This is a genomic window from Kitasatospora sp. NPDC092286, from assembly GCF_044755565.1.
GTDB lineage: Bacteria > Actinomycetota > Actinomycetes > Streptomycetales > Streptomycetaceae > Kitasatospora.
In genome coordinates this window covers 1-57,671 of sequence record NZ_JBIVRD010000024.1, presented here as the reverse complement: position 1 = coordinate 57,671, position 57,671 = coordinate 1, and the positions used below count along the sequence as shown (strand labels likewise).

General features: G+C 66.1%; 48 protein-coding genes (1 of these 48 running past the window's edge). 21 read left to right on the top strand and 27 right to left on the bottom strand.

Annotated features, from left to right (window positions below; all coding sequences use genetic code 11):
- The 11 genes from ACIQIB_RS23800 to ACIQIB_RS23750 form a co-directional block, all read left to right on the top strand.
- Positions 1–1,093 carry the 3' portion of a hypothetical protein gene (locus tag ACIQIB_RS23800; protein ID WP_400760425.1) on the top strand. Its footprint begins 212 nt before the window's first position, so the window shows 1,093 of its 1,305 coding nt (coding positions 213–1,305); its start codon lies beyond the left edge, outside the window; its stop codon occupies positions 1,091–1,093.
- A 58-nt stretch (positions 1,094–1,151) separates the two neighbouring features.
- Positions 1,152–3,350 carry a phage tail tip lysozyme gene (locus ACIQIB_RS23795; RefSeq protein ID WP_400760424.1) on the top strand — a complete coding sequence of 733 codons (2,199 nt, stop codon included), beginning with the start codon at positions 1,152–1,154 and terminating at the stop codon, positions 3,348–3,350.
- A gap of 254 nt (positions 3,351–3,604) precedes the next feature.
- Complete coding sequence (locus ACIQIB_RS23790) at positions 3,605–4,531, top strand: hypothetical protein (protein WP_400760422.1); 927 nt, start codon at positions 3,605–3,607, stop codon at positions 4,529–4,531.
- Positions 4,528–5,229: a hypothetical protein gene (locus tag ACIQIB_RS23785; RefSeq protein WP_400760420.1), complete on the top strand. Its 702-nt coding sequence runs from the start codon at positions 4,528–4,530 to the stop codon at positions 5,227–5,229. Before ACIQIB_RS23790 ends, ACIQIB_RS23785 begins: the two co-directional genes overlap by 4 nt.
- A 74-nt stretch (positions 5,230–5,303) precedes the next feature.
- Positions 5,304–6,092, top strand: coding sequence for a hypothetical protein (locus ACIQIB_RS23780; RefSeq protein WP_400760418.1), 789 nt, complete (start codon positions 5,304–5,306; stop codon positions 6,090–6,092).
- Positions 6,089–6,307, top strand: a complete 219-nt coding sequence (locus ACIQIB_RS23775; protein WP_400760416.1) for a hypothetical protein — start codon at positions 6,089–6,091, stop codon at positions 6,305–6,307. The genes ACIQIB_RS23780 and ACIQIB_RS23775 overlap by 4 nt, the downstream gene beginning before the upstream one ends.
- Positions 6,308–6,370: 63 nt before the next feature.
- The gene (locus ACIQIB_RS23770) at positions 6,371–6,895 is read left to right on the top strand and encodes a hypothetical protein (RefSeq protein WP_400760413.1); all 525 of its coding nucleotides are present in this window, start codon (positions 6,371–6,373) and stop codon (positions 6,893–6,895) included.
- Positions 6,895–7,944 (top strand): hypothetical protein, encoded by a 1,050-nt coding sequence (locus ACIQIB_RS23765; protein ID WP_400760410.1) that lies wholly within the window; start codon positions 6,895–6,897, stop codon positions 7,942–7,944. Before ACIQIB_RS23770 ends, ACIQIB_RS23765 begins: the two co-directional genes overlap by 1 nt.
- A gap of 94 nt (positions 7,945–8,038) precedes the next feature.
- Positions 8,039–10,327, top strand: a complete 2,289-nt coding sequence (mobL, locus tag ACIQIB_RS23760; protein WP_400760408.1) for a relaxase MobL — start codon at positions 8,039–8,041, stop codon at positions 10,325–10,327.
- Between the two features lie 135 nt (positions 10,328–10,462).
- Positions 10,463–10,999, top strand: a complete 537-nt coding sequence (locus tag ACIQIB_RS23755) for a hypothetical protein (protein WP_400760405.1) — start codon at positions 10,463–10,465, stop codon at positions 10,997–10,999.
- A gap of 651 nt (positions 11,000–11,650) precedes the next feature.
- Entirely contained in the window at positions 11,651–13,417 is a 1,767-nt protein-coding gene (locus ACIQIB_RS23750) for an AAA family ATPase (RefSeq protein ID WP_400760403.1), read from the top strand.
- 99 nt (positions 13,418–13,516) lie between these two features.
- On the opposite strand, the gene ACIQIB_RS23745 is transcribed toward ACIQIB_RS23750, so the two are convergent.
- A complete protein-coding gene (locus tag ACIQIB_RS23745) occupies positions 13,517–13,684 on the bottom strand; it encodes a hypothetical protein (protein ID WP_400760401.1) in 168 nt (55 codons plus the stop codon).
- Positions 13,685–13,718: 34 nt separating this feature from the next.
- Between ACIQIB_RS23745 and ACIQIB_RS23740 the strand changes: the two genes are divergently transcribed.
- From ACIQIB_RS23740 to ACIQIB_RS23715, 6 genes are all read left to right on the top strand, one after another.
- Complete coding sequence (locus ACIQIB_RS23740; RefSeq protein WP_400760399.1) at positions 13,719–15,611, top strand: hypothetical protein; 1,893 nt, start codon at positions 13,719–13,721, stop codon at positions 15,609–15,611.
- A 135-nt stretch (positions 15,612–15,746) separates the two neighbouring features.
- A complete protein-coding gene (locus ACIQIB_RS23735; protein WP_400760397.1) occupies positions 15,747–19,793 on the top strand; it encodes a type IV secretory system conjugative DNA transfer family protein in 4,047 nt (1,348 codons plus the stop codon).
- Between the two features lie 177 nt (positions 19,794–19,970).
- Positions 19,971–25,517, top strand: a complete 5,547-nt coding sequence (locus tag ACIQIB_RS23730) for a hypothetical protein (protein ID WP_400760395.1) — start codon at positions 19,971–19,973, stop codon at positions 25,515–25,517.
- Positions 25,518–25,584: 67 nt separating this feature from the next.
- Positions 25,585–27,243 carry a hypothetical protein gene (locus ACIQIB_RS23725; protein ID WP_400760392.1) on the top strand — a complete coding sequence of 553 codons (1,659 nt, stop codon included), beginning with the start codon at positions 25,585–25,587 and terminating at the stop codon, positions 27,241–27,243.
- Between the two features lie 42 nt (positions 27,244–27,285).
- A complete protein-coding gene (locus ACIQIB_RS23720) occupies positions 27,286–27,651 on the top strand; it encodes a hypothetical protein (RefSeq protein WP_400760389.1) in 366 nt (121 codons plus the stop codon).
- Positions 27,652–27,783: 132 nt separating this feature from the next.
- A complete protein-coding gene (locus tag ACIQIB_RS23715) occupies positions 27,784–28,164 on the top strand; it encodes an HU family DNA-binding protein (RefSeq protein ID WP_400760387.1) in 381 nt (126 codons plus the stop codon).
- A 169-nt stretch (positions 28,165–28,333) separates the two neighbouring features.
- On the opposite strand, the gene ACIQIB_RS23710 is transcribed toward ACIQIB_RS23715, so the two are convergent.
- From ACIQIB_RS23710 to ACIQIB_RS23640, 15 genes are all read right to left on the bottom strand, one after another.
- Positions 28,334–28,846 carry a hypothetical protein gene (locus tag ACIQIB_RS23710; protein WP_400760385.1) on the bottom strand — a complete coding sequence of 171 codons (513 nt, stop codon included), beginning with the start codon at positions 28,844–28,846 and terminating at the stop codon, positions 28,334–28,336.
- Positions 28,839–29,246 (bottom strand): hypothetical protein, encoded by a 408-nt coding sequence (locus ACIQIB_RS23705; protein WP_400760383.1) that lies wholly within the window; start codon positions 29,244–29,246, stop codon positions 28,839–28,841. The genes ACIQIB_RS23710 and ACIQIB_RS23705 overlap by 8 nt, the downstream gene beginning before the upstream one ends.
- Positions 29,247–29,255: 9 nt before the next feature.
- Positions 29,256–30,125, bottom strand: coding sequence for a hypothetical protein (locus ACIQIB_RS23700; RefSeq protein ID WP_400760380.1), 870 nt, complete (start codon positions 30,123–30,125; stop codon positions 29,256–29,258).
- Positions 30,118–30,747 (bottom strand): hypothetical protein, encoded by a 630-nt coding sequence (locus ACIQIB_RS23695; RefSeq protein ID WP_400760378.1) that lies wholly within the window; start codon positions 30,745–30,747, stop codon positions 30,118–30,120. The genes ACIQIB_RS23700 and ACIQIB_RS23695 overlap by 8 nt, the downstream gene beginning before the upstream one ends.
- 77 nt (positions 30,748–30,824) lie before the next feature.
- Positions 30,825–31,010, bottom strand: a complete 186-nt coding sequence (locus tag ACIQIB_RS23690; RefSeq protein ID WP_400760375.1) for a hypothetical protein — start codon at positions 31,008–31,010, stop codon at positions 30,825–30,827.
- Between the two features lie 2 nt (positions 31,011–31,012).
- Positions 31,013–31,243 carry a hypothetical protein gene (locus ACIQIB_RS23685; protein WP_400760372.1) on the bottom strand — a complete coding sequence of 77 codons (231 nt, stop codon included), beginning with the start codon at positions 31,241–31,243 and terminating at the stop codon, positions 31,013–31,015.
- Positions 31,236–31,538, bottom strand: a complete 303-nt coding sequence (locus tag ACIQIB_RS23680) for a hypothetical protein (protein WP_400760370.1) — start codon at positions 31,536–31,538, stop codon at positions 31,236–31,238. The genes ACIQIB_RS23685 and ACIQIB_RS23680 overlap by 8 nt, the downstream gene beginning before the upstream one ends.
- Entirely contained in the window at positions 31,535–31,822 is a 288-nt protein-coding gene (locus ACIQIB_RS23675) for a hypothetical protein (protein ID WP_400760368.1), read from the bottom strand. Before ACIQIB_RS23675 ends, ACIQIB_RS23680 begins: the two co-directional genes overlap by 4 nt.
- Entirely contained in the window at positions 31,819–32,562 is a 744-nt protein-coding gene (locus tag ACIQIB_RS23670) for a hypothetical protein (protein WP_400760366.1), read from the bottom strand. The genes ACIQIB_RS23675 and ACIQIB_RS23670 overlap by 4 nt, the downstream gene beginning before the upstream one ends.
- 62 nt (positions 32,563–32,624) lie before the next feature.
- Positions 32,625–33,560, bottom strand: a complete 936-nt coding sequence (locus tag ACIQIB_RS23665) for a hypothetical protein (RefSeq protein ID WP_400760364.1) — start codon at positions 33,558–33,560, stop codon at positions 32,625–32,627.
- 327 nt (positions 33,561–33,887) lie between these two features.
- On the bottom strand, positions 33,888–34,535 hold the full coding sequence (locus ACIQIB_RS23660; protein ID WP_400760362.1) for a cell envelope biogenesis protein OmpA: 648 nt from the start codon (positions 34,533–34,535) through the stop codon (positions 33,888–33,890).
- Positions 34,536–34,709: 174 nt separating this feature from the next.
- Positions 34,710–35,072: an HNH endonuclease gene (locus ACIQIB_RS23655; RefSeq protein ID WP_400760517.1), complete on the bottom strand. Its 363-nt coding sequence runs from the start codon at positions 35,070–35,072 to the stop codon at positions 34,710–34,712.
- A 5-nt stretch (positions 35,073–35,077) separates the two neighbouring features.
- Positions 35,078–35,248 carry a hypothetical protein gene (locus ACIQIB_RS23650; protein WP_400760361.1) on the bottom strand — a complete coding sequence of 57 codons (171 nt, stop codon included), beginning with the start codon at positions 35,246–35,248 and terminating at the stop codon, positions 35,078–35,080.
- A gap of 97 nt (positions 35,249–35,345) precedes the next feature.
- Positions 35,346–36,428, bottom strand: coding sequence for an AAA family ATPase (locus tag ACIQIB_RS23645; RefSeq protein ID WP_400760359.1), 1,083 nt, complete (start codon positions 36,426–36,428; stop codon positions 35,346–35,348).
- A gap of 225 nt (positions 36,429–36,653) precedes the next feature.
- A complete protein-coding gene (locus ACIQIB_RS23640) occupies positions 36,654–37,025 on the bottom strand; it encodes a hypothetical protein (protein ID WP_400760356.1) in 372 nt (123 codons plus the stop codon).
- Between the two features lie 177 nt (positions 37,026–37,202).
- On the opposite strand from ACIQIB_RS23640, the gene ACIQIB_RS23635 reads away from it, so the two are divergent.
- Positions 37,203–38,011, top strand: a protein-coding gene (locus ACIQIB_RS23635; RefSeq protein WP_400760354.1) for an IS5 family transposase whose coding sequence is annotated in 2 segments (ribosomal slippage) — positions 37,203–37,542 and positions 37,542–38,011 — 810 coding nt in all. Because the reading frame shifts where the segments join, the coding sequence is not laid out codon by codon here.
- Between the two features lie 28 nt (positions 38,012–38,039).
- Here ACIQIB_RS23635 and ACIQIB_RS23630 read toward each other — a convergent pair.
- The 9 genes from ACIQIB_RS23630 to ACIQIB_RS23590 form a co-directional block, all read right to left on the bottom strand.
- Complete coding sequence (locus tag ACIQIB_RS23630; protein WP_400760351.1) at positions 38,040–38,399, bottom strand: hypothetical protein; 360 nt, start codon at positions 38,397–38,399, stop codon at positions 38,040–38,042.
- Between the two features lie 274 nt (positions 38,400–38,673).
- Positions 38,674–41,472, bottom strand: coding sequence for a UvrD-helicase domain-containing protein (locus ACIQIB_RS23625; protein WP_400760348.1), 2,799 nt, complete (start codon positions 41,470–41,472; stop codon positions 38,674–38,676).
- 419 nt (positions 41,473–41,891) lie between these two features.
- On the bottom strand, positions 41,892–42,077 hold the full coding sequence (locus tag ACIQIB_RS23620; protein ID WP_400760345.1) for a hypothetical protein: 186 nt from the start codon (positions 42,075–42,077) through the stop codon (positions 41,892–41,894).
- 372 nt (positions 42,078–42,449) lie between these two features.
- Complete coding sequence (locus ACIQIB_RS23615; protein ID WP_400760342.1) at positions 42,450–44,468, bottom strand: AAA family ATPase; 2,019 nt, start codon at positions 44,466–44,468, stop codon at positions 42,450–42,452.
- Positions 44,469–44,706: 238 nt separating this feature from the next.
- Positions 44,707–44,967 carry a hypothetical protein gene (locus tag ACIQIB_RS23610; RefSeq protein WP_400760340.1) on the bottom strand — a complete coding sequence of 87 codons (261 nt, stop codon included), beginning with the start codon at positions 44,965–44,967 and terminating at the stop codon, positions 44,707–44,709.
- Between the two features lie 416 nt (positions 44,968–45,383).
- Complete coding sequence (locus ACIQIB_RS23605) at positions 45,384–47,069, bottom strand: hypothetical protein (protein WP_400760337.1); 1,686 nt, start codon at positions 47,067–47,069, stop codon at positions 45,384–45,386.
- A gap of 110 nt (positions 47,070–47,179) precedes the next feature.
- Positions 47,180–48,421, bottom strand: a complete 1,242-nt coding sequence (locus ACIQIB_RS23600) for an AAA family ATPase (protein ID WP_400760334.1) — start codon at positions 48,419–48,421, stop codon at positions 47,180–47,182.
- A gap of 319 nt (positions 48,422–48,740) precedes the next feature.
- Positions 48,741–49,787: a hypothetical protein gene (locus tag ACIQIB_RS23595; protein WP_400760331.1), complete on the bottom strand. Its 1,047-nt coding sequence runs from the start codon at positions 49,785–49,787 to the stop codon at positions 48,741–48,743.
- Positions 49,788–49,894: 107 nt separating this feature from the next.
- Positions 49,895–50,794 (bottom strand): hypothetical protein, encoded by a 900-nt coding sequence (locus tag ACIQIB_RS23590; RefSeq protein ID WP_400760329.1) that lies wholly within the window; start codon positions 50,792–50,794, stop codon positions 49,895–49,897.
- Positions 50,795–51,081: 287 nt separating this feature from the next.
- On the opposite strand from ACIQIB_RS23590, the gene ACIQIB_RS23585 reads away from it, so the two are divergent.
- Positions 51,082–51,552 carry a LysM peptidoglycan-binding domain-containing protein gene (locus ACIQIB_RS23585; protein ID WP_400760326.1) on the top strand — a complete coding sequence of 157 codons (471 nt, stop codon included), beginning with the start codon at positions 51,082–51,084 and terminating at the stop codon, positions 51,550–51,552.
- 642 nt (positions 51,553–52,194) lie between these two features.
- On the opposite strand, the gene ACIQIB_RS23580 is transcribed toward ACIQIB_RS23585, so the two are convergent.
- Together ACIQIB_RS23580 and ACIQIB_RS23575 are read right to left on the bottom strand one after the other, a co-directional pair.
- Positions 52,195–52,713 (bottom strand): hypothetical protein, encoded by a 519-nt coding sequence (locus ACIQIB_RS23580; RefSeq protein ID WP_400760323.1) that lies wholly within the window; start codon positions 52,711–52,713, stop codon positions 52,195–52,197.
- Positions 52,714–53,475: 762 nt separating this feature from the next.
- Entirely contained in the window at positions 53,476–55,392 is a 1,917-nt protein-coding gene (locus ACIQIB_RS23575; protein ID WP_400760321.1) for a helix-turn-helix domain-containing protein, read from the bottom strand.
- Between the two features lie 743 nt (positions 55,393–56,135).
- Here ACIQIB_RS23575 and ACIQIB_RS23570 point away from each other — a divergent pair.
- Positions 56,136–56,639, top strand: coding sequence for a helix-turn-helix domain-containing protein (locus ACIQIB_RS23570; protein WP_400760318.1), 504 nt, complete (start codon positions 56,136–56,138; stop codon positions 56,637–56,639).
- Entirely contained in the window at positions 56,640–57,401 is a 762-nt protein-coding gene (locus ACIQIB_RS23565; protein ID WP_400760316.1) for a hypothetical protein, read from the top strand.
- Positions 57,402–57,671 lie beyond the last annotated feature (270 nt).

Below are 57,671 nucleotides of genomic sequence, written 5' to 3'. Positions count from 1 at the left end.
TCTCGACGGCAGCGTCGACGGGGTCTACACCAACAAGAGCGGCAACAAGGCGCTCGTGATGATGCACTTCAGCCCGACCGCTCAGATCTCGTACAACGCCGCGGACTACAAGGCGTTCCTGCTCGGGTCGGACACCTCGCTGAACAGCGAGCCGGTCAGCACCAGCGGGATCAAGGGATCCTTCTACGTCTTCGGCTCGACCGGCTACGTCGGGGTCCTCCTGAACGCCGACCGGCCCTTCGACCGCCAGGTGCTGAACCTGACGGTCCGTGGGAACGCCGAACTCACCACTCCCGGAGCGAAGCAGCCGCAGAGCAGCGGCAAGCTGGCTAGCGACGAGACCTTCTCCAAGTACGACCAGTGGCGGGTCTTCTTCAATCCCGGCGCGTCCGGCGCCCAGAAGATCGCGGCGCTCGACGCCCTGGCCTTCGACCCTGCGCAGGCCTACTACGAGGTCGCGCTCAAGGCGAAGGAGGCCGAAGCCAGGGATGCCCTGGACCAGAAGCTCGTCGAGATGCGCACGAATCTGACGCAGATTCAGTCCTACACGTCCGACCTGCAGACGACGAAGCTCGACGGCCTGTTCCTGCGCCCGCCGACCGTCCCGGTCTCGATCGCCACCGACAAGATCACGGGCGTCTCCGCAGCCGAAGCGAAGGACGGCGTCTCGACGCTGGCACTGCAGACCGAGCACGTCGCCCCGGGCGGCTTCGACCTCAACTGGCGTCCAGGCAACGTCTACGACGGCTACCTCCACGCCCTGGTGCCGACCGGACAGAGCTACGCCCAGTTCTTCACCAAGAAGCGTGACGGGGGCTCGGATCCGACCAGCCGTCAGACCTCGGACATGCAGTGGATTCTCTCGGACGGCACCAGCCTCACCAGGGACTACCAGTCCTCTGACGTGACGATGCGCCCGCTCATGAACATCATGAACAACCTTTCACAGGCGTATCAGAACTACTCCAGGAACAAGTCCCAGTACGAGTCGGACCTCTCGCTCGACCTGCTCCGACTGGACGTGAGCTTGAGGGATGTGCAATCCAACAGCACCATTCGCGACGACAAGGACTTCCTCACCACGCTCTATTGAGTGCGGCGAGGAAGTTACGCAGCCCACCACCTGGCATTAAGCAGGAAAGGAAGACAACATGGCCACCGACAAGCCGAATCGGAGTCTCAAGAAAGGGACGGCGAAGGACCAGCCGAGCACGTCGGTGAGTCAGGGGATGCCCCGGCAGGGTCGTGGGACCAAGAGCCTCGGCCCTGAGGAGGGCACCGAGGGCCCACCCGAAGGCAAGGCCTGCGTGCCCAAGCAGTTCCCGGGGCCGGGAGCTGATTCTTCCGGTCCTTCTGGCGCGGCGAACACTGCGCCGAAGATGCCGGACGCGGCAAGCACCGCAGACACCACAGATGGTGCAGCGACCGCAGGCAAGGCGGCTGGCGCCGCGAATGCCGGGTCGAAGATCAAGCAGGGCATGAACGGCGTCGCCGGGAACATGGCCGGAGGCGCGGCCCAGAAGGCGATCGAGGGAGACGGCAGCAGCGCGACCCGCCGTAACGCCGGGCGCTACGCGGGGACTGCCGTCTCCGGTGCCGTGGCAGGCGCACAGGCCGGCGGGCTTCCGGGAGCTGCCATTGGTGCAGCGAAGAACGTCGGAGTCGAGGGGGCCCAGGACGCGGTCAAGGGCGTGTCCAAGGTCACCGGCGGCGGCCCGGACGCCAAGCCTGCCGACCAGCGTGAACTGGGTGCTGGCGGCACGGGCTACGAGCGCGGCGCGCCGAAGGACGACGAGGGCCTGGGCACGAAGGCGGCCAAGGGCGTCGCCGTCGGCGGTGGCGCGGCCACCGCCCCGCCAGCCATGGGCGTGGTCATGGCCATGGCCTTCCTGAACTGGCTGAAGGCCATGTTCTTCGCGGCCATGGCGATGGCTATCAACGCCGGGAAGCTGCTGTGGACGCTCTTCGTCAACATCCTCAAGGCGGTCGGCCACGCGATCGCTGCACCGTTCATGGCGATCGGCAGCTTCATAGCCAACACGGCCGGCGCGGTCTTGGGTGTCACGGTGACGGCCACGGTGGCCCCTGTCGCCGCCGCGATGACGGGCATAGCTGCGGTGACGGCCACCGTGGCCCTGCTGGGCACGGTCCTCACGGGCGTCCTCAACTCGACGGCGCAGACCGAGGGCAGCATCAACGCGAACGGGGCAGCGTGCGCCGTCAACGCAGGCAGCGTCGGCAACGGCTCCGGGGCTACCGTACCGGCGGACGTGGAGAAGAACGCCAAGGAGATCTACTCGGTGCTCAGCAGCTGGGGGATGCCGAAGGAGAACATCGCGGGCATCCTCGGCAACTGGTCACAGGAGTCCGGGATCGACCCGACGAGTGTGCAGAACTTCCCCACGGGAACGTACGCCATGACCGCTGCGAAGGCCAGCGCCGCACAGAACACGGACAACGGCATCGGTCTCGGACAGTGGACGGGCGGCCGTAACACATTGCTGCGCCAGTACGCGAAGAGCAAGGGCGTCGACTGGTTCACGATCAAGGCTCAGGTGGCCTTCATGGTCGATGGTGACAACCCGGGCGATGCCAGGGTCCTCAAGGACATGCTCAAGAGGTCGCAGGGCTCGCCGCGTGCGGCGGCGCTGCACTTCCACGAGAACTGGGAGCGCTCTGCCGACGGCGCGGCCGGGCTCACCGCACGAGGCGGCAAGGCCGAGATGTGGTTCGGCAAGATGAGCGGCTGGTCGGTCGACAGCTCGATCGTGGGCGGCGTCGAGAACATCGTCGGTGGGATCATCGAGGACGGAATCAACACGATCCTGGGCAACTGCACCTCCCAGGGCGGCAGTTCCGTCTTGCTGAAGAACGGCGGGATGACACAGGAGGAGGCCCAGGACCTCGTCGACCTTTTCAACAAGGAGGGCGACAAGTTCCTCGACGATCGGTACGGTCCGGGCGGAGGCCCTGGCTCCTGCGGCGACAACCACGCGATGAACTGCGTGAGCTTCTCGACGTACTTCGTGAACAAGTACACGACGTTCCAGACCTACCCGGTCGGCGACGGCAAGGAGACGGCATACACGATTGCCAGGGAGGCCGGCAAGCAGATGTCCTCGACCCCGACGGCGTACTCGGTGGGCTCCGGCCCGGGCTCAGGCCCCGCCGGCCACACTCTCGTGGTGCTCGGCGTCCAGGGCGACAAGGTCATCCTCGGCGAGGCCGGCTACTGCGCCTTCATGGGTCGGGTTCGTGTCGACAGTGCGGCGCGGATGGCGGCCGAGGGCTGGAAGTTCGTGGACATGTCGGATTCCATGCTCCCCTCCGGGGGGATCAAGACGGTCTGATGCGCTGCATCTGACCTGGGGGTGAGAAGCCGGTGCAGGGCGACCTGGGCACCGGCTTCTCCATGTCCGGCGCAGGCCATGCGTGCCGACTCTACTTTTCGACACTCCCATTGAATGGGTTCAGACTCGGCCGTTAATGCCTTTCTGTATAGACTTGAGTCGCCTATGAGGGCAACATGGAGTGAGGAGTGCGTTCGGTGACGACAGCCCATGACGAGTCCGATAGCCCGGGACCCGACCAGGAGACCGGATCGATGCCCGAGGAGAAGCCCGCGGCACCGAAGACGCGCAAGAAGGTCACCGGAGCTGAACTCGAAGAGCACTTCGCGGGCTGGGCGAAGCGCCAACGAGAACGGGGCCAGGTACCCAGCCGGGAGGACAACGCGCGTCTGATCCGACGCAGTGTGACCGCGGCGATGGGGGTCGGGATCCTTGCCCTGGTCGTCGCCACGGGCGTGGCCGGCGAGAGTTTCAAGGCGAGCACGGCGGACAACGAGGTCCAGCTCGTCCAGCTCAAGGGGCATCTGGACGATGCCCAGTCCACGCCCGTGACGACGGACGACGGCGCTCAGCTGTCCAAGCTCACCGAGGCGGCAGCCGCCGACGCGAAAAAGGTCGCGTCCGGGGAGCAGACCTTCGCCACGCTGTACCACCAGGCCGGCGTCCAGCCCAGCCCGAACAACGGGGTTCCGAACCAGGCCACGCTGGAGATCATCAAGCACCGCAGGGACATGGCCCCGCTGTTCAGCAAGAGCTCCTTCCTGGTCAGTGACGAGGAGGCGTACAGCACCTCGTCGCTGACGCCGTTCGATGCGACCACCGAGATCGACCCGCGCCACGCCTGGTACATCCGCTACGACGGCCAGAACGCAGCCGCCCCGAGCACGTACGCGTGGAAGGTCGAGACGGTGATGCCCGATCTGAGCGCGAAGGACGGCTCGGTCGCGACAAACCAGGCAAAGGTCGTCTGGCTGTGCCGGGACACGGAGAGCGGCGAGGTGCTCGCCTGGGCGAGCGCGCGCTACGTGCACAACGGGACGACCGGGGCCTTCGACCGCTTGGCGCTCGTGGTGACCGCCACTGGGGCTCAGTACGAACACCAGGTGATCAAGGTGGCGGCCGGGTCCGGAGTCCCTGAACTGGGCGACACGGGCCCACAGAAGAAGGACGGGAAGCGGTGACGGAGCAGCCGGCAGCGCCCACGCGGCGGGGATCCCTCCGACGCAACCTCGCGGCCCTGGTGACGGCGGCGACCCTCGCGGTCGTCGCGACGGTTGCCGGCGTGACCTGGAGCAGCCAGCGCGCGGCCCTGGCCGAGCAGGAAGCCCAGATCAACGATGTCGAGGGTCACCTGGCAGGCATCCAGAAGAAGAACGCCGAGCAGGTGAACGCGGACGTCATGGCGGCCCTGGGTGTCAGCCGGAACCGACTGAGCACCGACGGTGAGCGCATCACGTCGCTTCTCTCGACGACCTTCACGTGGGACTCGGGACAGGGCTACGAAGCGGCGCGCGAGAACCTGAAGAGCCGGTTCGGTCTCACCGAGAACGAGACGTTCCTGAAGTCGTTCATGCCTCCGTCGAGGTTCAACAAGGACGCCCAGGGGCGGCGTTACTACTACATCGACACGGTAGGCCTGAACTCGGCCCTCGGCGCGGATCCGGGCATCGAGGTCGTCGACGTCAAGGCGGGCTTCTACACCTACGCCGTGCTGGCCGACGTCGAGGTCACCTCCGACGCGGCGTCCCAGAACAAGGCGAGCAAAGCCAGCGTCACGGCGCACCGGCGCGCGCTGCTCTTCGTCACGGTCGACGCCCAGGGCAAGGTCTCGAATCTCTCCGGCACCCCAGCGAGTGGCGAGACCCGCCATTCCAAATGATCCAGACTCCCTTTCAACTCGCCTTATTGATAGAGTTGTATTGATATCTGAGTGGTACGGCGAGTTGGGGATCAATGGCATCGACACAGACCGGTGAGTCGGGTGAGGGCGTGGTACGCAAGACGCGCTTCGTCGCGACTTCCGCGTCCCCGTGGGAGGGCGCGGACACTCCTGAGCAGACGGAGCCCGCAGGCGGACTGTGCAAGCGCACGCTCGTAGTCGGCGTGAGCATGGGTGTGGGCGCGCTGCTGTGCTTCGCATTCTCCGCGGGGTTCTCCGGCGGTCAGGGCGCGGTGAGCGATACGGCTGCGCCGGAGATCTCCTCACTGCAGGAGCAGATCAGGATCACCGAGGCGAAGACGGCGGCGCTACCGAAGGCCGACGACGCCGAGCGTGGTCTGACCGCGGCCCTGACTGCGGCTGGTCAGGTCGCGGAGCTGCAGAACGACTACCGCTACCTGACTCCCAGCGTTGCAACCGATGTGGGAGAGCTCGACACGGCGACGTCTCATCGGACTCTGCGCAACCTCATGCCCTACTTCGCCCCCTCGGTGCACCAGGCGGACCTGAGGCCGTGGTATCTGCTCGCCAGTGACAAGGACGTGGCGGCTGGTGTCGGGATCCCGATGAGCTTCAACTCCGGCTTTGAGTGGATCGCCCAGGTGCCCTACCTGGTCAATGACGACGGCACCGTCACGGTGACCTGGCTGGCGATGGAGACCAGGACGGGTGCAGGCGAGAAACCGGCGGTGCTGGCCTGGGCCCGCGCCGATTACGGCCTGGTCCGCAAGGCATTCGTGAGTATCCAGACCGGCACGACGGCCCCGGGCGAGGCCCTGAAACAGGGGGTGAAGGCACCGTGAACGAGGAGATCAAGGACAGGCTGCGCCAGCACGCCGGGAAGATCCTGCTCGGCGGCAGCGGGGCGCTCCTCGCGCTCTCGGTGCTCACGCTCGTCTCCGGCCTGCTCAGCGACGGCACGGTGACGTCGCTGGACGCCTATCGGGCCTCCGGCAAGACCCGCGATGCCCTCGCTGCCGCCAGCGAGGAACGGCCCTCCCCCAAACCGACCGGGTGAGCGGAGCGCCCGCCGCTTCAGCACGCACCCCAGAAGACCCCGACGAGACGTGAGGACACGAACATGTCGACCCAGACCCTGGAGAAGACCGAGACGACCGCCCCGACGAGCACGGCCGCGACGGCGAAGGAGGCCACGGCGAAGGCCGTGAAGGAGCAGAAGGACTCGAAGCCGCGCACCGGATGGCGGCGTCTGGCCCCGAAGAAGGAGGCCGGCGGGTTCTCCGTCGTGGTGTGGGCGGGGTTCTTCCGGGCCATCGTCCTTCTCGCCGACTACGTGCTGGCGTTCGTCACGGCCGTGGTCATCATCCCGCTGCTGGGCGCATGGCTGCACCAGCAGTCGGGAGCATCCCGGGGCGCGCTCAGTGCGGACGGAACCGTCGCCATGTGGCTGATGCCGCTCCTCTTCCTGTCCGCACTGCTCGCCGCGGGCGAGATCGTCGTGATGCGCGGCATGTGGCGCTGGGCAACCCGGATGATCGCGAAGATCCGGAACGCCCGGGGCGAGGCGGCCGGGGTCGACGTCACACCGAAGTCCACGACGAGGACCACCAACCAGAGCAAGACCAACCGCAAGAGGAGCAAGTGATGCGCACCGCAGGACTGACCATGAACGACGTATGGGCCCACCGTGTCCTGCGTGAACGGGGAGTGGAGACGTACCGGCTGGAGGGGGTGACCGCCGAGCTCGGCGTCATGGTCGAATCGCTCGACCTCAAGCACCGGAGCAAGGAGGAGAACTACCGACCGTATCTGCACATGACGGGCGAGCTCCGCTCGGTCACCCCGGCCACGGCGCTGCCGTTCGGCATCTCCCAGGTGACCTACTCCCCCGGCCAGGGCGAGAAGGTCGATGCTTTCTACGAGTTCGATGACCAGCAGTTGGTCGTGCTCGCCAGCAAGGGCTACTTCACAAGCGGCTTCGCCGTGCCCGAGCAGGTCACTGGAATCGAGTGGGAGCTGCCGGCCACGGCGGACATGCTCGTGCTCGCTCCGTCGGGGGCACAGACCGAAGACGGTACGCCCGTGGTCTTCACCCAGATCCACGGCATCGGGGGCCTGGAGATCGATCTCGAGTCCAGCGGCTACGACCTCGCTGGCTACTTCGCCGACCACTCCAAGAACGGCGTCCCGCGGACTGAGGCTGTGGTCGATGCGCGCGGACTGAAGGCGCGCTCGGACGCGATCAACTCCCTGTTCACCGAAGCCGAGCTGGGCCTGGACACCGACGTCGAGCAGATCGTCGGGGCGCCCGTGCCCGAGGCAGCGCCGGTTGTCGACGGCATGAGCGCTCGCCTGCGGCAGATCGAGGCGGAGATCGCCGCCGAACGGGAGCAGTACCAGACCGAGCGTGCGAGCACCGAGGGCACCACGGAGAACCTCTACCGGAAGCGTGTGGCCGCACCACTGCACAGGGCCGAAGAGCAGAAGGCGCCGTCCGCTCCCCCGGTCCCGGCCCGTGAGGCGCAGCGCGACCTGAACCCGGATCTCGGCCTGGAGCTGGAGGAGCGGGAGCGAGAGGCCCGTCGACGTGAGGCCGGGCCCGTCCCGAGCCTGCACGAGCGCAAGCGCCAGGTGGCCCAGCGTGCGGCCGATCTGGACTTCGGCGAGGACGGCGAGCAGAGCCTGGGTTCCTGAGGACGGATCAGGCACGACGAGCAAGGCCCCGGTTGCTGGCGTACGGCAGCCGGGGCCGTAGTGCATCGGTAGCGAGACAGGAAGGAGAGCAACGATGAGCCTGAAGCAGGGCATCGTGATCGTCAATGAGTTCAGCGTGCCGCTGCCCGGCGGCAAAGGATCGCGCGGCGCGACGCCGGGCGACTACGTCACCCGGTACATGGCCCGCGAACAGGCGACGGAGTCACTGGCTCCGATCCAGCGCCTGCGCACCGACGACTTCATCCTGCGCTACATGGCGCGGGAGTCAGCCGTCGAGCGCGCCGGTATCTCGCGGGGCGCGGCGAAGCGTGAGATGCGCCAGGCCCAGGGCAAAGGCGGCGTGGCTTTCGGCTACGGCTCGGTCTCGCTCTCCGACGAGCAGCTCAAGGCGGCCAGCAAGGACATCCAGCACTACTTCGACGCCGGGCACACCGTACTGAAGACCGTGCTGTCCTTCGACGAGAAGTACCTGCGGAAGCACAAGATCGTCGACGAGGACTTCCACTGCGAAGCCCGCGGTGACTACCGCGGGCACATCGACCAGATGAAGCTGCGCATGGCGATCATGCACGGCCTGGAGCGGATGAGCTCGGGCACCAGCGGCTTCGACGACCTGCGCTACGTCGGGGTCATCCAGATCGACACCGAGCACGTGCACTGCCACCTGGCCATGGTCGACGGCGGCCGGGGCCAGGTGACGAAGAACGGCACACAGCGCGGCAAGCTGCTGGACCGGCACAAGTCCCGGCTGCGCCGCGGCATCGATACCTGGCTCGACGAGAAGCAGGCGGTGGCTCACCTCTCCAGCGCCGTCGGCTACGAGCGGCGCAACGTCACCACCTTCATCAAGCGGTGGGCGCACGAGCGCATCCGCGCCGAGTCTCTGCCGCAGTTCCTGCTCGCCTGCCTACCCGCGGACCGAACTCTGTGGCGCGCCGGCTCGAACGACGCTCGCATGCGCAAGGCGAACCAGCTGGTGACCGAGCTCGTTAAGGAGCAGCTCGAACGTGCCGGGTCCCCGATGCCGGAGGCCATGGAGCAAATCGTGGACTACGCCAACGAGCGCCGCGCGAAGGAATCCCTGAGCACGGAGGAATGGCAGAAGCTGGTCGAGCGGGGACGCGTACAGATCATGGAGCGCGCCGTCAACGGCGTCTACCAGATGCTGAGGGCCATACCGGAGTCGGAGCTGCGCGTGCGTACGCCGATGCTCGACGTCATGGGGATGGACTATCAGCAGATGGCGGTGCTGGCTACGGATCGGCAGGGGGGCGACGAGAACGCGGGAGCTGATCTGGTCTCCTTCGGCTTCCGGCTGCGCAGCTACGCCTCACGTCTGCAGCACCACTGGGAGAAGGTCGGGGTCTACCGCGACCTCGCGCAGCAGTGGGAACGGGCCGAGAAGGCCGGCACGGCCGCTGAGGACTCGCGCCCGCTCTATGACTTCTACCGCTTCGAGGAGGGCTACCACCGGCAGTTGGTGAGCAAGTACAGGCGCTTCCTGCCCCTCCTCGGGGACGGCGGCCAGTGGTACGAGCAGCAGCAGGAGATGGCGACCTACGGCCAGCGGCTGCTTTCGCTCATGGCGCTGCGCGCGGACACCTCCCTGCAGCGGATGAAGGACCCCGAGGAAGCCGAGAGGCTGGGCCGGACAATCTACGATCAGCCCGGCGGCAGGCTCCTGGCCGAGGGCAAGCACGGCCGGGCGGTGCTGGACGCCCGCATCCGGACGATGAAGCAGTCCTATGACCAGAAGGTGGACGATCTGCGGGCCGATCTCGCTTGCTCCGGCCTGGTGCTGCGCGTGGGGTCGAGCGCCGGGGATCCGGCGAGCACGGAGACCGACGTGGTCAGCGCGGACTTCGAGATTGTTGCCGGTGCCGCGGATGACTTCGACGAGGTCAAGGCCTTGGACCTGCACCACCTGGGCTACGACTTCGTCACCGACGTCGAGATCGGGCCGCGCGCACGCCAGAACTTCGCCGGGACGACCCTGGACCGCCGACGGCTGCTGCTGGCGGCGATGGACTACCTGGACCAGTCCGGCCAGGCCGAGGCGATTCCCGACCTGCCGGTGGACGATGTCGCGGCGATGACACGGGTCTCCCGGGAGCTGACGTCTCAGCGGACGGACAGGGGATCTGGCCCGCTCGTGTTGCGTTCCCGGATCGCGGAGCTGCGCGCCGAGCGCGAGCAGGCCGAGCGGATGCGGCGGTCCGAGGCTCCGCCGCTGGACGCCGGTCTCGTCGTGCGGGTCCAGGCCCAGGTCGATCAGGCGGTGACCTCAATGGACGCCGGAATGGGATTGGACTCGAATCCATCCCCTATCTCGACCTACTCAGAGCTCGACCAGAAAGACTAGTCAAAGACTTGCCGAATGTCACATCGCAGCATTAGCGTAAGGAGCGTTCGACGGGGAATCGACTCCCCGTCTGGGCAATGTGACTGATCACGTCCGACTTGTCAGAGGGCAGTCGGAGCAAATGAGGATGAGATCATGGCACTTCTCAAGGGCAAGGGCGCGATGACCGGCGTCAACCTCATCGCGAAGGTCTACAAGAACGGCGTTACGAGGGACAGCAAGTCCCAGTACGCCGACGTCCAGCTCGACGCTCGAGATCCGCGCGGCCCGGCACAGACGGACCTGCACCTGAAGTCCGATCGGATCCAGGGCGAGAACGGCAAGGTCCACTACAACAACGGCGCTCCGTACTCCACCCGCCAGATGGAGGAGATCGCCAAGGCCGCAGGGCCGAACACCGAGCCGATCCTGGACAAGGGCGGCAACGAGGTCGGCACCATCTACGGCTTCAAGGGCAACGTGATGCCCGCGACACGTGGCACCGGCCTGGTGGTCAACACCAAGTCTGTCGAGGCCTCCGAGTTCAAGGTCGACAACAAGACGCTGGACAACCAGTTCGCGTCCATGCGCGCCGCCCGCGAGGCACAGGCCGCGGCCAAGGAGTCGCAGGCTCAGGCCGCGGCTGTCGAACCCAAGCAGGCGGTCGAGGTCGACGAGCCGACGGTCGGCTGAGGCTGAGTCAAGCCCCTTCTGAAAATACCGGTGGCCGTCCCTGTTCGCGCAGGAACGGCCACCACTGACTCGCCCGAGTCGCTACACCACCAGCACTGGAACCCAAACCAACCACTGGGGTGCCCTGGCAGGCGCGTATTACCGCGCCGTGCTCAGAATAGTCATGTCCGGGATCAGCTGGAGTCCAGCTCCAGGGTTCGGCTGGCTGTCCGACAACGCCGGGGCCTCTGGGCCGACCAGTGGAAGGCCGACAGCGCCAAGGGGCTCGCGGACGGCGTTCTACAGCTCGACTGGCGCAAGTGCTGTGGTGGGTACCACAGTCACAACTTCACGGCCTCACCGGTCGTCTAGCGAGCCCAGCTGACCAGCCCTTCAATGGCCGCCGTGCCGTCAGGCCGGTTCCGCCCGCCCGAGCATTCAGAGGGCGCCGTCAATCCCCGACGGCGCCCTCTCCCCCTCAGCGAAGCACCGGAACTTGTGACCCGCAGACCGCGCAGTGCGGGGCCCGACAAAGGCCTCGGTCCGCGAGCCCGAGTACGGGGGGGTGAGCGACAGCAACCAGAGCACGTCACGAGAGGCGCCGGAGTCCATGGTGCGACCTCTCTCATTTCCCCGCCATATCTGCACTCCAGTGGAGAGGTCTTGCGCGGCATGTTTCAAGAGGCGCAGCTCAACGAGCGCTACCGGCTCCTTTCCAAGCTCTCGGAGCCGCTGAAGAAGGCCGAGCGCGACATCGTCGGCCGCGAGCACGAGATGACACAGCTGCTGGCCTCGATGAGCCGTCCCGAGCTGTGCAACGCGCTCCTGCTGGCCGAAGCCGGCACGGGCAAGACGGCCCTGGTCCAGGCCACGATGCTGGTCGACAAGGACCGCCTCTACCTCGAAGTGGATCCGGCGCGCATGGTCTCCGCGGCGGGCAGTGCCGAGAACATGGCCGCGATGCTCAAGGGCTTCTTCGACGAGGCCGAGGACTTCGTCAGGGACGAGATGCACGAACTGGTCCTCTTCATCGACGAGTTCCACCAGATCGCTCAGCTCTCCGACGCCACCGTCGAGGCGATCAAGCCGGTCCTGGCTGCCTCGGGAACCCGCGGCATCAGGATCATCGCGGCGACGACCTACGAGGAGTTCCACAAGCACATCTCGCCGAACCAGCCGCTCGTCGAGCGACTGCAGCGCATCAACCTCAGCCCGCCGGACCAGGCGACGACCATCAAGATCCTTCAGGGTATGGCCGAACGGTACGGGGTGGCGGGCGAGTTCTACGACGACCACATCTTCCGGCAGATCTACGAGTACACCCAGCGCTACATGCCGGCCAGCGCCCAGCCGCGCAAGTCGATTCTCGTGCTCGACTCCATGGTCGGCTGGCATCGCCTGACGCACCGGCCGATGGACCGGGCCCTGCTCTCGGACGTACTCATGGAGACCCTGAACGTCAACGTGGCCTTCAAGGTCGACGGCGCGAAGATCAAGAAGCAGCTGGACGAGAAGGTGTTCAGCCAGGACTGGGCAACCGGCGCGGTGGCACGTCGTCTGCAGCTGTCGGTGGCGGACCTCAACGACAAGGGAAAGCCGATGGCGAGCCTGCTGTTCACGGGCTCCACCGGTGTCGGCAAGACCGAACTCACCAAGCAGCTGGCGAAGCTGCTGTTCGGCGACGACCAGCGGCACCTGATCCGGTTCGACATGACGGAGTACGCCGAGGACACCTCGTTCGCGGCCTTCCGCTCCGAGCTCACCAAGCGTGTGTGGGACCTCTCCCACGCTGTGCTGCTTTTCGACGAGGTCGAGAAGGCCTCGGCGATGGTCACGCGCGTGCTGCTGCAGGTGCTCGACGACGGCCGGCTCAACGACGACAACAACCGTGAGGTGAGCTTCCTCAACACGTACATCGTGCTGACGACGAACGCCGGCTCGGAGATCTACAAGAGCATCTCGCAGTACGCCGCCGACGACACCGGCTCGGGCAAGCAGCTGATGGAGTACGAGAAACTCATCCGCCGCTCCATCTCCTCGACGACGGGCGACAACCGGTTCCCGCCCGAGCTGCTGGGTCGTATCGACGCGATCGTCCCTTTCCAGCCGCTGTCACTGCCGACGCAGCAGAAGATCGTGCGGAAGAAGCTGCGCCAGATGGTGCAGGAGGTGTTCGTCAAGCACAACGTACGGGTCGACGTCGATTCAAGGGTCCTGCAGTACCTCATCGAGGACAAGGGCGACACCGACTCCGATGCCGGTGGCGCGCGTGCGGCCGTGTCGAAGCTGACCGATGAGGTCACCACCGCGGTGGCGACGTTCCTCAACGAGCACCCAACGCAGCGACGGATCCGCATCGACGTCGTCGGCGACCTGGTCAGCGACGACAAGAACCTGCTGAGTTCCGATGCCTACGTCGAGGTCAGTGCGGTGCGATGAGTCAGTCAAGGACGACGGCAACCAGTGACCAATGAGTCGATAGCCCATCCACTCCCTTTAGTTGCCTACTCGGATAGGGCGGCGATAGGGTCTCATAAACTAGGCGAACTGTGTTCTTTTGGCGAAGGGATCGGGATCAATGGGCATTCTGGGAACGGCATCGGTCCGCCAGAGGAAGGAACGGAAGAAGAAGCCCGACGAGCTTCTGGCCTCCGTGGTGAGAGAGACGGCGATCCCGGCCGCAGTCGAGCTGCTGCGGTCGAACACTCCGTTCGTCCTTCCCAGCGGTACGGCCTGGGTGATGCTTGTGCTTGCAGCCGACGACATCGGCGGCTTGAGCAAGCGGCACGGCCGGGACGAAGCGAAGGGCTCGATCATCGAGCTCATCAGCTCCGACCAGATCCGCACGGTGGCCACGGCGGAGATGATCGAAGAGGAGGTCTTCGGCATCATCCCCACCGGCGAGACTCTCGCGCGCGCGGAGGAGTACTCGCTGCTCACCGGCGCCACTTACGCCTGGGCCGTCGTGTGGCAGAAGCCCGGCGGCGATCTCCTCGTCGATCTGGTGAACGATGCGACCTTCGCGCAGGCGCGCTCCGTCCTCGCAGGCACCACGAGTCTCGAAGAGGCCCTGGGCGAGAAGGCGTGGGCGGAGCACAGCGGCCTGGTCGCCGAGGCCGGGGCCATCGGCACTGTCCCCGCGGTCCTCGGGGAGGACGAGGGGGATCCGATCTTCGACGAGATCCCCGAGGACGAGGGGGCTGACGAGGGCCCGGACGACGAGCCGCTCTTCAGCGACGTCGTCGACGACGAGGAGGCGGACACACCCATGTTCGACGAGGACGACGCGGGCACCGCTCCGGTCGAATCGGGGCCGGACTACGACGGCGACGAGGTGGCCGGCTACGAGGGTTTCGACGAGACCGACGCCGGCTACGGCATCGAGGGTGACTACCAGGAGGCCGGCGACACTGTGCTGCCGGCCGATCAGACCCAGGTGCGCGACGTCATCGCCCGCCGGTTCCTCTCCGAGGAGCTGAACCTGGATATCCGGCTCGATGAGTTCAACGCGACCTTCGCCATCGGCGCACCGGTCGTGCAGATCGCTGTGCCCGAGGGCGCGACGGAGTGGCTCGGGGACCAGGTCGCCCAGCTCAACAGGCAGGCCAACGCCGACCTGACGCAGCTCCGTTCCGCGCACGAGGATGAGCTGCGTGCGCTCTACGTCAACCTCATGTCGGCGCACACCGAGCAGGTCATCCGCGATGTGGCCACCGACCGCGCGGGCTCCCGGTACAAGCTGCTGAAGGACGCCGCCGAGTCCGAGCACCAGCAGCGGCAGACGGAGAAGGACGAGAAGATCCGGGCCCGCCGGGCGGAGATCGCCAAGGACTACGAGTCGCAGGCCTCCAAGGTGGCCCAGCAGGCGGCGCTCTCGGCGGAACTGCAGTACAAGGAGCGCAACCGCTCGAAGATGGAGCGCGAGCAGATCGACTCCGTCGCCGTGATCGAACGGGACATCGAGGATACCCACGCGCACAACCGGCAGGAGATCCTGCGGGTCCGGCGCTCGGACGCGACGCTGAAGATGCAGACCGGGCAGACCCGGATCTTCGAGGTTCTGGCCGAGCGGCAGTCGGAGTACCTGGCGGCCGAGGAGAAGCGCCTGAACCGGTGGAAGTCCGAGATCCAGCGGATCGTCGACGACAACCGCAAGGCCGACATCGCCCAGTCCGAGACGCTGGCCGAGCACCTGCGGACCAAGGACGAGATCGGCGTCCTACGCCGGGAGCAGCAGGGCCTCCTGGAGTCGGTGCGCGCTGAGCACGCCGACCGGATCCGCCGGATGAGGGAAGAGCTCGAACGCAACCGCAAGGACGCCATCACGCAGATGACGGCTCGGGACACCGAGTGGCAGCACAACCTCGACCTGGAGAAGGAGAAGACCAGCTCTCAGGTGGCGCGGGCCACCGACCTGCTCCAGCAGCTGTCGACGGTCGAGGATTCCGTGGCCAGGCGGTATGAGGTGCGCCTGGCGGAGATGCAGGCCGACAAGGAGTCCTACGCCAACGAGCTGGCGCGGGCCTCCGAGATGCAGAGCCGCTCGAACAAGATCCTCGTCGTCATGATCGTCACGCTCTCGCTCCTGATGGGCGTGGCCGGCTTCATCGTCGGGGTGGTCTTGGCCCGTTGAGCGATCCGGTCAGTCCGACGGGGTGATCTTACGGCGCATGGGGCGCGTTCCCCATGCGCCGTCGGCGTCTGCGCAGGCAGGCGCGCTGGACAGCAGGAAAGCAGAACGGGCGGGACCCGAAAGCAAGGGATCACGATGGCCACGAACAGGCGGAAGGCGTCACGGCCTGAGGCGAGCAGCTGGGACAAGATCTCAGCGCGGTCGCCCGGCGAGACGCTGACGAACCGAGACGTCTACGACAACCAGCAGCTCGACCGCAGCAAGTTCTCGACCCTGAGGTCGACCAGACCGGGCATCGTCGTCGCGGTGATTGCCGGCGCGCTGGTGACGGTCGTCGTCTGGGTCCTCTACTCGCTCATCGCCACGGCGGCGCTCTCGGCGGGCGCGTCCGCGGGTTCGGGCAGGCCCGGCAGCAGCACCGGCATGCCGAGCACGTACTACGCCCAGGACACCACGACCGGTGCGGGCGGCTCGGTCGTGAAGTGCTACCGGCCTCTGACCAAGGACGGCAACCCGGACGTGAAGGCCAGGTGCTATCCCAGCGCCGAGGCTGTCCCGGTCCCCCGCTGGTACACCGCGGCGAAGGACGGCAAGCCCAGCGCCGAGAGGCCGTCTGAGCCCAAGAAGAGCTCGACGACTGTCGGCGAGCAGCTGGCCGACTTCTCGGGGTTCAAACTCTTCATCACGCTCGGCTCGGGTCTGATGGTCGCCCTCATCATCGGCACGTGGTTCTCGCGGAAGGTCGCCGCGGCGAACCTGATGAACGACACGAGCGACATCAACCAGCACCACAACGACCAGCACATCGCCCTGCCGGAAGAGATCCAGCAGAACTACGACTGGTTCCCCGACGCCGGTGCTCACTCGAGCGTGCAGGTCAGCTCGATGCTCAGCCACATGATGCTCAGGAAGAAGGGCCTGGGCACCGTCGAGGTCGCCCAGCGCGCCAAGAAGGACGTCATCGACAAGAAGGGGAACCTCGTCTACTACGCCGGCGAGGTCATGGACGACGACGAGGGCAGTCCGCTGACGCAGACCCTGCCGATCATCGACGAGGACTTCGGCGACGAGCTGTTCGAGGCATCAGGACTCCCCGAGGACAAGGGGCTGCGTCAGAAGTACGACACCAGGCTGATCCCGTACAACCCTGACGGCAGGAACCGGGACAAGCTCGGCTTCGGGTCGGACAAGTACCAGACCGTCGCTGACCTGATCAAGGAGGACTGGGCGTTCCCGGCGTACGAGGTCCAGCGCCCGGCCGGGGCGTACGTGGTCGACACCGCGCCGGTGAACACCATGGTGCTGGCCATCACCCGGGCCGGTAAGGGCCAGACATACATCGAGCCGGTCATCGACATGTGGTCGCGTGAGAAGAAACCCTCGAACATGGTCATCAACGACCCCAAGGGCGAGTTGCTGGTGAAGAACTACGTCGCCCTGGTCACCCGCGGGTTCGAGCCGGTGCAGTTCAATCTGATCAACTCCATGAAGACCGACATCTACAACATCCTGGGGCTGGCGGCCGACGCGGCGCGTGAGGGCAACTTCACCAAGTGCGCACTGTACGTGGAGAACATCGCCGGGATCTTCTTTCCGCTCGACGGCAGCGAGGACCCGGTCTGGCCCAATGCCGCCAACAACGCCTTCAAGCGCGCGGCCTACGGACTCATCGACTTCTACCTGGAGGAGGAGCGGGAGCTGCGCAGCGCCGCGGCCGTGCTGAACATGGATCTGGCCCTGGTGGAGCAGAAGCTCGATGACCTCTGGGGCAAGGTCACCCTCTACAACTGCTACCAGCTCTTCGTGCAGATGAGCTCGAAGAAGATCAAGAACCCTGAGGCCGAGCTGGAGAAGCGGGTCAAGGCCGGCGAGTTCGAGAACAACGAGGACGCCCTGGCCGAGGAGCAGGAGAAGGCGGCGGCCCAGGCCCTCATGTGGGAGGGCAAGGCTGATCAGGACATGCTCAGCCTGTACTTCAACGCGAGCGAGGAGCTGCCCCGCAACAACATGCGCACGCTGGTGGGCAACGCCCACAACGCGCTGCGCTCGATGGCCGGGGCGGAGAAGATGCTGGCCTCGGTGTACGGCATCGCGATCACCGCCATGTCGTTCTTCACCGACCCCACGATCTCGACGCTGACCTCGGGCAAGCCCTCGCAGAACACCGACCTGGCCGGCCTGAGCTTCCCGCGTCGCCTCGGCGTGCGCTTCGCGCCGAACTACGTCAAGCGCGACCACCTCGTCGGTCAGCAGGCCGTGTGGTCGGCCTACGCGGACCCGATGTTCACCGAGAACCTGGGCGAGGACTTCACGCACGAGGAGATCGTCGGCCGCGAGGGCTGGGCGCGGTACAACTTCAAGGGCAAGTTCCCCGACGACGATGCCTGGCTCAAACTGGAGCTGGTCAACCCGCAGACGAAGATGCTGGTGCGGACCTTCTACTTCAGCTTCACGAAGAACTACCGGCTCTCGCTCAACGGCCGGCACTACGTGGTCGAGCCGGTGACGGGCAAGAAGATCGTGAAGAACGGTGTGATGCGTGAGCTCAAGCCGGTACGCGAGGGCGGCACCCGGGACGGGAAGACCCTCTCCTTCCAGCCCGGGGACACGCTCTACCCGGACACACGGCTGGACTTCTCCGGCGGCGGCAACCCAGAGAAGGTCTCGTACCAGGCACGGGCGATCACTCAGACACTGGCGCGCTACTCGGAGTCCCCGAAGGCGCTGTTCCTGGTGACTCCGCCTCACCTGATGAAGTACGCGAAGCTGATCCTTATCCTGGTCAAGCAGCTGTTCGACGTGAGCGCCGACCAGGCGTACATGACGAAGTCGAACCAGAAGCCTCTCTACCGCACGCGGTTCATGCTCGACGAGCTCGGCAACCTGCAGTCGGAGGGCAAGGGCATCGACGGCTTCGAGACGATGCTCTCCATCGGCCTGGGGCAGGAGCAGCAGTTCACGCTCATCCTGCAGACCCTGCAACAGCTGCGCGACGTCTACGGCGAGTCGGTCGACAAGATCGTGCAGGGCAACACCTCGAACATCGTGTTCCTGAAGTCCACGGACGACTCGATGATCGAGGTGTTGGAGAAGATGGGCGGCAAGACGCACCGGGTGTACAGGGACAGCAAGCAGATCAGCCAGGATCTCGACAAGGTCATCGGCGGCAAGACCGAGGGCCGGGTCTCCTACACGATGAGCACCAAGGAGGAACCGCTGATCAGCTACAACGACATGGCTTTCCTCGCGCCGCGCAACTCGATCGTCTTCCGGGCCGGCGACGCGCCGATCTGGAACCGCAACCAGACGATCCTGCCGATGTCGTTCCGGCTGCTGGGGAACACGATCAAGCACCCGGGGCACACGTACTCGCTGCAGACGATCCCGACGCTGTCCAGCGCTGTGGACTTCGACGTACGGATGAACCAGCCGGACTTCGTGAAGATGCTGGAGAAGCGTATGCGGCAGGCGGTCAGGGCCGCGGACGCGAAGGCGCAGTACAAGGAGATCTACGGCTACCGGGAGGTCGACATCGAGCGCCTGGACCCGGATGTCTACGCCGACGAGGTCATGGCGGTCATCACCACGATGACCACGGTCGACGAGGGTCAGGACCCCAACGCTCCGGTGGTTGTCGACCCCGACGAGTACGCCGGGATGAGTATGTTCGACGAGGACCAGTTCATCGAGAACGTCGAGGTCGGGGTTGCGGTCGCCGAGAGTCGGGCGGTCAGCGTCGAGCGGCAGCGTCTGCTCTACGCCGAGGGGACGATCAGCAAGGAGATGCTGGTCAACCCTGACGGTTCGGCGAAGGTCAAGAGCCTGGACATCGAGATCGGTGAGGCCTACAAGTCGGCGCAGACCGAGCTGGAACAGGATCGCGAGCACTTCTCGGTCGGCGGCGACGGCGAGCTGCGCAGCGCCGATGGGTCCCAGACGTACATCAGCCGGATCCGCTCGGACGCGTACGCCCATGCGGCCCGCCGGATCAACGGTCACGTGAACGACGTGGACTCGCGGGTGTTCGCCGAGGAGGACGTCACCGAGCAGGACCTGAAGTCGCTGGTGACGGTGAAGGTCCACTCGGCCTTCTACCAGTACCTGGCCTCGCTGCCGAGCTGGGAGGTGCTGGCCGACGGCCGGTTCGACCGGGCCATGGCCATCGAGATGAACTCGAAGTAGCCGGCGCCCCCTTGGGGTGCCTGGCGAGGATCACGACCAGTGCCGAGGCCGCCTCTCGACTAGGAGAGACCGCCTCGGCACTAACCTTTCGAATGGCCTATCGCTTCCTTTTGATGGACGGGTTAGTATCTATGAATACTTATGCAACTCCGAGTGTTCATAGGGGCTTGATTAGCAGTGAAGAAGGCGCACGGACTGCGAAGGTACTTCTACGAGTACGTCTACTACAAGGCAGTCGAGCAGGCCCGGGAGCAAACCGGACAGGTCATTCCGATCTCCCAGGCCAAGGCGATCCGCGCCCGGGTCGATGAGATCCTCGGCCGACGGGGCACCGCGCTGGCCAACCCGCGGCTGGGCGTCACCGACTGCCTCACCACCATCGACCAGGCATTCGGTGAGCGGGTGGCCGGCTACGAGCCGCAGTTCGGTGACCATTCCCCGCGGAACGAGCGCTACCAGCAGTCGCAGCGGGAGTTCACCCGCGCCACCGGCGTCGGTACCCAGGTCGACCCGAAGTCGGCCCGGCTGCCGATCAGCCCCTACGACCCCCACTGGTTCGAACGCGCGACGGTGAAGCGCGCCGGGACTGCGCTGGTGTACCTGCCGGACGAGACGATCGGACGCGTGGCCGGCGGTGAGGTGGAGACCCTGGCCGACCCGCGGCGCGGAAACATGGTGCTCTGGCGCATCGGCGACGATGGCAGGCCGTTCGAGGCAGGCCGCGCGATGACGAGCGACGACGCCGCCGGACTCACCGCGCTGATGGACAAGATGAGCCAGCGGGAATACGACCAGGTCCGCGAGTGGGTCATCGACGGCGGCCGGACCCCACAGACGAACCACGTCGACCGCAACCGCTTCATGTCCCAGCGCGCCGTGGCGCGCTCGGCGGCACTGCTCGAAGAGCTGAAAGCTCAGGGCGTGTCCTACGAGGTGATGCGCGACCGCGAGCCAGGCCAGATCAAGGCGAGGATCGCCGGGACCGGCATGGAGATCCGCCTCATCGACACACGTCAGGAGGAGTACGCCGGGGCACGGATCTACGACAACGGCACCGTGCTGCGCTACTCGACGAACTACCGGGTCCCCGGCAGCATGGCGGTCTACTCCCCCTCGCCGGCGGAAGCTGTCCAGCTACTGCGCTTCGCCCAGGGCCATCGCGTCGAGCGCACGGATCTTCCGGGGCACGCCGCCGGTGAAACCGGCACGACGCACCAGGAGCGCGGCCGCGGCCGCACGGTGGTGGATGTGCCCGACAGCTACCACGTCGACCGCGAGTCGATGTTCGTGGTTGGCGACTACACGGTCCCCGGCGAGTCTGGCCCCCGGCCCGGGGCGAAGGTGATGCTGCGCCGGGACGCGAAGAACCGCTCGCTGCCGGCCTTCTTCATCGACGCCGAGCCGGCCGAGGCCTACGCGAAGGCCGGCGTCGAGAGTGCTCGGGCGAACCTGCAGGCGGCCCTTGGCGTCGAGTACCTCATTGCTCGTGCCGAGGACGAGCTGGAGCGAACCGGCGGACAGCTGGATGCGATCGAGCCGCCGGAGTACTCGGCTGACGCCGAGGTCGCTGCGATTCAGCGCTCGTACTGGGATGTGCTCACCGGCGCGAAGAGCGACCTTCTGCGCCCGGGCGCGACCGAAGAGATGTACCAGGAACGCCTGGAGGAGATCGGCGAGCTGCAGCCTGGGGAGGTACCCGAGATGGGCAACCTCGCCTACGGCGGCACCGCCGTCGAGAAGGTCCGACAGCACGCCGAGGACGTCCCCTTCGAACTCGTCGGGACCTGGGAGGCCCAGCCCCACCACATCGACGGCGAGTGGGTCGACCAGCGCTTCAACCCGGACCGGGTAGCGCGGTACATGACCAGCCCCACCGGGCAGTGGTCGAACCTCGACAACCTCGCCTCGGCGCTCCGTCGCTGCGGAATCTCCCCCGACGAGATGATGGGCTCGACCTTCCAGACAACCCGGTTCAAGGACCGGCTCGTCTGCTTCAACGCCGAGCGCTCCGTGCCGATCGCCGATCACGAATCCGCGTTCATGCGGCGCATCGGGGTCACCGTGCGTGACAGCATCGAGCGCAACGCGGCGACGGTCTCCGAGATCCTGATCGACGAGCAGGGCGTCATCCGCTGGAGCGGCGAGAAGCTGCGCCGTGACGGCAAGGGGAGCCCGATCTCGGGTGAGATCGGCCAGGTCTTCGATGTCGGCGAGTACGGCGAGATCACCACCGCCTTCGCCAGCGGGAACAACGCCCTGGTCGTGCCGGGCTACGAGGCCACGATCACGGCCCAGACTCCGGGCGAGGCTCCGACCTCGGTCGAGGAACGCACACGCCTGCGCGGCTACGAGCAGCTCATGCACGAGCGCATCCAGTACCAGATCGCCGGCGACCTCATCGCCGGGCGCAGCGAGACCGGCGAGCCCTCCTCGCTCAACGCGGTCTACTCGCAGCTGTACGGCACGAAGCACCCGATCGACTTCATCGAACGCGCCACCACGTACCGGCTCGACGAGTCCACCGGCGAGATCAAGGAACACCTGGACGAGTGGACGGCCGCGATCCTGCAGACCGAGGCGCGCCGTGCGCGCTACTCCAACGAGATCAAGGCAGGCTCGACGATCTACGCCGAGTACCGCGCCCAGCGCGACCGAACCGACCCGGCTGACGACAACCGCTTCGACGCCTGGCGGCTCACCGGCGGGCGGAACATGACGGTGCTCACCGGCAAGGACCGGAACAACGTCGTCGCACCCAGCGGCTACTTCGACCCGGTGATGACCGGAGGCGCGACCAACCAGGGCATCGTGCGGTACCTGACGGCTCAGGCCCGGGTCGACGCCGACGGCCGGATCGTGCCGGGCGACGAGAGCGTGGGCGGACAGCGTGCGCCGCTCATGGCTCTCCCCGAGCTCGAGACGCTGCGGTACGACCCGTTCGACCGCCAGCAGATGACGGCCTCGACGATCATGCAGTCTTCTGAGGTCACCGCGCCGGCGAAGACGGCGCTGATGACCTTCGGCGGCTGGACGGCTGACGATCCGATCGTGGTGTCGAAGGAGTTCGCCGAGCGCCACCGCATCCGCGGGGCCGGCGGCCGGGAACGCGATCTCGTCGTGGGCGACAAGATCTCGGACCTGCACGGCAACAAGGGCGTGATCTCGCTGATCGTCGACCGGGACATGCCGCTGCAGGACGCGCAGGAGCAGGATGTCGTCGAGGAGGTCAACTGGTTCCGGGTCAACCCGGGCCTGGACGTGGTGATGAGCCCGTTCAGCCTGATCTCCCGGCGCAACGCGGGCTCGGCGCGCGAGCTGATGAGCGGGAACGTCTCCGACCTGCGCTCCCCCGACGGAGAACTGCGGCCGAGTGCCCTGGGCGAGATGCGCTTCGTGGTCACCCACATGGCCGTCGACGAGAAGACGAAGATCTACGACGACCAGCAGGTGCGTGCCGGCAAGGGCCGTAAGGCCTCCTCGCAGCTGGCCTGGGCGCTGCAGTCTCAGGACTGCCCGTCGATCATGCACGAGTTCTACGGCCACAACAGCGGGGCCGAATCGAACCTGCGCGAGTACCTGCTCGTGACAGGCATGGACGTGGAGGCTGACGGCACGCTGCGGGTGGTCGGCCAGGCCGAGGGCCTCGACGAGCGCCCCGAGCGCCGGTTCATCCCGATGCCCGGGCTGCTGCGCACTCAGCCGCGCAAGGCGGGCCAGCTCCCGGGACTCAACACCACGGCGATGCGCAAATCCTTCGGCGCCCTCATCGGCGACCGCGGCGGCGACATGGAGATCCCGTTCCCGCTCACATATCCGACCGGTGAGCAGACCGAGACGGTGAGCGCGAGCTCGTGGAAGCTGCCGGTGATGTCCTCGTATCTGCGCAGTGGCCAGGAGTTCGAGGACGGGTCCTCCGTCACGCACGACTACACCCGCGGCTACCAGGACGTCTTCGTCGAGGCCTGCCGCTACCGCTACATGGCCGAGCAGCTCGCCAGCCAGGGCCTGTCCGCGGAGAAGCGCGCCGAGGTGCGCCAAGGCATGAGCGAGTCGGTCTCGCGCGCTCAGCGCGCCTTCGAGGCGATCACGACCGACGTGCAGAACCGGGTGCTGACAGGCAAGAACAACATCTTCAAGACCGGGCTGATGGCCTCGCGGCTCACCGACTCGGCGACGATGGTGTGGACCTCAGACCCGCGGCTGGACGTCGACCAAGTTGCGCTCAGCTCGGCCAAGGCCGAGCAACTGGGGCTGGCCAAGGGCGACCACGCGCTGGTGTGGCGTGACCCGGTGCTCCGTGACGCCGGCGTGCGCTACATGCGGGTCGCGATCGACGACCGGCTCACCGGCGCCGCGATCAACCCGGTGATGGACGCCTGCTTCGACGGCGACTTCGACGGCGACGCCGTCGCCGTGGTGAAGCTGCACAGCGAGGCCGCCAAGGCTGAGGCCCTGGCGAAGCTCTCGGTGCCTGCCAACCTGCTGGACACCGGCGTGGTCAAGGGCGACGGCTCGCACCCGCTGGCCATGCAGGTGTCGCTGGACACCCAGGTCGCACTCTCCAAGGACGTCGCACTGGCTGAGGAGTTGCAGAGTTCGCGGAGCGAGGCGAACCGGCTCCGGCTGCAGGCGCTCACGGGCGCAGAGCAGCCGGAGGACATCACGCTCGCCCAGCAGGTCGTGACGGAGGAGCTGAGCGGGCTGTACCGTCAGGCGCAGCGTGGCGAGTTCGGTGCGGCGCTGACGTTCTCGGATCGCGAGGCGCACCTGCAGAGTGTGCGCGAGGTCTGTGTCGAGACCGGTGCCAAGGGGAGCGAGAAGAAGCTCACCGACTACGCCCGGAACCTTGGCGATGCGCAGGGCACGCCTGGCATCACGCAGGCCGACCAGGAAGCCTCGATGTTCGCCACGGCGATCAAGGCCCACGGCACCGGTCTGGGCGGCTCGTTCAGCCAGCGCGCCGTTCGCGCGCTGCGCGGCGAGGACCTCAAGGCCGTCCTGGAGGTCACCTACCCGGTGACCCAGTCAATTCTGCAGGCCAAGCACGACGCTGCCGAGGCCCGACACAAGTACGCGATGCTCCAGGGCCCCGGCCGCGATCTCTGGAGGGGCCACAGCATCGAGCACGTCGGCCCGGGCCAGTGGCGCACGGCGTTCCTCGACGGTGAGCCCGTCCAGGCTACGGCTGAGGAGTGGGAGAAGCAGTTCATTGAGTTCTACGAGTCCAAGGAGGGCTTCGGAGTCACGGTCAACCCGGACTATGTGGCCCGCGTGGCCAGTGCGCTGGAGGACCCGAAGACCGGCCTCATCCGCAACTTGGAGGAAGACGCGTCGCTGCGGGGCACCGTGATGGACCGGATGGCCTATGGCGGCGCCTTCGCCGATCTGGTCGAGGCTGCCAGGAACCGCGAGAGCGTCTACGACGGCGAGAAGAACGAGCAGTTCGCGTCCTCGGGGACTCGGAAGGCTCGGGCGGAGATGTCCCGGCAGCTCGACCGGCTTGGCTCCGCCGAGACGCACAGCCTGGACAACGCCGTGATCGCTGTCGATGACTCGCTGGTCAAGCGCGACGTGATCTCTCAGGACGCGGAGACCTCCCGCACCCGCGGCGCGCATCGCCGCTCTGCGCATGCCGTGCGCGTGGGCGCGGCGCGTCCGGTGTACACGCCGAGCATCGAGATCGACCAGCCGCAGGGCGACGACGACTACGGGATGGGGTATTGAGATGGCACAGCACAAGGAGCTGGGAACGGGACCCCCAAGCCGTCGGCGCGCGGCCAAGGTGCTTCCCGTGGGCGACGACCGGCATCAGGCCGGTGAGCCGGAAGGCAAAACGTATGCCGAGTCGGACTCGCGCTCGGACGAGCCGATCGACGCTGAAGTGATCGGCGAGCCGGGACCGGAGGATGCTGACGGTGCGCGCGTCTGGCGCGATCGGCTCCGGGACCGTAACCGCGGGTTCTTCGGCAAGAAGACCCGGGAGCGGATGGCCGACCGTGAGCGCGTGCACCAGATCGACGTCGACCGGGCCGAGGACGAGAGCGAGGGTCTGGATCAGCGCGAGCAACTGCTCAAGCTCCGGGCGGAGACGCGGCTGGCCGGTGAGAAGTACATGGCCTCGCTGCGGGACTCGAAGCTGTTGGTGCCCGGCTTCAACGACACGGAGCGGACGCGGGATCTCGGCGTCATGCATCACGTCTACATGCAGATGATGATGCAGTCGTGCCTCAAGCCGCTCTCGCGCGGCGTGAATGCCAACTCGATCATCCAGGCGGTCGGCATGGTGATGACGATGCGGATGCTCGCCCCGGACTTCAAGAAGGAGATGGACAGCTACCTCCAGCCTCTCAAGGACAAGATCCAGGAGCGCATCGACACCAGGACCCGCGGCATGGTCGCCTCTGCCGAGAGCGGCATCGCACACCGGCAGAGGATCTTCCATGACGTGCCGAGCGACGCCCGGCGCGGGCGCCTGGTCGGCAGCACGGATCCGCGTGACCACCTGACGACGAAGTGGCGCAAGCGCTTCGACGCCATGCGGCACCGTGAGCGCGGCCACCGGGAGATGTTCACTCTGGACTCGGCAGCCATGACCGAGGTCGCACTCATGGAGAACGCCTTCTGGAAGATGCGTGAGCCGGGCGCGGACATCGGCCTGATCCGCGATAGCTACTGGGCAATGCGCAAGCGGCTGCACGAGCAGATGAGTGAGGACGGCCTGGAGCGCCAGGAGGTCGTCCAGCGCGCGCGACGGATCATCGGTGAGCGGATGGAGTACGAGCCCGAGCTGTGCACGATGTTCAACGGAGTAGCCCACGGTCGGATCGTCAAGGCACCCGCGCACGAAGAGCGGATCGCGGGCTCGGACCGTGTCCGTACGGTGTGGAGCGGGGAGTTCGACGACCAGCTGGGCCGGCGTCTGCCCGAGGACGCGATGTTCACGCTGCGCCGGCCCATGGACGCGGACGCCCACCAGATCCAGCTCGCCGAGACGATGAAGACCTCGCTGCTCGACGCGATGAGCCGCGGCGACCAAGAGAGCTACGGGGGCAACATGCTCGGCTACCTGGTCGGCTTCGCGGCGCAGAAACAGGGGCTGGACACCAGCGGGCTGCCCGACATGCTCCAGCACCGCCTGGACCAGTCCGAGGTGATGATCGCGAGCATGGACATCGACGGCCTGCCGCCCGAGGATCAGCAGCGGGTCTACTCCAACGCGTACGTCGATGCGATGGAGGCAGTGAACGAGAAGTACCCGGATCTTGAGGCCGAGCTGAAGCGGACCCTCGGAGAGAAGTGGCAGCAGACGCTGCAGGCCGCGGTAGACGACCCGGGTGCCTTCTTCGAGGAGCAGCGGCGCAAGCCGCGGCCGCGCCCTATGGGTCCGTCGGCCGAGCAGCGGGCCGGCCCGCAGGATGAGGCCGGTTCCGAGGACTACCAGCCCGCCTGAGGGCGATCCGAGAAACGCGAACAAGGAGCAGGAGGAGGGGTCATGAGCCAGGAACAGAGCGAGGAACAGCAGGTCAGGTTCGGATCTCGTTTCGCGCGGATGTTCGGCTACGTCACGCCGGAGGACCGGAGCCGATGGGAGCAGCAGCGGGCGCAGAACAAGCCGCACGTCAACGCGATCAAGCATGGCGCGAAGTCGTCACTGAGCTCGATGATGGAGTTCGGGGAGCGCAACATCGGCGCGAAGCTCGACGCGGCCCACCGCGTGGCGGCGCAGCAGCGGTTCGAGGAGTCCCACAACAAGGTCGTGAACCAGCGCCGCGATCCGAACACACGGAACATCATCGAGTCGGTCGACTATGCGCCCAAGGACGAGCGAGAGGAGATCGAGCCAGATCTGGAGCTCTAGCAAAATGAGTCGCGATAGGCATCGCGAGTGCGCTCGATAAGATCGACCACCCCTCTCGACTCATGGCTATATTCGGTAGACTGGTTTCTAAGTAAAACATCTGCATGAACGACGACAGGGCAGGGTGTAGGCATGGAGAAGACGAATCCGCGTGTCAGCAAGCGGGAGTTCATCTCGCGGGTCGCGTCTCGTAGCGAGTTGCCGATCCGAGTGGTGAACAAGGTGTACGAGTCGTTGCTTGGTGAACTCACGGGTGCAGTCGGCTGCGGAGAGACGGTCGTGCTCACGAGCTTCGGCCGCTTCTACCGACAGGACCACAAGGGTCACAAGGTGCGCTTCGGCAAGAGCAACGTCGACGACTACGTGGTTCTGAAGTTCTCCGCATCGAGCAGCTTCAACCGCCGACTGGGGGGCAATGAGGACGACATCTCACCGGAGACCCACGGGGCGATCAAGGATGCCGACGAGTTCGAGAACGTCACCGAGGATCGTGAGCTACGGGCCGCATCGTAGACAACGAGGAGCGAGCAGAAAAGAGAACCCCCATGATGCACAGGCATCATGGGGGTTCTCTTCACGGTGGGACGAGTGCAGTTGCGAGGCTCGGCCGTCGACGATGGCGAAGATCGGCACAAGCACGATGACCAGGACGATGAACACGCCAGCCTCTGCGAGGTACAGGTCACTCGAACTGGAAGTCCGGCTCGTTCGTGGATGGTGTGCCGAAACTTCCGATCGAGCGCTGTCGGGGTCGCGGGTCCCTCGCGATCGGCTCGCGCTGCGCAGCCAGCTCGGCGAGCGTGAAGCCCACGGGGCGACCCAGACGCTGGCCGGCCATGTAGTAGGCCTGCCCATTCGCGCGTTCGCCCAGGGCGATGATCTCGCGAGTGACGGGCTCGCCCGGGCGCTGGGGCGCGCGCTCCCGCCAGACGATCCGGTGCGAGGGCTTTGCACCCGGATCTGCGCCGACGTACGTGGTCTCGCAATCGGAGAGGTCGGGATAACTGGACAGGTATTCCAGCGGGTGCGTACTTGGCGCGCCCTGCTTGATCCGTCCCAGCTGATTGAGAGCCACCCGCAGGAGCCGGTCTTCCGGTCCTTGGGGGTGCATCACCGCAGCGTCATGGAGCGCCTGGAGGTCCTGCTTGAGACCGGTCGTCGGCAGGAAGCGGATGGGAGGCTGATGCTCACTCATCACGCTTCTCCTGCTGGACAGCACGATGCTCATCCGCCCACTGCTGACCGAGCGGGCCAAGGCTCTCGGCGAGCTCTTCGACGGTCATGCCCGCCTCGCCGGTGGCGTCGGACTCCTGGATGCGGCGGGAGAGCTCGGCCTGGAAAGCACCCTCAGTACGGACGTGGGCCGCGTGGTCGTACTTCATTAGGCGCACGAACGCGGCGAAGGGGATGATCACTGCCTCGGGCTTGTTGTGGTCTCCGAAGATCAGCGGGGTGATCTGGCCGCGGCGAAAGGTGTTCAGCACCGTGGCGAGGTCCTCGCGCCTGAGCTGGTTGGCCGGGACGACATTGACGGGGAACCTCGGGAGGTCGGCGTCGGGAGTGCTGCTGTCGTGAGCATTGCTGTTGTGAGTCATTCCTTCAGTCTACTCATCCGGGAATAGCTTGTTGTCGACTCGAATGCGACGGTTCTCGCCGAGTCGATATGGGCGGCAATTGATGGATCGCTCCATCTCCGATAGGCGGGCCGGGCAGGAGAAAGAGGAGACCGTGCTGCGACTTCGCGCCGTGCGAGGCCGGAGCGCGGGTCCTGTTGGATGGGCGGTCGCGGCTTCAGAAGTTCCCCTCGTCGACCTGCAGGCAGACGATGCCGAGTGAGCGCCACAGGGCCACCACTCGGTCACGGTCGTCCAGGGCCAGGAGGACGTCGTAGGCGTCACGAATGTGGGCGTTGAACAGCTCGTGCTTGACCGCGTGGTCAGGCGCCTGTCCCCCTGGCCACGCATCAGCAGCAGGGAATCGTCAGCCCACTCCCCCAGGTGCCGGCCCAGCCAGCGCCGGGTCGCAGCGCGGACGCTGTACCCCCGGTCGTCACGCTCGGGCCGGCCAGAGCAGAAGATGATCTGGTGACCAGCGTTCCACAGCGCGTTCACAGTATCGATGACCGGCGGGTTGGGCAGATCCCGGACCACCAGGCTGTAGTCGTGATGGCCCCGCAGCAGTGTGCCGTCGGGCAGCACATGCTTGGCGGCCATCCCGTCGATGTCGACGATGACGGCCCGGGGCCGCGAGGGCGTCTCCATGGCCGTGCGTGCGTTCATGGCTGGCGTTCCCCTCGTCGTCGAGGCTGGTGCTTCAGTCGGCCTCCGGAGGGGGGCTTGGAGGGACTCGGGGACGAAGTCGCCGACCATGGGGGCACGAATGAGCCCGCCGTCCTGGACGATCCAGTCGGAGCGGCCGGCCAGGGTGTGATTGTCGGCATCGAACAGCTCGTCGGGCACGACGTTTTCAGGCACCGGTGGACTTCCCTCCGCTGGCAACGGGCTCCGGCAGCGCCGGGGCACCGAATGGCGGGGCTTCGATGGAGGGCGCGGCACCCGTCACCCGGACGACCTCCAGGACGTGGGCCTCGATGTCGGCGCGGGCCTGGGCGACGACCTGTTCACCAGCCTCCACCAGCGAGTCGACGGCGAACTGGGCGTTGCTGCCCACATGGGCGACGGCGTTCTCGAGCGCGTTGAGCGCTTCCTTGGTGGCCCTCACGCCCTTTTTCGCGTGGATCGCGTCGTGCAGCGCCGCCGTGGCCTCCTTGACGCGGACGTACATCCGGTCGGTGACCTCCCGGACCTCCCGCAGGTTCTCGGCGGTGCGGGGCTGGTGCGGGATCTCGGGCAGGAAGGCGTCGCGCTCAGTACTCCGGATGGTCACCGGCACGCCACTGCCGAGACCCATGGAGGACACGAGCGAGCCCCACTGTGCGAGGCTCATCTCGATCTCCACGAGCTCCCGGCCCGGATGGACCCAGTCGTGGTTGAGGTCACGCCCTCGCGTGGCCTCGCGGACGAAGAGCGAGACGGTCTCGTTGTGGAGCAGGTCGGACTGGAACAGCGAACGGCCTGATCCATGACTGCGCGTCACGACCGCAACGCCGAAGGCGGGGTGGACTTCATCGCCGCTCGCCGTGTCAATCACTGGGGCCTGAACCGGACGGGAGCTCATGCCGGCACCGCCTCGGGGGTCTCGACCTGCTGGGCATGATGCTCTCGGTAGAGCCGCAGGGCCAGGTCGATGCGGTAGCAGGTGAAGATGCCGCCCATGCCAGCGCCCCAGAACGACGAGTCGCGCAGCGGTCGCAGGGGGGCGCGCGGTCGTGCGGGCTTGAGGTCGATTCGCTCGGTCATGCTCACTCCTCGGTGGTGAATTCGATGACGATGGCGTCGTCGCGGACGTGAAAGCGGAGGACATCTCCGGGGATCGGCTCAGTACGGGCGAGGTCGTGCGTCTCCCGGTAAGCGTCGGCGGCCACGGCCCACGCTTTGCTGATCTCTTCCGCTGCGGCGCCCCAAGGCTCGGGGGCGGGGATGATCCAGCGGTACACACTGGTGGTGACCGTCTCGAACGTGTAGTCAGCCACGAGACACCGCTACCTCGGACGGGGCTTCCACGATCACGTCAATGTGGGTGAGGTGGATGCCGCCCGGGTAGCCCTCGACGGACACCACGGGGTCGCCGTGGCCGAGCGTCCAATCCGGAGTACGCGTGACGGTCGTCAGGGCGCGGCACAGGTCCGCGTCAGCCTCTTCCAGGAATCGACCGTCCGCCTGCCGCTTCCGGACCGCGGCCGCGAGCGGGTCCTCCGGGCGGACACCGGGATACGCGACCGCCGGCGTGCCGATCGGGTGCAGGGCGTTCCACTGCTCGGCGTTCACGGGTTGTCCTCCTCGTTGTCGGCTGGTGGCCGGTGCGGAATGTCGACGCCTTCGCCCAGGGCAGGCTTGCTGTAGGAGTCAAGGACTGCTTGCCACTTGCGCCGGAAGCGGACGGCCTGGACGAGCGACCACGCGGTGGTCATGATCTGCGCGCACACCAGGCCCGTCATCGGCGACGGTGTCTCGCCCGCGGCCGCGAACCAGATGCCGGTCACGGCCAGGGTTCCAGCCACGCCGCTCAGGAAAGCTTGGGCGAGCAGCCGGAGGGGCGAGAAGCGCGTCACGACGGTGCCTCACCAGTCACCGGGACATCGCAGTGGCCAGCCGAGAGGTGGGGATCCGCGTCGACGTACATGGCCAGGAAGCTGTCGTCGAGCGGATCGACGGCGTGCTTCTCGGCGAACTCAGCCTGGTATTGCCGGGGATCGCGACCTCCGGGGTGGCTGCGCACCTTGCCGATGGTGTCGGCGATCCATGCGAGGGTGTGTTCACCGGGCCAGTCCGGGGAGGTGCCGAGGCCGAGCGCGATCGCGTCGACTACGTCGGTGTCGGTGAGGGGCGTATGGTTCCCGCCGCCGTTCGCACGCGAGAGGGGCAACTCGTGGTGCGGGATGAAGCCCATGGCCACCAGCACGCTCTCGGGCAACTTGTAGGCGTTCCAGATCGCGCTGGTCGCATCCGCGGGGCTGCCGCCTGTGGAGAGTCCGCCGGAAATGTAGATCCTGTAGTCGGCGACGGTGAGGAAGGTCGTCTCTCGGGAATCGAGGGCCTTTTCGAGGTTGTCGATGACGGCGCGACCAGCGCGCCGGGCGTACTCGATGAGTGCTGCACCGTCCTCGCCGACGAGGTTGAACTCGCCGTGGAGACCCGTCAGCAGCCCCTCCAGCTCGATCTGGGGGTCGTCGAAGCTGAAGAGTGCGGGATCCTCGATCTGCTCAAGCACCTGGCGGCCGCGGTCGAAGTTCGGTGGCTCGGTACGTTCGGCCGGGTAGGCGATGGTGGCGATGAGCATGCTCGCGCTCATGATGATCTGCTCCTTCAAGTTCGTGCCTTGGGTCAACCGGAAGCCGGCCCAGGGCCGGGTCGTCAGCTGGTCCTCTTCGGCTTCGGGACGCGGCAGGGGCCAGGACCTTCACAGCAGGTGGCCTCACCGGGGTTGTCCCACTGACAGGTCGGACAGCGCCAGAGAACGCCGGCAGCCAACGCCGCCTCGCGGATTGCCTGCTCCTGGCGGTCATCGGCGGCGTTGAGCAGCTTGCTCAGCAGATCCCGCTTGGGGGTGCCCTCTGCACTGTCGTCCAGCACCACGGCGTCTTCGACCTCCACGCGCAGCGGTACAGTGCCGTCGGGACGGACCAGCCGGTCTTCCGCGGAGTCGAGGTGCACGGAGACCCTGACGGTGCCGGCATCGTGGTCAAGGTAGGCAAAGACCAGGACACCGTCGACCTCAACGCACGGGAGGCCGTTGTTGTCTATCTGCGGGTGGAAGGTGGCGTCCCGGTTCGCCTGCTCGCTCGCATCCTTGTCGGGGAAGCGGTAGTCGAGCGGAACGACACGGGTCCGCCCGCGCCTGGCGATGTCCTCGGCGTAGAGGTTGAATCCCTCGTCCGGGCGGCTGTTGCGCTCGGAGCCATAGTAGAGCCGCACAGCCTCGCGGTCGTTCGTGGGCGGCTGGTCGGGGACGCCTTCCTCGCCAACGAGGTTGTCCCAGACCCCGCGGATGTACTCGGCAAGATCGGCCAGTCCGGAGTCCTCGTCCGCATGGAGTGTCATCTCGTTCTCGTGGCGATCCCAGCGGCGCAGCACCCATGCCTGTCCTGCCAGGCGCGGCCTGATGAAGGTCACTACTTCGGGGTGGGAAGGCTGCTGGTCAGTGTGCTCGGCGAGTATGGCATCGCGTGCGCGGTTGAGGGTGTCCTGCTGATGCTCGGAAAGATCGCTGGGGTCGATCTCCTCCCACAGCTCCACAGCGGTCTTCACGAGGCACTCGATGTCCAGCGGGTTGAAGTGTGCAGCAATCACGAGGTTCTCCTTGAGGGGGCCCAGCTCCAGCGCTGACGATCGCCCCTGCTCATCACGAGAAGAGCGACGTGATCGTCAGGGTTCTGGGGCGGTCTGGGCGGGTGGGTAAAGGGGCTACAGGCGCCTGAGTGCTCGGCACCCAACCTGCAGTCGTACGGGATCGGTCGCTTACGGCCCCTGCGGCAGACGCGGGGACTCATGACAAGCTCCAGGGGGAGCAGCCTGGGATTCGTGAACCCGACGTCCTAGGCTGGCCTTTACACGCCTCAGCACGCGGGTTCCGGCGGATCAGCGCTTCAGAGATCGCGAACTGCCGGGGGATGGCCATCAGTCGCTCTCCTTTGCGGTGTTGCGCAGTTGGAGTGCGCCGTCGGGCTGATGCGGGCAGCTGAACGTGGAGTCTTCGAGTCCGAGAGCCTGGCGGGCAAGGGCGAGCAGGCTGTCCAGGTCCGGGCCCACTGCCGGGCGGATGGGCCGCTTGCGCAGCACGGGCACGTCCAGATCGACGCCCAGCAGTTGGCCAGCGTGCTCCGGGTCGGTCTTCACACGGTACGAGCTGGGTGTGATCCACCATGCATCGAATGCGTCGGCGGGACGTCCGGCACGCGGTCCGTGGCCCGCTTCGGCAACCCCCGGCAGGCCCGACGACGCGGGCGTGGCCCGGTAGCGGGTGGCCTCCCCCGACAACATCGGACAGGCACGCACGCTGTACGCGAGGCATTCCGGGTGCATGCCGGGCTCACCGGTGTACCCGACTCGTATATCGGCAGGCCGCACCGCGAGACAGATCCGCTCATCGAAGCTCTGCCCGCAGACCTGGCAGCGTCGTTCGGCCAATGCCCGTTCGCGCCGGTCTTTGTCGAGCGCCCCGAACAGGTACCGGCCGCCAGCATGCAGCGTGATCCACGGGACGACCAGGCCGCCCAGGGTTGGGCGGCCCGCGCACCGTATCGGCACCGGCAGCTGTGTGGTCATCGGTCGTCTCCTTGCGCGTCACGTGGGTGGGGTGGGCCGCCGTCCTTGCCTGGCCAGTCGTGGGGCCATGGCACGCCACACCAGCAGCGGCGGGTCTCCTGGTCGAAAGGCGGCGCCTCGCGGGTGGACAGCTCGCGGTTGTCGCGGAAGCGGACCCGCCGCCACTCGGGGTGGTCAGTACCTCTTGCGCCGGCGCGCGAGACGCCAGCGGTAGAGGGGGCTCGGCACGCGGTTGGACTTCCGCCGGTTGTGCCGGCGGCAGAGCAACTGGCCGTTCCACAGTTCAGTCGGCCCGCCACGGCTCCAGGGGTGTACGTGATCGGCCTCAGTCCCCGGTATCGGGCACCGGAACCAAAGGGGCGGCTTGTGCTCGCACCTGTCGTTGGTCTGGCGGATGAGCTGCTGCTTCTGGGACCAGGTGAAAAGCCGGGTGGGGTCCCGCCGGCGCCGCTTACGGCCAACGCCGATGGCGAGGCACAGGATGCCGAGCGCAGCGACGGCCAGGCAGACGAGCAGCACAGTCGGATCTGGTTGCATGGCGTTCAATGCGGGTCGTTGCCGAAGGGGGTCAGCTCACGCCTGGTCGCCCAGAACAGGTCCTCGGAGTCGATGACCGTGACGAGACGGGCCGTGCCGAGGCAAAGGTTGGCCCTTCGGGGCTCACGATGCTCTGCTCCGGGGTCGGGCTCGGAAACGATGCGGTACTTGAGCATGGTCGAAGGCTGCTTTCTGTACAGGAACGCGTGAGCCGGACAGCGAACCGCCGAGGAGACCGGAGTGGCTCCTCGACGGTTCGGATGGGGGGCGTCCTCAGAAGTCGATGGAATACTTCGGGGGACGGCACAGGGTCACCGCGGCGGCACGCAGGTCCCTCTCGTCGTCGGGCGACCTGTCGTCCTCGTCACGGAGGTCGGTGAGCGTGAAGGCACCATCCGGGAGCAGGTAGCCGTCCTCGGACGGGACTGCGTCGCGCATGCGGAACTGCAACCCGGTGCCGGTGTCCCAGTCGTTGATGGTCTGCGGGCTGTCGCTGTTGAACAGATCGACACGACCGTCGAAGACGTCGGTGTCGCCGTTCTTCCAGGTGATGTGGGCCTCGATCCGCGAGCTGGCGTGTTCGCTGCGCTTGATGTTCAGGTCACCGATCACCTCAGCGAACGACTCGCCCAGGCGCAGCTCGAAGGCGATCGCCCGCAGGTGGTCGAAGTTGATGTCGTACTTCCGGGAGAAGTCGACGATCTCGGCCACCTGCTTCTCGGCTACTCCGGGCACCTGGTCGCGCAGGTAGGTGGCGACCGTGTCGGGCTCGGGGTAGGCGAAGCGCATGTGGTAGTGGAAGCGGCCGGGGCGGTTGAGCATGTAGTCGTTGACGCGGTGCAGCTCGTTGACCGACAGGACGTAGAGGCGCTTCGTCGTGCTCAGCCCGTCGAACAGGCTCAGAAACTGGTTCTGCGACTCGTCGTCCTCGTTGGAGAAGATCTTTTCGAACTCGTCGAAGACGACGACGACTTCGCCCAGCTCGTCGAGGAACGCGGCCAGCCCCGGCGTGTTGTGCTGCACGAGCACGGTGGGCAGGTGGTGTTCCTCGCGCATACGCTCGGCGAGCAGGCGGAGCATGAGGCTCTTGCCCATGCCCTTGTCGCCGGAGAGGATGACACCGAGCGAGCGGTCCATGGCGGAGTAGCCGGTGACGATCCGCTGTACACGGGAGGCGTGGCTGCCGTAGACGGTCTCTTCGGCGGATGTCAGCGACTCCGTCTGGCGCAGGCTGTAGCCGGCCACCTGAGAGAAGGAGATCGCGTAGGTGGCCACGGGCAGATCGGCGAAGGTCTGCACGGAGTCTCCGTAGAGGCGGAACTCCCCGCGGGAGGCGACGATCGTGGATGCGGGCATGAAGACTTCTCGCTTTCGCAGGCGTAAGTGGGTGGAGATGGCAGCGGGGCAGCGACACTCAGCGGATCGGAAGCACGCCGCCGTCCGGCCGGTAGACGCCCTCGTTCTCATTGAGCGCGGGCTTGGTGCGGGTGACGGTTGTCGACATCAGGAGCGTTGCGACAAGCGCGGCCGGGTGCTGCTCGTCGGGACCAACTTCCGCACTCTGTCGGGGTGGTGAAGCTGTTACGACTGCTGCGCGCTGAGCGTGCGGTCGATCTGCTCCACTCGGGCGCTCAGGCGGACGGCAGTACGGCGGACATCGTCGACGGCGTCGCGTAGAACCTCCTCCAGTGCCTGCCTCATGCTGTAACCGTCGCGCTCGTTCGCGACGGCGCAGGCCGTGCCCGCATCGATGCCTTCCAGCGTCACCGTGCCGGTGAAAAGGACGTCGTGACGGTCGCTCTCCAGCAGCTCGTAGTAGGACCGGACGTCCTCGGGGGTGGCGCGGCGCACCTGGAGCGCGACGGTGTAGCCCTCATGGAGGAAGCGGGCGGTGCCGTCGAGGTCGAGGCGGAAGCCCGAGTCGGCGGGGGCGCCGAGCTGCAGCAGTTCCATTCGGGACCTCCCAGTGTGGTGGCGCCGCCCCCTGCCGGTCGGTGCGGGCCGAACGCGGCAGGACTCGGCGGCGAGCAGCCGGCAGGACCGCAGATGGTCAGTACTTACTGATCGTTTCAAAATGAGTTCAGCTCAGGGGCTTGGCAGTTGATGTGTTCGGGCGGCAGAGTGCTCCACGTGTCGGATGATCTTGTGCCTGATGACCTGTGGGAGCGGGTGGCTCCGCTGCTGCCGCCACGTCCGCCGCGACGCCACCGCTACCCCGGCCGGCTCCCCGCGGACGACCGTGCTGCTCTGCGCGGCATCGTGTACGTGCTGTGCAAGAGCGTGAGCTGGCGGGACGTACCTGCCGAGCGGACCGGCTGCAGCGGGATCACAGCCTGGCGGCGCCTGCGGGACTGGACCGAGGCCGGTGTGTGGCCGCGTCTGCACGAGGCCCTGCTCGCCGAGCTGCGGGCGGCGGGGCTGCTGGAGATGGACGACGCCGCCATCGACGGCTCGCACGTCAGGGCCCTGAAAGGGGGGCTCACACCGGACCTTCGCCGGTCGATCGGGCCCGCCCGGGCAGCAAGCACCACCTGATCGTCGACCGGTACGGCACCCCGCTCGCCGTCACACTGACCGGCGGCAACCGGCACGACGTCACCCAGCTCCTACCACTGCTGGACGCCATCCCACCGATTCGGGGCCTGCGCGGCCGGCCCCGACGACGCCCCCGAAGACTGTTCGCCGACCGCGGCTACGACTACGACAAGTACCGCCGCATCCTCCGCCGCCGCGGAATCACCCCGAAGATCGCCCGCCGGGGCGTCGCCCACGGCTCCGGACTCGGCAAGACACGTTGGGTGGTCGAGCGGACCTTCGCCTGGCTCCACCAGTTCAAGCGCCTGCGGATCCGCTACGAGATACGCGCCGACCTCCACCTCGGCCTGCTCCAACTCGCCTGCAGCATCATCTGCCTGCGAAAGCTCCGAACCTCATTCTGAAACGATCAGTTACGGGGTCGGGTGGTCATCAACTGCTCCCGCCGGGCTGGGTGGCGAGCGGACAGTCGTTCTCGTGTCGGCTGACGGTCAGACCGTCTCGACTGTGACAGCGGCAGCGGGCGGGCTGGGTCTCTATGACGTAGCCGGTGCGGCGGGGCTGACCGTCGCGGGTGGTCGCGCTGGCGTGAAGCTTGTTCACCTTGATGGAGCGGGGCCGAACCTCCCGCCCTTCGTCAGTGAGAGTGACGACTTGGACCTTGCCAGCGGTCCAGCGACTGAGGTTAAACCGGTTGGGTTCGGCGGTGACCTTGATGCGGATGTGTCGCTCAAGCGGGTCGGCCCTGTTGGGGCAAACGGCTCGGTAGATCTGGCCGGGCTGGATGGTCATCGGCGTTCTCCGTTTCGGTTGGTTCGGGCCCATGACGTCCTGTGGGAGCTCGGCGGCCCCGTCGGATGGTATGGCTACGAGGGGTGAGAGGAGGCACCATGCCTACGGTGAAGCGGATCGCGGGGCGGCCGTCAGGCGTGATGTCCGGGGCGGCGAAGTTCTGAACGGTGGTGTCCGTGAGGAGGAACCCGCCCTTCGGCAGTTGGAGGCCCTGGGGCGGGTGTTCTCGACGAGCGAGACACCCGCCCCTGCGGCATGAGGTGGCGGCGGTTGGTCAGACGGCCGCGGTGACCGCGGAGCGGTCGTCGGCGCTGCTGGGAGCAGCGCTGTCGTTGTCGTCCAGGAGATCCGGATCGATGCCGAGGGCGCGAGCGGCGTTCCTCTTGTCGCGCTCGGTCAGAGCCGTCACGATCTGCTCGTAGCTGCTCTGGATCGGGGGGTTCTTCACGGTGCCGTAGCCGAGTACGTACTGGCTCCTCATGGCACGGGTGAAGGCGACGTAGAACATCCGCTTGGTGTCTTGGGTCATCTTCGTGTCCTCCCTGTAGAGGACGACAGTGTTGTCGAATTCGAGGCCCTTGGCGCCGTGGATCGTCGAAACGATCAGGTCGGCCTTGGACTCGAGGTTCTTCCGCTTGCGTTCCTGGTTCTTCTGCTTGTTGATGTTCAGCTTCTGCTGGTTCCGCTGAATCTCGAAGGAGAGGAGGTTGTCGCGCAGCCGATCGAAGAATGCCTCGTGCGTGAGCGTGCCCTGGTGGCAGAGCGTGACCCAGCCGTTGATGGTCGTGCTGTTCTCGATCCACCACTCGGAGATCGTGCGCAGGATCGCCTTCGCAACGTTGGCGTTGGCAGCGTTCTTCGTCAGCTTGTCCATGTTGTCCTTGATCCCCTGGGAGACCACGAACGCGGCGTTGGTCGGCGGTGCCTGCAGGACGTCGTTCCAGAAGAACTTGATGTACTTGGAGAAGATGTCCGTGGCGTAGACGCGGTCGCTGACCAGAGAGGCGACGCGACGGTGCGGGTAGCGCTTTTCGAGCACATCCTGGATCAGGGACACTTCGGCGCGCGAGAAGGCCAGGAAGGCCACCTGCTCGCCCCGGTCCAGGCACTTGCCCACGTAGTCGGGGATGACCGTGTTGCGCACGATCGCCGGCAGGTCCTGGGTGACGAACCCAGTGAGCCTGGCCACCTCGCGGTACTCCAGAATGACCTTCTCCTGGAACGAGTCCGCCGTAGGCATTGCGAGCGAGTTCGCCTGCAGTTGGATGTTGGCGATCTGGTTGGTCTCCAGTCCGCCGAGCACGACGTTCGCGAAGTCCAGGATCTCCTGGTTGCTCCGGTAGTTCGTCGTGAGCTTGAAGGTCGCGAAGACCCCTGAGCCCTCCAGTGTGTTGAGCGCGCGTGGGTTCGCTGAGCGGAACTCGTACAGCGTCTGCGAGGCATCGCCGACGATGAACAGGGACTGAGCGTGCTTGGTGATGTACTTCAGTACGTAGATGAACTCGAACACGCTGTTGTCCTGTACCTCGTCGATGATGAGGTACTTCGACTGCACGTGGGCCGGCTCGGCCATGTCGTCGATCTTCTGGTAGCAGATGATGATCTGCAGCTCCAGCGACGTCTGCTCGATGCGGTCGAGAAGGGATATCACCTCGTCGAAGTAGCTCTCGACGAAGGTGTTCAGGGCCGTGAAGGCACCGGTCCTGTTCTGGTCGAGCTCCAGCAGGCGGTGGCGGAACGTCGCCGCGAACTGGCTGTTCGGGTAGAAGATGTCGATCGAGTTGATGATGGTGTCGATGGCCGAGACCTTGTGCCGCGGGTGGTTCATCGAGTAGATGTCAATGATCATCTTGGCGATCGTCATCGAGCCGACGTCCGGGTTCTTCTCCGTGATGTTGTCGGCCGCGGCGTTGGTGAACGACAGCACCGTGATGTCCGAGGCGGGGACCCCGCAGATTTCGAGGTACTTGATGCGCTCGAGGATCACGGTCGACTTGCCGGTTCCGGCTCCCGCCTGCGTCATCACCAGCGGCTCGTGCGTGGTGAGCGCGTCGAGCTGCTGCTTGGACAGGTGGGCCGGCAGTGCCGGAGGCGTGGCCGGCTGCGCGGGTACGACCAGCTGGGCCTTCATCTGCTCCAGGTGGTCGAGCGTGTGGTTCATCAGCAGGCTGAGGTTCTGCTTCGACAGCTGCGTGGCGACCCGGTCGGAGAAGGTCGCGTCGATCTGCTTGTGGATCTGGCGGTATGCCTCCAGTGGGGCGTTGTAGTTCTCCAGGTAGCGCAGCTGGATGGCGAGCATGTTCAGCTGCTGTTCCGTCGGGCTCGCGGGCATGTCCTGGATGTAGCGGCAGACCTCGTCGGCGATCGTCTCGGAGTCCCAGATCTGGGCCAGGCGCGTGATGCGCTCGTAGATCGGGTACTGGCGCATCCACTCGTCGAACTCATCGTCGAGGTTGGAGGCGGTCAGGCCGGCGGATGTGAGCACGTCCTGGACGTAGTCGCGAGCGTTGTCCAGCGGGCTGGTGTCCCACTGGAGGAAGACGGAGGCGTTGTGGTTGCCGTAGCCGGCCGCGCGTGCGACCGCGGTGGCGCGCTCGGGCTCGGAGAGCCCCTTTTTGAAGAAGTACAGCTCCATCCGGTACTGGATGACGAGGTCGCGCGTGGACGTGCCGCCGGACTTGTCCTCGTAGAACACGAGCGCCTGCGGGGTCATGTCGAAGGCGACGTTCCAGTCGTCGAATTGGTTGGACGAGGTGTCGACAGCGAAGCGGTCGTCGGCGTGTGGGGTCGGCAGGGTGAAGGACCCGCCTGCGTTCAGAGCGCGGCGCGTGATCGGTGCGAGCGGGATCGATGTCGTGGTGATGTCGTGCTGCGTCGAGCTCTGCTTGACCTCGATGTCGGTGGCCTTGGCGTAGGCGGTGTTGGTGGCAGTGTTGATCGGCAGCAGGGACTCGTTGAGCAGGCCGAGCTTCTTTCCGTTGCCGGTGAGCTTCGAGGAGAAGAACTTCGGGTCGACGGCCTTCTGGGCAACGGCATTGGCCGAGAGATCGAGGTCATCAAGCAGGACAGGCATGTCGTTGCCTTTCTTCGATGGTTCGAGAGGCGGATTGAGAGAGCTTGAATCGCTTCGCGCAGCAATTCCGACAAGAGGTAGACAGTCAGTCCAATACTCAAAGGCGAACGGATGCACCGCGACAGGGCTGGATCCCGGGGGCAGGTACGAACACGGGCGGGGCTCTCCTCAGTCGGCGAGCCCCGCCGGTTCTCCCCTCAACCCACCCGTCAGGGGCCGTCAGGCCTCTGAATCCGGGGTATGCGGCAAAGCCACGCCCCGGACGCCGCGCGTCACCCAGGCGCGCGGTCGTTCATCGGCAGCTCATCTCACTTCGATGGCGAGTCACAGCGCCGGTCGGGACCGTCGACGGCATTGAGGTCCAAGGGGCTGACAAGGAAGGCGCACCCGGCAAGGGGTGCGCCCGATGATCCGGAGGATCAGTCGGCTACGCGCTCAAGGTGCGACCAGTGAACGACCCACAGTTCCTTGATACCGTCAGAGTTCGGCTCGGCCTGCTCGGCCCACGCACCGCAGTCGGTGGCAGTGGCGATGCCGTCGTCGGTGACTCCACGACGACCGACGACCGTGAACATCTCTGCGGTACGGGTGTCCCGCACGGTCATACCGCTCCCGCACTCGTCCTACTTCATGATCACGCCTCCTCGTGCGCGTCGGTGCTGACAGGGACGTGCCCCTCGCGCACGATGCGCGCGTACTCCGCATACGTCTCGCCATCACATGACCAGCCGTTGACCACGGTGTGACCGGACACCCGTACCAGCGCTGGGGACTCAGCCAGGGAGTATCCCCCTCCCGGGTTCTGCCAGTACTCCACTCGCTGCCCCTTCGGGGACGTCGCATTGAGGGTCTGGATCCAGGCCATAACCGACAGAGACCTACCTTTCTGAGCTGTGAAGGCGTGGAGGTGAGGACGCCGAGGGCTCCTGCGCTTTGAGCATCCTGAACGGGAGCGCTCAGGCGATCCGGGCGGCCGTTCAGTCGTCCGACGGGGATGTCGAGGATGTGCCACCGGTCTGGGCAGCGAGCAGGTAGTCCTCGATCCAGGTGCGAACAGCCTTGCGCGCCGGCCGCGCCCCCTGGGAGTCCACGTAGGTGGCCTCTTCGATGGCGCGCAGCTCGTCGTCGGGCATCGCCACGGGCAGCGCCTGGGCCAGCCGCGGCTTGGCCTCGGCGATCCGCTCACGCTGCCGCTCGTAGTCGGCGGCCATGATCAGCCGGTAGGTCTGCCGGTCGATGGGGTTGAACCCCACGATCAGTGAGAACCGGCCCAGCAGCTCGGCGTCGAAGAACTGCACCAGCGCCTTGTTGAGGCTCTGGTTCGAGACGGTCTTCGGGTTGTTGCCGAAGCCGACCATCTTGCCGTCGAGCGAATCACGGGCGGCGTTGGTCGTGCAGATGACCAAGGCCTTGGAGAAGTCCAGTATCTTGCCGCGGGCGTTGCGGATGTAGCCTTCGTCGAACGCCGAGAGGAACAGGCGCTGCACGGCCTTGTCGGCCTTCTCGAACTCGTCGAGCAAGATCACCCGGTGGGGGTTGGACTCCAGCGTGTCGAACGGGAGCTCCTGGTTGGAGTCCGATCCGACATAGCCGGGAGGTGCGCCGATGATCTTCGACGTCGACCACTCGCCGTGGAATTCGGTCATGTTGAGGATGATCGGCTCACTGCCGGTCATCTCCTCAGCGATGATCTTGACCGCCTCAGTCTTCCCCACACCCGAGGCCCCGGCGAACAGCCACGTCGTGGGTGTCCTTGTCGGGAACAGGTCGAGTTCTTCGCGGGCCAGACGGTCCGTGAGCTTCGCGAGTACGTCGTCCTGGCCCTGCAGGCGGCTGGTGAGCGTGGCGCTCAGCACGGCGACGTCGAGATCCTTGCGCTGGGCGTTTCCGGTCATCAGGCGCTTGGCCACATCGAGCACCCGGGTGTTCGTCAGCGGCACCTGCGGCATGGATCGCAAGGTCTGCGCGAGTGCCGTGTCGCCGGCGACCTCGGCCTGGACGATGAGTTTCTTCTGCTCCAGGACCCGATCGGCCATCGCCCGGTCGAGCAGCGTGATGGCGTTGTCCGGCCGGTGCTGGCCAGCCCGGGAGTTCGTTTCGGCGATCTGTACCACCGAGGCCAGGACGTCGTCGGAGACCCCGATCTGGTGACAATAGTGCGCCATCAGGCCGGGACGGACCGTGTTCATCACGGCCAGGGTCTGCTCCACGCTCAGTTCGTCGACGATGAGCCGGGTGAAGCGACGGGCGAAGGCCGGATCCTCGTCGAAGGCCCGGGATTCGGTGCTGGTGGTCGCACCGATGACGGACATGTCGCCGCGGGCCAGGGCCGGCTTGAGGATCTGCGAGATCTTGCGGCCGACGGCGTCGCCGTGGCTGCCGGACCCTCCGGTGATCTGGTGGATCTCGTCCATGAACAGGATGGCCTTGTTCTTGGGATCCGAGGCGAACTCGACGATCGCCTTGACCTTCTCCTCCAGTGAGCCGACGATGCCGGTCCCGGCGATGATGTTGGTGATGGGCAGCTCGTAGATCGTGTAGTTCTTGAGCTGGTCGGGAATGAGGGCGTCGCCGAGCGCGATGCGCCGTGCGATGTCCTCGACGATCTTCGTCTTGCCGACGCCGGCGGAACCGACCAGCAGGGTGTTGGGCTTGGTCTTGCTGATGATGACCGAGAGGACCTGCCCGATGAGCGTGTCACGGAACATGGTCGGATCGGCGTTCTTGAACTTCTCGTTGTAGTCGACGAGGAGCTCCTTGACGTCATCGGCGCTGCCACCGCTGGACGGCAGTCCCCCGGACGGGAACTGCGGAGGGAGGCTGCCGCCACCGCCGTTGCCCTTGTCGTCGTCGGAGCCGCCGGGTGTGAAGTTGCTGAGACCCACCGGGTCCTCCTTCGGTGCGGGTCGCTCGGCGTGGTGGCGCGCTGGGCGGATGCGCCACGGTGTCCCGAGCGGGGATATGGATGGGTAAGGGGGAAAGTCAGGGGTTGCCAAAGCAGCACTGCTCTTGACGGTTTCCGAGGGGCAGCCGGATCAGGTGGCCTCGACAGCGCCCGGCGCGGTGATGGGCGCAGGCTTGGTGAGCGTGGCAGCGACCTCCTCGAAAGCGGCGACTGCCTTGCGAAGATCAGCGACGATCTCCGCGGCGATGTCGGCCGGGTTTCCGAGTTCCTGCGCGTCCTGGGCTGGGATGTCGGGTGTAGGCCAGAGTGGCTTTCGATTTCAGCACGGGTTATGCAGCGTTGAAGCTCCCAATGACCATGCCGGATGGCCCCTCGGAAGTAAGCTCCTCGACCTTGGCGTTGGACCGATCAAGGCGGAACCCCCGCAACGGCTCGTCATCGAAGTACCGAATCGATGCCAGTGCGGGGTCTCTGCTGGGGCCACCGCAGACAGTACGCAGCGCCTCGTCCTCGTTCTCGGCACGGACGACGACGGCGTCATACTCGTCACGCCCCCAGCCGTCTGTGCGGGTCACCTGCCACAGCTTCATAGTCTTCAGTTCTCCTCCGGGTTTGAGGTCGGCTTGACAACTGTTTCCTGAGTGACGAACCCACTCGACTCACCGGTGGTGAGCAAGGGGCGGGCGCCTCGGCGGCTTTGACGGGGAAAAGGTGAGCGCCCTCGGCCCTAGCCCATCGGCCGCCGACCGCTTCGAGGGCCTCGTTGACGCGCTGGTACAGGGCGGGAGGCAAACGGGGGCCGACGAGCATCAGGCGATGGCCATCAGCCTTGGTACGGCCTGACAGAGCTGCGAGCACATCCGCGGGAATCCGCATCGGAGATTCCTCCACAGTGCGGCTGCTCGCCGTGATGGGCGAGAGAGGAATTCAGGATCGACAAGAGCAGTGCCGGTCAGCGGAGTTGCTCACACGGCACCGCTCCTGGCGGTTGCTGGGAGGCGCAGGGTCAGACGACCATGCCGAGCAGTCTCTGCCGGATACTCGGGTCGATGTGCTGCATCGAGTCGGCGTAACGCTTGGCCAGGTCCACCATGGACGACCAGTCCATGGCGGAGCACGGCGCGTAGTACAGGTTCTTCGGGTGGTCCTGACGCTTGGACGGCGGCGACCACTCGAAGTCGGTGATCATGAGCGAGAGCCTGCGCTGGCGCACCCGGCTGGCGTTGATGTACTGCCAGATCTGCATGTACTCGGTTCCGCCCGTGACTTTCGGGATCCTGCGGAACTCCTTCCAGATCTGAGCCGTCGACTTGTTCTCCGTACGCAGCATCACCTCCTGGGACAGAAAATGGCTGAACGAGTTGAAGTACAGATTGATGTTGAGCTTCTTGGCGATCCGGATGAGCATCATGACCGCCTCCTGGTAGTTCTCCTCGGAGATCGAACCGGAAGTGTCGATGTAGATATGCAGGTCGGGCATGTACTGCACCGAGGTGATCCGGCCGGGCTTGTTGAAGTCGTCCGGGTTCCGGCGGTTGGCCTTGAGGAAGGTCGCCGTCGTTGTGCGGAAAATGTTCTGCGACTTGTTGACCTTGCCCATCCGGCGCAGCACACGGGTGATGTCCTTGAACAGGTCCAGCTTGCTCGGCGGCTGCTTGCGGAACGCCACCTGGGCGCTGCGGCCACCGAGCTGGCCCGCTTGCTGCTTGGCTCCCAGAGCGGCGGCCCGGGCGGCGGCCCGGGGCAGCGACGTGAGCCTGGACAGCGACGTGTTCGAGACGACCTTCACCGGCGAGATCAGCGACTGGTTGATGAGGTTCCACTCCGCCGCGATCTTCGCCGCGGTGGCCCGGGCATGGGCCTCGACGTTGACCAGGACGAGGGAGCGCGGGCAGAACAGCTCCCCGACCGTGAACGGCAGGACGCCGGTGTCCAGGGTGGTGTTCTGCCGGCTGGCCTGCGCCCGCTGCTGTTCGACGTAGTTCATGAGCATGTGCACGAGTACGCGGGCGAAGGAGTGCTCGTCGTTGGCGTCAGAGTCGTCCTTGCGCACCAGCAGCGACTCGGTGAGCCCCTTCAGGGACAGGGCCGTGAAGTCGTTGAGCAGCTTGGTGGTGGCCGGCGGCAGCGCGCTGGCCATCGTCTGAGTCTGCTGGGACAACCAGGTCTTGAAGCCGTCGAAGGCCGCGGAGGACTGGAACCAGAACCCCAGGGTGTCGGGGTGGAAGGTGTAGGCGACGGAGGCGAAGAAGGCGCTCTCCTCGCCGGTCCCCGCCAGCAGTGCCTTCGCGGCCGGCAGGACATCGGCCTGCGCGGTGTAGAGCACCCGCGGGGAGGGTGCGGGCATCTTGTTCTGCTGCCCGGCCTGGACGGCGAAGAGCTCGGCAACCGGCAGCGGTGTGCCCTGGTCGAAGTTGATCAGGGTCTGCCCGAGCACCTCCTTGACCGTCTGCTCGCTGGCCACGTTCAGCGTGTCGCCGAGGCAGCTCAGGACCAGATCCGGGATGTCCCCCGTCAGATCAGCACCCTGGGCGTCGGTGATGCTCGCCGGGGCGCTGGGGTTCAACGGCTCCAGCAGCGGGTCGACGAGAGTCTGCCGGATCGCCGGCATCGGGTCGTAGTCACCGGTGCACGAGATCGTGTGCAGTGCGTCGAGTACGGCCGGCTTCTGGTTCGTGACGGTGATCGTCATAGGTCGTGGTCTCCTTCTGAGGACAAGGCGGCGCCAGAGCGCCGCCGGTGGTGGGGAGGTGCAGCAAGGACGGCAGCCCGCAGCGACCCCCACCACCGGTGATCGATCGATCAGAGGAAGGCCGAGAGGACCGGCTTGGCCTGGTTGACGATCGGAGCGTCGGTCTCCATGAAGGCCTCCAGGTTCTGGCGGTCGATCTGCTGGCTGGTCACCAACTCGATGAGCGTGCGGGTGTGCTCCGGCTCGATCTGGGTCATGGCCTGGGCCAGCTGCTCGATGAGGCGCGCGTTGTCCTCGCTCTCCTTGAGCGCGTACAGCAGCGACCCGGACTTCTCGTTGTCGGTCAGCGTCACGATGACCGCGGCCATGTCGGTCACGGTCGCCGCGGCCTTCAGGCTCTGGTAGCAGTTCGGCTTCGGGACGTTCACCCGGCGCTGCTGCACGCCCCCGGCGTTGCTCGCCAGGTCCTGGGCGATGGTGGCCACGAGCTGCGTGGTGAACGTGGTGTCCCCGACGTAGGCCTCGATGGCCTCGTTCAGCAGCGAGGTCTCGCGGTCGCCGATCTGGATCGGGGTCGCCAGGTACTGCGCCAGTTGCTGCGGGTCGGCCGCGTTGAGCCACTTCGACAGGTTGTCGATGGTGCGCGGCGTGGTGAGCTGGTTCATCTCCTCGCCGCCGTCGAACAGCTCGGCCATGGTGACGTTGCCGTTGTCGTCGTCGTCCTGGCCGTCGGCGACGATGGCCTCGGGCGTCGACTTCTGGAAGATGAGCCCGGGGTACTGGGTGAGTACCGTCTTCACCCAGGGGTTGATGTTGTCGCCGAGGACGGACATGAGGGTGGCGGCGTCGGGCTCGACGTGGAAGATCGCAAAGCGGGACAGGCTTGCCTCGTCGAGAGAGGTGACGTTGCCCTTGTCGTTGCCGGCCACGACGATGCGGACGTTCTTGGGCAGCTCCACATACCCCATGCGGCGCAGCGTGACCAGGGTCAGCGCGCCGGAGGTGACGTCGGAGGTAGTGCGGTTGATCTCGTCGAGGAAGAGGATCGGCCACTCGCGCGGGTTCTTCTCGGCGTAGTCGATGCACTCCTGAATCACCTGGTGCGGGTAGAAGACCTGCTTGTAGCTCTGCGTGCCGTCGTCCTTGGTGTATGGCACCAGGCGCGCACCGGTGAGGTCGGCCTTGTCGGCGAGCTGGTTGCACGGCAGCGTGAATGCCTGCGTGCCCATGGAGTAGGCCAGGGCCTCCACGAAGCTGGACTTGCCGATGCCGGGCTCGCCCATGAGGGCGGGCGTCGCGCCGACCTCAAGGGCCTGCTTGATGAGGGTCGTCAGGGTGTCGTTGAACTTCATGTCGTTGTCTTTTCTGTGCGTGGGAGAGGACGAGACGACGGAGGACGGCGCTGCTGCTCCCGGCGATGCCGAGGCCGCATAGGCCGTGAACGGTCCTGTGGCGCGTGCCGAGCCGTCGGAACCCGGCGGGGACCTGCACTCCCGCCATGGGTCGCGATGGAGCCCCGCTGCACATCGCCACCCGATCGCGCTCCGCGCGATTCAGCGCTGTTCCCACCTGTGATCGGCCCCGCTTCGGCAACCGTCACCCACCCCACCCGCTGCCAGAAGCAGCAGACGAACCAGGAACAGAAGCAGCAGCAGGAAGAGGCACCAAGCGTCAGTTGGCTGACGAGGAGCGGGCCTCTCGGTCGGCCACGAGCGCAGCCGCCCGGTCGAGGAGGAAGGGCCGGCCGTTGCGCCGCTCGCTGTGCTTGGGGCGCGCGGGGATGACGTCGAGCGCCGCCTTGTAGAGCAACCACGCGGTTTCGCCCGCCGAATACTCGACTCCGAGGGCGCTGTAGGCGCGCAGTTGCGTCCGCATCCAGCCGTAGAGCGAGGCGAGAACCGAGAACTCCCAGCGGGACATGTCGTGGTTGAAGTCGCCAGGGTCCCGGAGCTGGTGGCGTGCACTGGCCAGGGTCTGCTCAACGATGGCCTGCGAGTACGGGATGTCGGGCATGTCCTCGGCGGTGTCTACAACTGATGCGGAAGCACCGGAGCTCTCGCTGGCGTTCACGGCCAGCTGAGCGTAGAGGTCCTCGATGGAGGTGAAGGCCGGCGCGGTAGTTGCTGCGTTGACACGGGCAACGATGCGATCGGGCACCGGCTGGCGGGTGAAGGTCGACCAGTGGTCCAGGAGCAGCTCGTACCAGCCGTGTTCCTCGCGCAGGACGCGCTTGCCGGCGGCTATAGGGAAGTCGTGGAAGTTCTTCGGCAGCGGCATGACGAGATGGAAACCCCGGCCGGACATCGACAGCTCCGAGTAGAGGCTGCCCGGCAGCCGCAGCAGGTCTGCGGCCACACCTGGCGGGCAGCCGGCCTCGATATCGAGGACGAGCAGCCCGTCAGTCTGGGCTTGGAGGTAGAAGGCGGTGTTCGCGGCGTTCGGAATCGCCGCGGTCAGTTCGTCGAGGGTCAGCAGGCAGGTCTCGTCCAGGGCGAAGGCTCCGCGTAGTGGGCCGGCGTGCTGGCAACTGGACGTGCAGCCGTCCAGCAGGTGCCGCACGTCGATCGGCACCTTGCGCTTCGGCGGCTTGGAGGGATCGCCGGGGGTCTCCTCCCCGATCTGTCCGGAGATGGTCCACCGACAGGCACTGGCGAGCGTGCGGATCGCGGAGTTGCCGTAGAACTGCGGAAACCAGGCATGAGGGTCGACTGGAGTCATCGTGGGACGCGCACTCTCGATCGGAGAAGTCAGGAGGAGAGGAGAAAGACAAGACCCCCGTACTGCACGGATGCGAGTACGGGGGCCTCATCGATAGGCGACGTGGATCAGCCCTGGTAAGTGATCCCCGCCTGCTGTGCCGGGCCGGAGCCGTCCCAGGGTCCGGGTCCCACAGGCGAGCCCACGGCCGAACCGGCATCCTTGAGGGAGGCGTTCTCGGTCTCAAGACGCGCGAGCTTCTGCTCCAGGCTCTCCTGCTGAGCCGGAGCGGCGACAGGAGCAGGAGCACCAGCGGCGGTCGCCAGGGCGCTCTGAACCGGAGCCGGCGCGGCCACAGCCACAGGTGCGGACGCCGGCTGCGGGGCCGGGAAGGACAGGCCGTCCTCGACCTCGGTCGCCACCGGGACCGCGGCGGCAGGTGCGAGAGCAACCTGAACGGGGCGCGGCGTCCCGTTGAGCACGATGCCACGCGCAGCCAGCTCAGCCTGGTCGATGCCGCCGGCGCTGTAGTAGCGCGGCGTCTCGTGAACGATCACCTGTTCGAGGGCCAGGCCCCGGTTGTTGAAGTTCTTCGGCTTGTAGGTGCGCAGCACGAGCGTGACGTCGAGGCCCTGCGCGAGCTCCTGGCCGGACTCGTCCAGGTCGTAGGTGCCGTCGCCCTTCCGAGAAGGGATCGCGATGACCGGCAGGGTACTGCCCTTGGAGTCGATGGAGTAGTTGGGTCCGGTTTCGGGCCGCTTCACCGAGTCAAAGCGGCGCTCGGAGACGAACTGCTCCTCGAGTGTGGGGTTGTTCACATCGGCGAACTCGACCTCGGCGTGAGTGATCGTCGCGGTGGTGTGCGGCTTGCCGACGGGGGTCATGCCGTTCTTCGTCCTGCGCTCGTCGCTGGCGACGAGCTCCGCGCCCTCGATGAGGCGGGCGAGTACGGCGAAGCCGAGCTTCCCGCGGATGAAGACGTTCTTACCCTCGGCGATCCGGCCGGCGGAGATGGAGTAGTTGGCCATGGCGATGCGGTTCCTTCGTTCGGTCTGACGGTCTGACGGTCTGACGGTCGGCGGTTCAGGGGGGCCAGCGGGGCCTATTGGGCACGATTCGGACCGCCATTCAATCCCTTATTGTATCAACTTCGATTGAACTACGAGTAGGATGAAGGTGTCGGACATGAATGGCTGCTTGCACTATTCGAAGGGGAGTTGAGACAGGGATGACAGCTACGGTTCAGAGGCCGGTGGGGACCGCGTTGAAGCCGTCGGCGCAGACGAGGGCGGCCGCTGGGAGTCGCGTCGGCCCGATGGGCTTCGGCAACGGACCCGTCATCGCCGCCAGCGTCATGGTGGGCGGAGCGGCGCTCTTCGCCGGATGGGGCCTGACGCAGCTCGCGACGTCCGACGGCGGCTTCATCCAGGCACTGCAGGGCAATCACGCCCCGGTCGAGGCACCGGGGACTCCCGACGAGAAGAACGCCGGAGGCGGCAGCGCCCAGCAGCCGAACGAGGGCGGCACGGGGAAGCATGACGAGAGAGGTGCAAGTCAGGATCCGGCGCCCGGTCGCGGCGACGAGGACAAGCCCAACGGATCGGGTGCACCGGCCGAGGAGAAGCCCGCGCCGAAGGCGAAGCCGTACACCATCGAGCCGGGCGATACGCTCACCGCGATCTCGGGGACGACGGGGGTGCCGGTCGGCATTCTGGTCGAGTCGAACAAGATCCAGAATCCGGATCTCATCTACGCGGGGGCTTCGCTGCTCATCCCACAGGTGTGACGACCCGGCGGGACAACTGCCGCGGGCCGAGCCTGATTCGATGCCCTGGCCGCCACGAGGCAGTCAGGGCATCGTCGTCTTCTCAGGCGGAGGACTCCGCTTCCCTGCGGGACCGCTGGTTCAGCAGTCGCGTGCACAGATGCACCAGCGCTCGACTTCCTCGGTCACGGAACGGATGCCATCCGGAGCGGGAGCGTAATCCTGCCCACCAGATGGGAGCGAGAGCCGCGATCCCAGACTCGGCCGGATCCAGACACTGGACGCGCGCGGCAGGGACTTCCCTCAGGGGCCTGCCAGGGCGTGGTCTCGCCGCGGTAGCGTCAGCGCGGTTGCTGTGGAACTGGACCGTGAGGTCGTCCACGCTCGGCGGTTTGCTCATGGCTGCCGCTCCTGGAGGTCGACGGTGTCGAGACGAACTGCGTGGCCTCGTAGGGCTCGCCGCGAGGTGTCACCCGGGACCGGCGTGAGCCGGTCCATGGCATGTCTCCCCGCCAAGCACCCGGCCTGGGTTCGACACCCGGATCAGCTGTGCTGATCCCCTCCCCTGTTGTGGAAATACGGCACTGCAACAGCGTCAGAGACCAGACGACCCCGCCAGCAGCCTGGCCGGCGGGGTCGTCTGAGGTACGAGGTCGTGGCCTCTCACGCCGCATCAGTGTCATCGGACTCACCCCGGCCAAACAGGAATCCGCGGACCTCGCCGTTCTTCATCATGTCCTGCAGATGCGCCAGGAACACCGCGCGCTGCGTGGCCCGGCGATCGGCCAAGGGCTCGTACTCGCGCAGTACCTTCAGGTTGACGACCCAGCCGTTCTCACGAGAGATGGCCTGGTCAAGCCGAGAGTCCGGAACGATGTCCATGCCGGTGAAGTCGTGGTCGAACTCGGACGCGATGTCGAGGTGTTGATTCGGCTCGTCGATGTAGAGGATGTCGACGCCGACCTGCTGGCCGGCCTTGTCGAATGCCACGAGGAACACGCGGTCTGCCCTGGTGGTGTTGTCGACGTGGACCGCTGCAACGTTTGTGTCACCAATGAAGCTCGTCTGCTTGAACCGCTCGTACACGCGCGTACGAGCCTCATGGCACCACATGATGCGCCGGGCTTCGTTGAAGCCTTTGAACTCGTCAGAGTTGGACGCTTCTGGGTGGGGGTGGATCATCGGTGCGCTCCTTCATATGCGAGATCCGGGAGGTTTGCGGTGCCAGGGGGCGTATTGGCTACGACACATGCCTCGAAGCAGCGGGCCTCGTTCCTGCCGCGCACCACGCGCCGGGAGAGGAGATGCTCTACCCCGACGGAAGACCCGTCACGGGTCTGGTAGCCCGTGACCGACCTGAACGACGCCGACGAGCGCCGGCGGATGCTAGCGCCACGTCTGTCCGCGTCGGGAGTCTGGATACGGATCGGCCCTGTCCGGAATCCGCTGCCGCCCGCTGACACGGCAGCACGCCGTTCCGGCGGGCCTTTCAGGTACCTCACGTTCATATCGTTCGCCCTGTTGTCTCGGGGGGCCCGACGTCAGAAAGAGCCTGTACCGCGCTGCTATGGCGTGGATCGGTCCAGCTCACTCATCCCGCAACTGGGCATCGACTTGCACCAGCAACGCTATGCATATGCGGTAGGCGACGCCATTACGCCTCTGCACAAACCAACGGGTTGGGAGTTTCGGCTCTGCACCTGGCAGCCACCTGACACTGCAGGTGTGCACCTCCCGTGAGATGTTCACGCCGGGGGTGCACACCACTGACACGGATGGCCGCCCCGGGGGCCCGACCGGCCACCCTGAGACATTCCCATTGAGACCGTTCGCCGGTTGTTGATGATTTCATCCGCCTCGAATACGCACAGCCCCGCACACGGTTCACGATTCACGTGAGCGAACGCAAGGGAACGGCATGCTGTTCTGAATTCTTGACCTGGCTCAGGCCATGATGCACAGACCGTCATCAGGGTGATCTGTGAGAAGACCAGGGTTACCCGTAGCGACGTGCAGAGAGACGTGGAGGTCGCGCACACCGGAAAGGGTGGCCAGATCGCGCTGCATGTGGTTCTCAAGAGCGCGCAGATGGGAGCGAACCGTCACCTCGGAGAGCCCGAGCGCGCGGGACGCGGGCTCGACATGTGTGTCAAAGGCGAGCCAGGCACGTGCCGTTGTCAGAAGGTCGCGCCGATCTGCCTGGACTGGCCGGACCAGGGTCTGCGCCCACGCCTGCACCTGAGGGGCGGCCAGGAGGCCTGTCAGCGCGGGCGGTTCCGCGCCGGTGAGCGCGGCCGGGACGGCTGTCTCCCTCTGCGTGACCATTTCCAGGGCCAGAGCGACGATGATGCGGTCGCCCACCCGTCCGAAATTCATGTCGAGGAGTTCAGCCGCCCGTGCAGCACGGCGCATGACGGTGTTGCGGTGCAAGTGAAGCCGGCGAGCAGCCACCGTGTACGGATAGGCAAGGGCGGCCGGGAGTGTCTCACGCATCGACTCCCACTGCGCCCCGTCCCGCATCAGTGGACTCAGCAGATGACGGGCCCAATGCTGTGCTTCCGCCTGAGGAAGAAGGCCGACGAGGTCGGACTCATGTACCGAAAGGGCTACCGGGTCTGGCTGCAGTGCGGCAAAGCTCTGCGCGGTGATCGCCTCGTGAAGGGCATCGGCGAGAAGCGTCATGGAGTAGACGCCGCTGCCGCCCAGCGACGAATGGGTTCCGAATGCGCCGACCAGGTAGGTGAGCTCGGCAGAAACGGCGGCCCCATTGTCCTCCTCGGAGCGGATCGGATGCACGATTATGATCCTTCGCGCTCTCCTTGAGTCGGGTACGACGAGAGCATGATGGCCGATGGCGGCACTGCAACGACGCACAGCGGCATCCCGATGCGCCTGCTCGGTTTCCACGACGAAGACACGAGCAGTATCCGGCTCCAGCAGCCCGGGCACCATGCTGGTCATGACACGACGGGCCTTTGCTACCTCACCGTCCAAAAGCAGCTCAAAAGCTGCACTGCGTGCCGCCCTGGAGGCGTCGGAGGCCGCCCGGTACTCGCGGTGCGCCTGGTCCACGAGTCCCAACAGCTTCGCCGCGTGACGCAGCAGCCGCAGGTCCGCCTCATCGAACGGAATTCGGCGTGCCACGGCAAGTACCGTGTCCACCCCTGAGGTCGGAGCCAGCGGAATGAGCTGGGTATGCGGCCTGGAAGGAGCATCGGGCAGACCGGCGTCGATGGACTGCTGGATGATGGCCTGTGCGAGCTGTTCGGCCGCGGTGGCCGGCGAAGCGGCAAGGACCCGCTCCGGCTCACTGACCAGGACCTGAACGTCCAGGACTCGTGCGAGCCAGTCCGCAATACGCTGCATGGCCCGGGAGTCGGCAAGCTGAGCGGGCAGTTCCTGGACGAGTGAGCCGAGTTGGGAGGCGCGGCGCTCGGCAAGCCTGAGCCTGAACTGCTGGATTTCGTCGTGCACGCCTTCCCACCTTTCGGCAGGTGCGGTCGTGGTCAGGAGCGGGACGTCCAGGCGCTTGGCCTGATCCATGACAGGCTGGGGAAATGGCTGACGAGCGCCGGGAACGGCACTGACGATGAGCCCTGGGCTCCCCTTCCGGCTCATGTGCTGGAGCAATGTTTCCAGCACCGTCGTGATGCGACCGCGGAGCCGAAAAGGCACCGCACTGGTGATCAGGACGAGGGAGCTATCGGGCAGGTTTCCGGGAACACCATCATTCAGTAACTGCTCTGGAGCCATGGTGACCACGCCGGCAACCTCCTTGGCCCCGACGCGCTTTGGGTCGCCCCATACGAATGTCAGTCTGAGTTCAGGCATGTCGGTGGGCAGCGAGCCCAGTGTCGGCATCGAGCGCTCCTCGGGCTGTCCGGACAAAGTCGTGAATGCGCCATTGACGATTGAGCTGCCATGGATGGCGCACAGGAAGTCACGACTTCATAAGGGCAGTTGTGCTCGCTCGACGAAGGCTGCGCCGCGCAGCCTGTGCAGGTGTGCGAGGCGGAGTTGCGAAGCTACACGGGGCCTTGCCGTGAATCAGGTCTTCCAGGGTGTCCCAACGTGGCGTACACGGGTTCTTCGTCCGGCCGGTAGCAGAGATCCGGGCCGGGGGAACGCACCACGCAGACGCGCGAGGGGCCCGCTCGAGACTCTGCGCTGAAGTGCGCCAGGAGAACTCACGGCCTGCTTGGCGCCTCACGCACACGACGGCTCGCCTGATCGCCGATGTTGACTTCACCTTCAGCTCTTCCCCCCTGTCGGCGCAGCATCTGACCTGAAGACACAAACCGCAGGTCATACGGCATGCGCCAGCCTCCTAGTTCGTCCGCCACCGCCCAACTCGGCGAACCACCATGGATCCATGGCCCAGGTGCGCGCCCACGCCGCGACACTAGAAGTCCCAGCGCAGTCACATTCAGTACACGTCCCGCTGCGCAGCGGATTTACCCCCTGCCGCGATCCTGCCTTGCATACGCGAGCGTGTCAACTAAAGTACACAGAGTACGCGTCCCCGACAGAGCGAGAGACCGATACATGGTCGTGTGCAGTTACCAGCAGGACAGCCTCCAGGCCACATCCGGTAGCTTCCGCCCGTGGTGAGCAGCAGCAGCCGCCTGTCCTTGGCGGAGAAGCTCAAAGCACTTATGGCCGGGCACCGGGGCCGGGCGCACACGTCACGCTCGCTGTCAGCTTCCGTGGATGAACTGCCGGGTGAGCACCCTTCGGTGTCTCATGCCACCATCGCCAAGCTGGCCAACGGCTCCCAGGACAACCCGACTGTTAACACGATCATGGCCCTGTGCGAAGCTCTCGGCGGTGTCCCGCCCGCCCACCTGCTGCCGCATGAGAGCTACGACGACCTTGAGGCCCTGCTGGCCTTCGAGGAACCGCTCGTACGCCGTGTCCTGATCCTGCTCAGGGGGCTTCCGCCCAGTGAACTGCAGAGCGTCATCGAAGACTTGGAACGGCGCCGGGCCGACCTCGGCCTGAATCGGGTCGCCGTCAGTGACGCCAGCGAGGCACCGGGCAAACGCCAACGCCGACGGAGCAAAGACGAGGCCGCACGTTATGCGGCTGACACATTGGAAGGGCTGTAAGTGGACGGCATAATCTTCGGGACGTGCGCCGTGGCCGGTTTGCTCGTCTCAGCACTCTGCACACGGAGAGCCGTGGGTAACCCACGCGTCTCCACATGGGCCATCGCCATCGCCTTCGGTGTGTGCACCTTGGGCGTCCTGTGTGCCGTCCCCGTAGTCGCCCAAGCGGCGGAGGACATCACAGGTATCGTCAATGTAGGAAAACTAGTAGCCCATGTCTGCGCGATACTGTGGTGCGCCGCTCTGCAGATCACGATGGTGGATCTGGCTTACCGGCCCGAGTACCTGAAACCCGCGATATACCAGCGCGGCTTCGCCGCGATAGTGGAACTGGCGATCATGGTGCCGCTCTTCCTGGCCACGAACCGGTCCGAGGTCCAGTTCACCACCGCCTACGTCGCTGACCCCAAGGTCGCCGCCTACCTACTCGTCTACCTTTCGTACGTCCTAGTCACCTGTGGAGAGCTCGCTTTCATGTGCGGCAGAGCGGCGCGACGCAACTGGGGGATCCGCCCCTGGAGCGGTGCCGGCTTCTCTCTGTCCTCGATGGCCGCCGCTCTGGGGATAGCGTATTCCATCTCCAAAGGGTCGTACATCATCTTCTATATCCTGAACGATCCGTGGCCGCTGAAGACCGAAGAGGTTGTGAGCCCCGGCCTGAGCGGGCTGGCAGTGCTCTTCCTCTTCTCAGGCCTGACGCTTCCCATGCTTGGTTCCGTACGTGAGCGTCTACGCCAGAGAAAGGCTACGGTCGTCGGTTGACGACCTCCGCCGAGACTGTTCGTCACTGAAACCATGACCTCCGTGCACTGGCCCAGCGCGAGAAGCGAAGGCGTCTTCCCACACCGGGTCCTCGTAGCGCAGCGGTTCACTCGGTCGTGGTCGTCAATGGGCATCGGCGTTTCGTGATCGTGACCACGACGAAGGCCCCGGAGATCTTGGGTTCTAACGGTCCTCGCAACACCCGCGATCTGTGGGAGTTGCGAGGGCCGTGGCTGTTGGACGCGATGATCTTTCGGGTTTGAGGGAGCG

Excerpts from the sequence above, each read along its gene's own strand:
- ACIQIB_RS23595 (WP_400760331.1), bottom strand. The coding sequence starts at position 49,787 with ATGACTCCAGTCGACCCTCATGCCTGGTTTCCGCAGTTCTACGGCAAC.
- ACIQIB_RS23720 (WP_400760389.1), top strand. The coding sequence starts at position 27,286 with ATGAGCCAGGAACAGAGCGAGGAACAGCAGGTCAGGTTCGGATCTCGT.
- ACIQIB_RS23640 (WP_400760356.1), bottom strand. The coding sequence starts at position 37,025 with ATGGAACTGCTGCAGCTCGGCGCCCCCGCCGACTCGGGCTTCCGCCTC.
- ACIQIB_RS23650 (WP_400760361.1), bottom strand. The coding sequence starts at position 35,248 with ATGCTCAAGTACCGCATCGTTTCCGAGCCCGACCCCGGAGCAGAGCAT.
- ACIQIB_RS23620 (WP_400760345.1), bottom strand. The coding sequence starts at position 42,077 with ATGACCGTGCGGGACACCCGTACCGCAGAGATGTTCACGGTCGTCGGT.
- ACIQIB_RS23645 (WP_400760359.1), bottom strand. The coding sequence starts at position 36,428 with ATGCCCGCATCCACGATCGTCGCCTCCCGCGGGGAGTTCCGCCTCTAC.
- ACIQIB_RS23605 (WP_400760337.1), bottom strand. The coding sequence starts at position 47,069 with ATGACGATCACCGTCACGAACCAGAAGCCGGCCGTACTCGACGCACTG.
- ACIQIB_RS23750 (WP_400760403.1), top strand. The coding sequence starts at position 11,651 with ATGTTTCAAGAGGCGCAGCTCAACGAGCGCTACCGGCTCCTTTCCAAG.
- ACIQIB_RS23710 (WP_400760385.1), bottom strand. The coding sequence starts at position 28,846 with ATGAGTGAGCATCAGCCTCCCATCCGCTTCCTGCCGACGACCGGTCTC.
- ACIQIB_RS23795 (WP_400760424.1), top strand. The coding sequence starts at position 1,152 with ATGGCCACCGACAAGCCGAATCGGAGTCTCAAGAAAGGGACGGCGAAG.
- ACIQIB_RS23790 (WP_400760422.1), top strand. The coding sequence starts at position 3,605 with ATGCCCGAGGAGAAGCCCGCGGCACCGAAGACGCGCAAGAAGGTCACC.
- ACIQIB_RS23580 (WP_400760323.1), bottom strand. The coding sequence starts at position 52,713 with ATGATCCACCCCCACCCAGAAGCGTCCAACTCTGACGAGTTCAAAGGC.
- ACIQIB_RS23625 (WP_400760348.1), bottom strand. The coding sequence starts at position 41,472 with ATGCCTGTCCTGCTTGATGACCTCGATCTCTCGGCCAATGCCGTTGCC.
- ACIQIB_RS23600 (WP_400760334.1), bottom strand. The coding sequence starts at position 48,421 with ATGAAGTTCAACGACACCCTGACGACCCTCATCAAGCAGGCCCTTGAG.
- ACIQIB_RS23705 (WP_400760383.1), bottom strand. The coding sequence starts at position 29,246 with ATGACTCACAACAGCAATGCTCACGACAGCAGCACTCCCGACGCCGAC.
- ACIQIB_RS23765 (WP_400760410.1), top strand. The coding sequence starts at position 6,895 with ATGCGCACCGCAGGACTGACCATGAACGACGTATGGGCCCACCGTGTC.
- ACIQIB_RS23735 (WP_400760397.1), top strand. The coding sequence starts at position 15,747 with ATGGCCACGAACAGGCGGAAGGCGTCACGGCCTGAGGCGAGCAGCTGG.
- ACIQIB_RS23590 (WP_400760329.1), bottom strand. The coding sequence starts at position 50,794 with ATGGCCAACTACTCCATCTCCGCCGGCCGGATCGCCGAGGGTAAGAAC.
- ACIQIB_RS23630 (WP_400760351.1), bottom strand. The coding sequence starts at position 38,399 with ATGACCATCCAGCCCGGCCAGATCTACCGAGCCGTTTGCCCCAACAGG.
- ACIQIB_RS23660 (WP_400760362.1), bottom strand. The coding sequence starts at position 34,535 with ATGACCACACAGCTGCCGGTGCCGATACGGTGCGCGGGCCGCCCAACC.
- ACIQIB_RS23740 (WP_400760399.1), top strand. The coding sequence starts at position 13,719 with ATGCTTGTGCTTGCAGCCGACGACATCGGCGGCTTGAGCAAGCGGCAC.
- ACIQIB_RS23770 (WP_400760413.1), top strand. The coding sequence starts at position 6,371 with ATGTCGACCCAGACCCTGGAGAAGACCGAGACGACCGCCCCGACGAGC.
- mobL (WP_400760408.1), top strand. The coding sequence starts at position 8,039 with ATGAGCCTGAAGCAGGGCATCGTGATCGTCAATGAGTTCAGCGTGCCG.
- ACIQIB_RS23755 (WP_400760405.1), top strand. The coding sequence starts at position 10,463 with ATGGCACTTCTCAAGGGCAAGGGCGCGATGACCGGCGTCAACCTCATC.
- ACIQIB_RS23780 (WP_400760418.1), top strand. The coding sequence starts at position 5,304 with ATGGCATCGACACAGACCGGTGAGTCGGGTGAGGGCGTGGTACGCAAG.
- ACIQIB_RS23655 (WP_400760517.1), bottom strand. The coding sequence starts at position 35,072 with ATGCAACCAGATCCGACTGTGCTGCTCGTCTGCCTGGCCGTCGCTGCG.
- ACIQIB_RS23610 (WP_400760340.1), bottom strand. The coding sequence starts at position 44,967 with ATGAAGCTGTGGCAGGTGACCCGCACAGACGGCTGGGGGCGTGACGAG.
- ACIQIB_RS23670 (WP_400760366.1), bottom strand. The coding sequence starts at position 32,562 with ATGAGCGCGAGCATGCTCATCGCCACCATCGCCTACCCGGCCGAACGT.
- ACIQIB_RS23575 (WP_400760321.1), bottom strand. The coding sequence starts at position 55,392 with ATGCCGACACTGGGCTCGCTGCCCACCGACATGCCTGAACTCAGACTG.
- ACIQIB_RS23585 (WP_400760326.1), top strand. The coding sequence starts at position 51,082 with ATGGGCTTCGGCAACGGACCCGTCATCGCCGCCAGCGTCATGGTGGGC.
- ACIQIB_RS23715 (WP_400760387.1), top strand. The coding sequence starts at position 27,784 with ATGGAGAAGACGAATCCGCGTGTCAGCAAGCGGGAGTTCATCTCGCGG.
- ACIQIB_RS23690 (WP_400760375.1), bottom strand. The coding sequence starts at position 31,010 with ATGACCGAGCGAATCGACCTCAAGCCCGCACGACCGCGCGCCCCCCTG.